Source organism: Pseudomonas sp. NPDC012596, from assembly GCF_042902325.1.
GTDB lineage: Bacteria > Pseudomonadota > Gammaproteobacteria > Pseudomonadales > Pseudomonadaceae > Aquipseudomonas.
The window spans coordinates 57,672-115,342 of the sequence record NZ_JBIBEB010000021.1 but is presented as its reverse complement, the minus strand read 5'-3'; the positions used below and the strand labels follow the sequence as shown (position 1 = coordinate 115,342).

At 62.1% G+C, this 57,671-nt stretch carries 50 protein-coding genes and 2 tRNA genes (2 of these 52 cut by a window edge); 19 read left to right on the top strand and 33 right to left on the bottom strand.

Annotated features, from left to right (window positions below; genetic code table 11):
- The 4 genes from ACFY68_RS22555 to mrcB all read right to left on the bottom strand — a co-directional run.
- Positions 1-1,599: the 5' portion of an acetolactate synthase 3 large subunit gene (locus tag ACFY68_RS22555; protein ID WP_346616220.1), read on the bottom strand. 126 nt of this gene lie to the left of the window's left edge; only the first 1,599 of its 1,725 coding nucleotides appear in the window; the start codon lies at positions 1,597-1,599; its stop codon lies off the left edge, out of view.
- A gap of 410 nt (positions 1,600-2,009) precedes the next feature.
- Positions 2,010-2,342 (bottom strand): YqcC family protein, encoded by a 333-nt coding sequence (locus ACFY68_RS22550; RefSeq protein WP_346616219.1) that lies wholly within the window; start codon positions 2,340-2,342, stop codon positions 2,010-2,012.
- The gene (locus tag ACFY68_RS22545; RefSeq protein ID WP_346616218.1) at positions 2,342-3,130 is read right to left on the bottom strand and encodes a tetratricopeptide repeat protein; all 789 of its coding nucleotides are present in this window, start codon (positions 3,128-3,130) and stop codon (positions 2,342-2,344) included. Before ACFY68_RS22545 ends, ACFY68_RS22550 begins: the two co-directional genes overlap by 1 nt.
- A 15-nt stretch (positions 3,131-3,145) precedes the next feature.
- Positions 3,146-5,467 (bottom strand): penicillin-binding protein 1B, encoded by a 2,322-nt coding sequence (mrcB, locus tag ACFY68_RS22540; protein WP_387531908.1) that lies wholly within the window; start codon positions 5,465-5,467, stop codon positions 3,146-3,148.
- A 117-nt stretch (positions 5,468-5,584) separates the two neighbouring features.
- Between mrcB and ACFY68_RS22535 the strand changes: the two genes are divergently transcribed.
- Positions 5,585-7,147: an AAA family ATPase gene (locus ACFY68_RS22535; RefSeq protein WP_387531905.1), complete on the top strand. Its 1,563-nt coding sequence runs from the start codon at positions 5,585-5,587 to the stop codon at positions 7,145-7,147.
- 178 nt (positions 7,148-7,325) lie between these two features.
- On the top strand, positions 7,326-7,601 hold the full coding sequence (locus ACFY68_RS22530; protein WP_346616215.1) for a TfoX/Sxy family protein: 276 nt from the start codon (positions 7,326-7,328) through the stop codon (positions 7,599-7,601).
- A 221-nt stretch (positions 7,602-7,822) separates the two neighbouring features.
- Here the strand turns inward: ACFY68_RS22530 and ACFY68_RS22525 are convergent, their stop codons facing one another.
- From ACFY68_RS22525 to ACFY68_RS22510, 4 genes are read right to left on the bottom strand one after another with little or no spacing between them, the layout of a single operon-like run.
- Positions 7,823-8,710: a ChaN family lipoprotein gene (locus ACFY68_RS22525; RefSeq protein ID WP_387531901.1), complete on the bottom strand. Its 888-nt coding sequence runs from the start codon at positions 8,708-8,710 to the stop codon at positions 7,823-7,825.
- 12 nt (positions 8,711-8,722) lie between these two features.
- The gene (locus tag ACFY68_RS22520; RefSeq protein WP_387531898.1) at positions 8,723-9,490 is read right to left on the bottom strand and encodes a heme ABC transporter ATP-binding protein; all 768 of its coding nucleotides are present in this window, start codon (positions 9,488-9,490) and stop codon (positions 8,723-8,725) included.
- Entirely contained in the window at positions 9,490-10,473 is a 984-nt protein-coding gene (locus ACFY68_RS22515; protein WP_387531929.1) for a FecCD family ABC transporter permease, read from the bottom strand. Before ACFY68_RS22515 ends, ACFY68_RS22520 begins: the two co-directional genes overlap by 1 nt.
- 50 nt (positions 10,474-10,523) lie before the next feature.
- Positions 10,524-11,408, bottom strand: a complete 885-nt coding sequence (locus tag ACFY68_RS22510; protein WP_387531895.1) for a hemin ABC transporter substrate-binding protein — start codon at positions 11,406-11,408, stop codon at positions 10,524-10,526.
- 149 nt (positions 11,409-11,557) lie between these two features.
- Here ACFY68_RS22510 and ACFY68_RS22505 point away from each other — a divergent pair, with 149 nt between their 5' ends.
- Positions 11,558-11,875, top strand: coding sequence for a Rieske (2Fe-2S) protein (locus tag ACFY68_RS22505; protein ID WP_387531893.1), 318 nt, complete (start codon positions 11,558-11,560; stop codon positions 11,873-11,875).
- Here the strand turns inward: ACFY68_RS22505 and sfsA are convergent.
- Together sfsA and ACFY68_RS22495 are read right to left on the bottom strand one after the other, a co-directional pair.
- Positions 11,865-12,578: a DNA/RNA nuclease SfsA gene (gene sfsA / locus ACFY68_RS22500; protein WP_387531890.1), complete on the bottom strand. Its 714-nt coding sequence runs from the start codon at positions 12,576-12,578 to the stop codon at positions 11,865-11,867. The genes ACFY68_RS22505 and sfsA overlap by 11 nt on opposite strands.
- The gene (locus tag ACFY68_RS22495) at positions 12,579-13,751 is read right to left on the bottom strand and encodes a pyridoxal phosphate-dependent aminotransferase (RefSeq protein ID WP_387531887.1); all 1,173 of its coding nucleotides are present in this window, start codon (positions 13,749-13,751) and stop codon (positions 12,579-12,581) included.
- A gap of 210 nt (positions 13,752-13,961) precedes the next feature.
- On the opposite strand from ACFY68_RS22495, the gene dksA reads away from it, so the two are divergent.
- From dksA to ACFY68_RS22425, 14 genes are all read left to right on the top strand, one after another.
- Entirely contained in the window at positions 13,962-14,408 is a 447-nt protein-coding gene (dksA, locus tag ACFY68_RS22490) for an RNA polymerase-binding protein DksA (RefSeq protein ID WP_346615351.1), read from the top strand.
- Between the two features lie 64 nt (positions 14,409-14,472).
- A complete protein-coding gene (gluQRS, locus tag ACFY68_RS22485; RefSeq protein WP_387531884.1) occupies positions 14,473-15,360 on the top strand; it encodes a tRNA glutamyl-Q(34) synthetase GluQRS in 888 nt (295 codons plus the stop codon).
- 227 nt (positions 15,361-15,587) lie between these two features.
- Positions 15,588-15,764 (top strand): hypothetical protein, encoded by a 177-nt coding sequence (locus tag ACFY68_RS22480; RefSeq protein ID WP_003250005.1) that lies wholly within the window; start codon positions 15,588-15,590, stop codon positions 15,762-15,764.
- A complete protein-coding gene (locus tag ACFY68_RS22475) occupies positions 15,748-18,723 on the top strand; it encodes an ATP-binding protein (protein WP_346615350.1) in 2,976 nt (991 codons plus the stop codon). The genes ACFY68_RS22480 and ACFY68_RS22475 overlap by 17 nt, the downstream gene beginning before the upstream one ends.
- 4 nt (positions 18,724-18,727) lie before the next feature.
- Complete coding sequence (locus tag ACFY68_RS22470; RefSeq protein ID WP_387531881.1) at positions 18,728-20,173, top strand: sigma-54-dependent transcriptional regulator; 1,446 nt, start codon at positions 18,728-18,730, stop codon at positions 20,171-20,173.
- Between the two features lie 735 nt (positions 20,174-20,908).
- Positions 20,909-22,297 carry a polynucleotide adenylyltransferase PcnB gene (locus ACFY68_RS22465; RefSeq protein WP_346615348.1) on the top strand — a complete coding sequence of 463 codons (1,389 nt, stop codon included), beginning with the start codon at positions 20,909-20,911 and terminating at the stop codon, positions 22,295-22,297.
- Complete coding sequence (gene folK, locus ACFY68_RS22460; protein ID WP_387531877.1) at positions 22,294-22,773, top strand: 2-amino-4-hydroxy-6-hydroxymethyldihydropteridine diphosphokinase; 480 nt, start codon at positions 22,294-22,296, stop codon at positions 22,771-22,773. The genes ACFY68_RS22465 and folK overlap by 4 nt, the downstream gene beginning before the upstream one ends.
- Positions 22,774-23,023: 250 nt before the next feature.
- Entirely contained in the window at positions 23,024-23,824 is an 801-nt protein-coding gene (gene panB, locus ACFY68_RS22455; protein ID WP_387531874.1) for a 3-methyl-2-oxobutanoate hydroxymethyltransferase, read from the top strand.
- Positions 23,821-24,684 (top strand): pantoate--beta-alanine ligase, encoded by an 864-nt coding sequence (panC, locus tag ACFY68_RS22450; protein WP_387531871.1) that lies wholly within the window; start codon positions 23,821-23,823, stop codon positions 24,682-24,684. The genes panB and panC overlap by 4 nt, the downstream gene beginning before the upstream one ends.
- Positions 24,685-24,834: 150 nt before the next feature.
- A complete protein-coding gene (gene pgi, locus ACFY68_RS22445; protein ID WP_387531868.1) occupies positions 24,835-26,499 on the top strand; it encodes a glucose-6-phosphate isomerase in 1,665 nt (554 codons plus the stop codon).
- A gap of 132 nt (positions 26,500-26,631) precedes the next feature.
- On the top strand, positions 26,632-26,994 hold the full coding sequence (locus tag ACFY68_RS22440) for a hypothetical protein (protein ID WP_387531865.1): 363 nt from the start codon (positions 26,632-26,634) through the stop codon (positions 26,992-26,994).
- Between the two features lie 129 nt (positions 26,995-27,123).
- Positions 27,124-29,058 (top strand): acetate--CoA ligase, encoded by a 1,935-nt coding sequence (acs, locus tag ACFY68_RS22435; RefSeq protein ID WP_387531862.1) that lies wholly within the window; start codon positions 27,124-27,126, stop codon positions 29,056-29,058.
- 42 nt (positions 29,059-29,100) lie between these two features.
- Positions 29,101-29,970: an oxygenase MpaB family protein gene (locus ACFY68_RS22430; protein ID WP_387531859.1), complete on the top strand. Its 870-nt coding sequence runs from the start codon at positions 29,101-29,103 to the stop codon at positions 29,968-29,970.
- Positions 29,971-30,048: 78 nt separating this feature from the next.
- Positions 30,049-32,985 carry a DUF748 domain-containing protein gene (locus ACFY68_RS22425; protein WP_387531856.1) on the top strand — a complete coding sequence of 979 codons (2,937 nt, stop codon included), beginning with the start codon at positions 30,049-30,051 and terminating at the stop codon, positions 32,983-32,985.
- Positions 32,986-33,041: 56 nt separating this feature from the next.
- Here the strand turns inward: ACFY68_RS22425 and ACFY68_RS22420 are convergent, their stop codons facing one another.
- Positions 33,042-33,455 carry a VOC family protein gene (locus tag ACFY68_RS22420; RefSeq protein ID WP_346615340.1) on the bottom strand — a complete coding sequence of 138 codons (414 nt, stop codon included), beginning with the start codon at positions 33,453-33,455 and terminating at the stop codon, positions 33,042-33,044.
- A gap of 60 nt (positions 33,456-33,515) precedes the next feature.
- Between ACFY68_RS22420 and ACFY68_RS22415 the strand changes: the two genes are divergently transcribed.
- Complete coding sequence (locus ACFY68_RS22415) at positions 33,516-33,818, top strand: putative quinol monooxygenase (RefSeq protein ID WP_387531852.1); 303 nt, start codon at positions 33,516-33,518, stop codon at positions 33,816-33,818.
- Between the two features lie 77 nt (positions 33,819-33,895).
- Here the strand turns inward: ACFY68_RS22415 and ACFY68_RS22410 are convergent, their stop codons facing one another.
- From ACFY68_RS22410 to rlmE, 16 genes are all read right to left on the bottom strand, one after another.
- On the bottom strand, positions 33,896-34,246 hold the full coding sequence (locus ACFY68_RS22410) for a BON domain-containing protein (RefSeq protein WP_346615338.1): 351 nt from the start codon (positions 34,244-34,246) through the stop codon (positions 33,896-33,898).
- 264 nt (positions 34,247-34,510) lie between these two features.
- Positions 34,511-36,616: a polyribonucleotide nucleotidyltransferase gene (gene pnp, locus ACFY68_RS22405; RefSeq protein ID WP_346615337.1), complete on the bottom strand. Its 2,106-nt coding sequence runs from the start codon at positions 36,614-36,616 to the stop codon at positions 34,511-34,513.
- Positions 36,617-36,865: 249 nt separating this feature from the next.
- Complete coding sequence (gene rpsO / locus ACFY68_RS22400; protein ID WP_016489163.1) at positions 36,866-37,135, bottom strand: 30S ribosomal protein S15; 270 nt, start codon at positions 37,133-37,135, stop codon at positions 36,866-36,868.
- Between the two features lie 147 nt (positions 37,136-37,282).
- Positions 37,283-38,200: a tRNA pseudouridine(55) synthase TruB gene (truB, locus tag ACFY68_RS22395; RefSeq protein ID WP_387531847.1), complete on the bottom strand. Its 918-nt coding sequence runs from the start codon at positions 38,198-38,200 to the stop codon at positions 37,283-37,285.
- 3 nt (positions 38,201-38,203) lie between these two features.
- Positions 38,204-38,602, bottom strand: coding sequence for a 30S ribosome-binding factor RbfA (gene rbfA, locus ACFY68_RS22390; protein ID WP_346615335.1), 399 nt, complete (start codon positions 38,600-38,602; stop codon positions 38,204-38,206).
- A gap of 116 nt (positions 38,603-38,718) precedes the next feature.
- Positions 38,719-41,244: a translation initiation factor IF-2 gene (infB, locus tag ACFY68_RS22385; protein ID WP_346615334.1), complete on the bottom strand. Its 2,526-nt coding sequence runs from the start codon at positions 41,242-41,244 to the stop codon at positions 38,719-38,721.
- 27 nt (positions 41,245-41,271) lie between these two features.
- The gene (gene nusA / locus ACFY68_RS22380) at positions 41,272-42,753 is read right to left on the bottom strand and encodes a transcription termination factor NusA (protein ID WP_346615333.1); all 1,482 of its coding nucleotides are present in this window, start codon (positions 42,751-42,753) and stop codon (positions 41,272-41,274) included.
- A gap of 59 nt (positions 42,754-42,812) precedes the next feature.
- Complete coding sequence (gene rimP / locus ACFY68_RS22375; RefSeq protein WP_033702568.1) at positions 42,813-43,271, bottom strand: ribosome maturation factor RimP; 459 nt, start codon at positions 43,269-43,271, stop codon at positions 42,813-42,815.
- Positions 43,272-43,401: 130 nt separating this feature from the next.
- A tRNA-Met gene (locus ACFY68_RS22370) sits at positions 43,402-43,478 on the bottom strand.
- Positions 43,479-43,577: 99 nt separating this feature from the next.
- Positions 43,578-43,663, bottom strand: a tRNA-Leu gene (locus ACFY68_RS22365).
- 21 nt (positions 43,664-43,684) lie between these two features.
- Positions 43,685-44,077 carry a preprotein translocase subunit SecG gene (gene secG / locus ACFY68_RS22360; protein ID WP_387531843.1) on the bottom strand — a complete coding sequence of 131 codons (393 nt, stop codon included), beginning with the start codon at positions 44,075-44,077 and terminating at the stop codon, positions 43,685-43,687.
- 4 nt (positions 44,078-44,081) lie between these two features.
- Entirely contained in the window at positions 44,082-44,837 is a 756-nt protein-coding gene (gene tpiA / locus ACFY68_RS22355; RefSeq protein WP_387531840.1) for a triose-phosphate isomerase, read from the bottom strand.
- A gap of 66 nt (positions 44,838-44,903) precedes the next feature.
- Positions 44,904-46,244 (bottom strand): phosphoglucosamine mutase, encoded by a 1,341-nt coding sequence (gene glmM, locus ACFY68_RS22350; protein WP_387531837.1) that lies wholly within the window; start codon positions 46,242-46,244, stop codon positions 44,904-44,906.
- Positions 46,245-46,260: 16 nt separating this feature from the next.
- The gene (gene folP, locus ACFY68_RS22345) at positions 46,261-47,112 is read right to left on the bottom strand and encodes a dihydropteroate synthase (RefSeq protein ID WP_346615329.1); all 852 of its coding nucleotides are present in this window, start codon (positions 47,110-47,112) and stop codon (positions 46,261-46,263) included.
- Positions 47,113-47,120: 8 nt separating this feature from the next.
- A complete protein-coding gene (ftsH, locus tag ACFY68_RS22340; RefSeq protein WP_346615328.1) occupies positions 47,121-49,025 on the bottom strand; it encodes an ATP-dependent zinc metalloprotease FtsH in 1,905 nt (634 codons plus the stop codon).
- Between the two features lie 203 nt (positions 49,026-49,228).
- Positions 49,229-49,855, bottom strand: a complete 627-nt coding sequence (gene rlmE, locus ACFY68_RS22335; RefSeq protein WP_258703328.1) for a 23S rRNA (uridine(2552)-2'-O)-methyltransferase RlmE — start codon at positions 49,853-49,855, stop codon at positions 49,229-49,231.
- Between the two features lie 102 nt (positions 49,856-49,957).
- Here rlmE and ACFY68_RS22330 point away from each other — a divergent pair, with 102 nt between their 5' ends.
- A complete protein-coding gene (locus ACFY68_RS22330; RefSeq protein WP_387531832.1) occupies positions 49,958-50,266 on the top strand; it encodes a YhbY family RNA-binding protein in 309 nt (102 codons plus the stop codon).
- 12 nt (positions 50,267-50,278) lie between these two features.
- Here ACFY68_RS22330 and ACFY68_RS22325 read toward each other — a convergent pair whose 3' ends face one another.
- From ACFY68_RS22325 to dnaJ, 6 genes are all read right to left on the bottom strand, one after another.
- Entirely contained in the window at positions 50,279-50,728 is a 450-nt protein-coding gene (locus ACFY68_RS22325) for an MFS transporter (RefSeq protein WP_346615327.1), read from the bottom strand.
- Positions 50,706-51,188, bottom strand: a complete 483-nt coding sequence (gene greA / locus ACFY68_RS22320) for a transcription elongation factor GreA (protein ID WP_346615326.1) — start codon at positions 51,186-51,188, stop codon at positions 50,706-50,708. The genes ACFY68_RS22325 and greA overlap by 23 nt, the downstream gene beginning before the upstream one ends.
- A complete protein-coding gene (gene carB / locus ACFY68_RS22315; RefSeq protein ID WP_387531828.1) occupies positions 51,185-54,406 on the bottom strand; it encodes a carbamoyl-phosphate synthase large subunit in 3,222 nt (1,073 codons plus the stop codon). The genes greA and carB overlap by 4 nt, the downstream gene beginning before the upstream one ends.
- Before the next feature lie 106 nt (positions 54,407-54,512).
- The gene (gene carA / locus ACFY68_RS22310; RefSeq protein WP_241803855.1) at positions 54,513-55,649 is read right to left on the bottom strand and encodes a glutamine-hydrolyzing carbamoyl-phosphate synthase small subunit; all 1,137 of its coding nucleotides are present in this window, start codon (positions 55,647-55,649) and stop codon (positions 54,513-54,515) included.
- A gap of 324 nt (positions 55,650-55,973) precedes the next feature.
- Positions 55,974-56,777, bottom strand: coding sequence for a 4-hydroxy-tetrahydrodipicolinate reductase (gene dapB, locus ACFY68_RS22305; protein WP_346615323.1), 804 nt, complete (start codon positions 56,775-56,777; stop codon positions 55,974-55,976).
- 13 nt (positions 56,778-56,790) lie between these two features.
- A protein-coding gene (gene dnaJ / locus ACFY68_RS22300; RefSeq protein ID WP_387531823.1) for a molecular chaperone DnaJ crosses the window boundary here: on the bottom strand, positions 56,791-57,671 show its 3' portion. The gene runs 244 nt beyond the window's last position; only the last 881 of its 1,125 coding nucleotides appear in the window; its start codon lies beyond the right edge, outside the window; it ends in the stop codon at positions 56,791-56,793.

Below are 57,671 nucleotides of genomic sequence, written 5' to 3'. Positions count from 1 at the left end.
GGCTTCTTCCAGCTTCGGCTTGAGGTCTTTCAGGCTGGTGATGCGGATACCCACATGACCATAGGCCTCGGCCAGCTTGATGAAGTCCGGCAGCGACTCGACGTAGGAGTGCGAGTGACGACCGTTGTAGGCCATGTCCTGCCACTGACGGACCATCCCCAGCACGCCGTTGTTCAGGTTGACGATCTTCACCGGCAGGCCGTACTGCATGCAGGTGGACAGCTCCTGAATGTTCATCTGGATGCTGCCTTCGCCAGTGACGCAGGCCACGTCCTGATCCGGGAAGTTGAGCTTGACGCCCATGGCCGCCGGGAAGCCAAAGCCCATGGTGCCCAGGCCACCGGAGTTGATCCAGCGGTTCGGCTTGTTGAAGCGGTAGTACTGCGCAGCGAACATCTGGTGCTGACCCACGTCAGAGGTGACGAAGGCATCGCCATGGGTCACTTCGCAGAGGGTCTCGATTACGGTTTGCGGCTTGATGACGCTGCCGTCGCCCTTGTTGTAAGGGAACAGGTCGCCGTCACCACGCCACTCGTCGATCTGCTTCCACCAGGCTTCGGTCGCAGCCTTGTCTGGCTGCTCGCCGATTTCCTTGAGGATGCCGAGCATCTCGGTCAACACGCTGTCGACCGGGCCAACGATCGGCACGTCGGCCTTGATCATCTTGGAGATCGACGCCGGGTCGATGTCGATGTGGATGATCTTGGCGTTCGGGCAGAACTTGGCCGGGCCGTTGACCACGCGGTCATCGAAGCGCGCACCCACCGCGAAAATCACATCGGCATTGTGCATTGCCATGTTGGCGGTGTAGCTGCCGTGCATGCCGAGCATGCCGAGGAACTGGCGGTCGGTACCCGGGAAGCCGCCAAGGCCCATCAGGGTATTGGTGACTGGCAGGTTCAGCGACTTGGCGATTTCGGTCAGGGCTTGCGAGCCACCGCCGAGGATGACGCCGCCACCGGCATAAACGATCGGGCGCTTGGCAGCCAGCAGCATCTCGGCGGCCTTGCGGATCTGGCCGGAATGGCCACGAACCGCCGGGCTGTAGGAGCGCAGCTTGACCTTCTTCGGGTAGACGTATTCGAACTTCTCGGCCGGGTTGGTCATATCTTTTGGAATGTCGACCACGACCGGGCCTGGACGGCCGGATTGCGCCAGGTAGAAGGCTTTTTTCAGAACTTCAGGGATCTCGGTGGCATTCTTGATCATGAAGCTGTGCTTCACGATCGGCCGCGAGATACCGATCATGTCGGTTTCCTGGAAGGCATCGGTACCTACCATGGTGCTAGGCACCTGGCCGGACAGGATGACCATCGGAATCGAGTCCATGTAGGCGGTGGCAATACCGGTGATGGCATTGGTTGCGCCCGGGCCGGAGGTTACCAGCACCACACCGGCCTTGCCGGTGGCGCGGGCGTAGCCGTCCGCCATATGGGTTGCGGCCTGTTCGTGACGAACCAGGATGTGCTCGACTTCCGGTTCCTTGAACAGGGCGTCGTAAACATGCAGGAGAGCACCACCAGGGTACCCGTAGATGTGCTTAACGCCTTCGTCACGCAAGAAGCGGACGACCATCTCAGCGCCAGATAAAAGCTCCACGTTGTTCACCTCTAAAACGCCAGAATACCGTCCCTAGTGGACGGGTCTTAATAGGTTTACTGCCAAGCAGAGCATGAGCGAAAACGTCAGCACTGACTGAGCAAGTATTGGGAGCGCCCCAGAGTGTTGCGGGGTTTTCCCACCCAGCGCGAGGTAACGCGTTGCGGGGTGTAACAGGTCGGCGCGGGTGTGCACCTCATGATCTGCTTAGCGGGTCTGCTTCTGGCAGTCCCTCTACAGCGGAATCTGGATTCTTGTGATTTGGCGGCTACAAGTCAAGAAAAATTATTGCCAATTTTTCCTCAAGATGAATTGCTGCCACCACTAAAAAGCGAGTCAGCAGCAGAATAAATAAGATTTCCACAAAAAAGGGCCACAATCTGCGGCCCTTCATGGAAAAAGAGAAGAAATCAGGCGCAAGCTTCGATCAATTTATCGAACTCTGCTAGCAGGCGGCGCAACTCCCGGCTCTGCTCCGGCCGGTCGACGAACACCGACTCGGCCATCACCAGAATGCCCGAGGCATTGGGCAGTGGATGGCCGAGCTCGATGATGATTTTCATGCGCGGCAGGAAGATCCACTGCAGCCACTGCTCGAAGTTCATGGTATCGACGGCAAATGGCACTGTGCTCTCCAGCGCCTCATCGCTGGGTGGCTCGTCCTGCCACCAGCCTTGCACGATCAACTCACGCTCGATCAGCAGCAGGTGGTCGGCGATGTCCAGGATACGTTGCTCGACCATTACGAATTGACCCGTGCTTTTTGCCGAGCGAGTGCCGCGCCAGCGCTGTCACCCTGCTTTTCGCGGGCCTGGGCGATGGTGTTCCACAGTTCGGCCTGCAGGTTCGGGCGACCGTTGGCGTAAGTGAGCGCGCGGCGCGCCAGCTGTTCGGCTTGCGGAGCATCGCCCTGCGACAGGCGCACCTGGGCCAGGCGGAACAGCACCTGCGGCTCGCGCGGGGCGATGCGCTGGGCGCGCTCCAGGCTGGAGGCGGCGCCGTTGAAATCACCGCTGCCCTGCTGCGACTGGGCAGTGGTCAGCAGCGCCAGCACCGGGCCATCCAGCTGCTCGTCTGCCGACAGGCCACCGGAGGCCGCACCGCTGCGTGGGATGCCTGTTGGCGCGCTGGTTGCGGCCGGGGTGCTGGTCATCGAGGCGATGTCGAAAGGTTCGTCGGCGATCGGGTTCGGGTTGGTCGTCATCGGCGCCGATGTAGCCGGCCCGGTGCTGATCGGCGCAGTACTGATCGGCGCCACGCCGTTACCGGCCGGGAACGTCTGAATGCCCGTGGCGCCGGCGCCTTGTGGAATCATCACGGTCACGCCGGAGTCTTCGGGCAGCGACTGTGCCTGCGTAGTGCCGTTGTTCATGCCGGCCGCGGAGCGGTTGGCCGTCATGCGCTCGCTGTTGGACACGCGCGTGCTCGAATCTACCACCGGGATGTTGCCACGCTGAACGCTGGAGCAACCCTGGAGCACAACCAGTGCCGTCACGGCAGGAAACAACCACTTATTCACTTCACACCTCATCAATGCTGCCAGGGCTTAATTCATCCAGCCTTTTACCCAGTCCATGACCGATTCTGCCGGATTTTGCTCGCCGCCACAGGTTGCGCCGGCGGGCGGTTCGCTCCCGCGAATATACGGCATCTGCACAGCGCCCGGACAACTTCCGTCGGAACCTTGCCCGCTGTAGGGGTCGATCCAGGCCTGCACCACGTTGTCCGGCTGAGGCATGTCCAGCGGCAACGGGTCGGCCTTCTTCATGAAGCTGGTCCACACCTGCAAGGCGCCGGTGGCACCGGTAAATGGCGTTTTGCCGTTATCGTCGCGGCCCATCCACACGACGGCGAGCAGGTCCTGGCTGAAGCCCGAGAACCAGCTGTCACGCGAGTCGTTGCTGGTACCGGTCTTGCCTGCCAGGGTCAACGAGTTGGGCAGCACGTTGTACACGGAACGGCCAGTACCTTCGCGCATCACCCGCTGCATGGCGTTCTGCACCAGGTAGATGGACCCCGGGTCGAAGGTTTGCTGGATCTGGAACGGGTAGCGCTTGAGCGGCTCGCCTTCGGCGGTAAGCACACTGCGGATACCGCGCATCGGCGTGTTGAAGCCACCATTGGCAATGGTCTGGTACATGGTCGCGACCTGCATCGGCGACATGCCACCTGCCCCCAACAGCATCGCCGGGAAGGCCGGCCAGTCGACGCTCACACCCAGCCGACCGATGGTCTTGATCACGTTGGGCACGCCGACTTCAAGGCCGATCTTGGCGGTCGACAGGTTGTAGGAGTTGGCCAGGCCCTGGTAGAGATAAATGGTGCCATGAGGCCGACGGTCGTAGTTTTGCGGGCGCCAGACTTGACCATTGGCACCTTTGACCGAGAACGCCTCATCCTGCACCCGACTGGTCAGGGTGTACTTGCTCGGCTGCTCCAGCGCAGTCAGGTACACCGCCGGCTTCACCAGCGAGCCAATGGGCCGCACGGCGTCGATGGCACGGTTGAAGCCAGCGAAACCGGACTGACGGCTACCGATCAGCGCCTGCACCTCACCGGTTTCCGGGTTGGTCACGACCATTGCCGATTCGACTTCATCAGCCCCTTTGCGCCCAGCCAAACGCTTGAAGGTCTCATTCATCGACGTTTCGGCCTTCATCTGCAGGATCGGGTCGAAACTGGTGAAGATGCGCAGGCCTTCTTCGGTCAAGTCTTCATCACGGTAGTCCTGGCGCAGCTGACGCTTGACCAGGTCGAGGAAGGCCGGGAACGAACTGTCGGCCAGGCTGCCGCGCTTGGTCACGCCCAGCGGCATCTTCTTCGCCGCATCGACAGCTTCCTGGCTGGCAACGCCCTGCTCTGCCACCAGGTCGAGGACCAGGTTACGCCGCGCTAGCGCGCGCTCGGGGTAGCGCCGCGGGTTGTAATAGGACGGCCCCTTGACCATGCCCACCAGCAAGGCGATCTGGTGCAGCTTGAGCTCCGATAGCGGCTGGCTGAAGAAGAACTGGCTGGCCAGACCGAAGCCGTGCACGGCGCGCTGGCCATCCTGGCCGACGAAGACCTCGTTGAGGTACGCCTCAAGAATTTCGCGCTTGTCGTAGTGCATTTCCAGCAGCACGGCCATCATCGCTTCGGTCAGCTTGCGGCTGAGGCTGCGCTCGCTGGTCAGGTAGAAATTCTTCACCAGCTGCTGAGTCAGGGTACTGCCGCCCTGGCGCATGGAACCGGCCGAGGTGTTCACCCACACCGCGCGGGCGATGGACTTGGGCGACACACCGAAGTGGCTGTAGAAGTCACGGTCTTCCGTCGCCACAAGGGTTTCGAGCAGGTACGGCGGTACCTGGTCGATCTTGATCAGAATGCGGTCCTCGAGGTTTTTCGGGTAGATACCGCCGATCATCAACGGTTCGAGGCGCACCACGTCGAGCTTGCCGTTGCTGGCACCCGAAAGCCCTGCAACATAATCGCCGGAGAAGCGCACACGCACGAACTGCGCAGGCTCCATGCCCTCGTAGAACTGGAAGCCGCGGGTATTCAGGTCGACGGTATTGCCGTTGACGGCTGCAGCGCCAGGGCCATTGGCCGCGCTTTCACGCCGGTAGCCGAGCGCGTCGAGCTCGGTGAGGAAGTCGTTCTTGCTCAGTTTCTGGCCGACGAACAGCTCCAGCGGCCGGGCGTACACCTTGGCCGGGATGGTCCAGCGCTTGCCGGAAAACTTCTCCTGCACGACGGCATCGAGGTAAACCGCGAAGCCGGCGACGATCACCAGGCCGACCAGGCTGAGCTTCAAGGCCCAGCCCAGCCAGGCGCGCGAGCGGCCGGTCGGGCGTTTCTGAGGGGTACGGGAATTTCGGGTTCGAGTCATGGCGGCGGATTATACGCACTTTGTAAAGGCTGGGCAGGCGCCCTCTGGCGGTATGCAGGGGCGGCACCATTGACCATAATGGCGCCTTCGAATTCCCTGCCCCCGGAAGGATTTCCCGTGAGCCAAGCCTTGATCAACGCATTGCAGAACCCTGCCCTCTACCCTCACCCCGTGAAAGGCTTCGAGCTGATCGAGACGCACATCTCCTGGGTTCTGCTGACCGGCGAGTATGCCTACAAGATCAAGAAGCCGATGAATTTCGGTTTTCTCGACTTCACCGAGCTGGGCCAGCGGGAGCATTTCTGTAACGAAGAACTGCGCCTGAACCAGCGCCTGACCGAAGGCCTGTACCTTGAAGTGCTGCCGATAACCGGCAGCGCCGAAGCACCGCAGATAGCCGGTGAAGGTGCGGCGATCGAATACGCACTGAAGATGCGCCAGTTCCCTCAGGGGCAGATGCTCACCACCCTGCAGGCCAATGGCGAGCTGGATGCTGGCCACATCGACCAGATGGCGCGGCAGATCGCCGAGTTTCACCTGCAAACCCCCAAGGTGCCCGCCGAGCAACCGTTTGGTTCGCCGGAAAGCGTCATGGCGCCGGTTGAGCAGAATTTCGAGCAGATCCGCCCGTTCTTGAGCGACAAGGCCGACCTGCAGCAACTGGACAACCTGCAGGCCTGGGCACGCAGCAGTTTCGAGCGCCTCGAGGGCCTGTTCGCCGCGCGCAAGGCCAATGGTTTCACCCGCGAATGCCATGGCGACATTCATTTGGGCAACGCCACCGTGATCGACGGCAAGGTCGTGATCTTCGATTGCATCGAGTTCAACGAGCCGTTCCGCAAGACCGATGTATGGGCTGACACCGCCTTCCTCGCCATGGACTTGGAAGACCGCGGCCTGAAGTGCCTGGCGCGCCGCTTCGTCAGCCAGTACCTGGAACTGACCGGCGACTACGAAGGGCTGGAAGTACTCAACTTCTATAAAGCCTATCGCGCCCTGGTCCGCGCCAAGATCGCCCTGTTCAGCATGCCGGCCAATGCCGATGGCGTGCAACGCGCCACCAGCCTACGCACCTACCGCAATTACGCCAATCTGGCCGAAAGCTACAGCGCCATCCCCTCGCGCCTGCTGGCCATTACCCATGGTGTGTCGGCGGTGGGTAAGAGCCACGTGGCCATGCGCCTGGTCGAAGCCTTGGGCGCCGTGCGGGTACGGTCGGACGTGGAGCGCAAGCGCCTGTTCGGTGAGCAGCAGCAAGCAGAAGCCGGCCAGTTGCAAACCGGCATCTACGACCAAAACGCCAGCGCCGCCACCTATCAACGCCTGCACCAGCTGGCGGCAACCATCCTGCGCGCCGGCTTCCCGGTGGTGCTGGATGCCACTTACCTCAAGCAGGCACAACGCCAAGCCGCCGCAGAGGTTGCAAGCAGCACCGGCGTGCCGCTGCTGATCCTCGATTGCCTGGCGCCGGAGGCGGTAATCGCCAGCTGGCTGGCACAGCGCCAGGCACAGAATTCCGACCCATCGGACGCCACCTTGGAAGTGGTCAAGGCCCAGCAGGCCAGCCGTGAGCCGCTTGATGAAGTGGAACTGCACCAGAGCACGCGTGTGGACACCCAGGATGCCAGCAGCATGAACCAGGTGATCGACCAGATCCGTCAGCGCTTGCCGGGCCTGTAAGCGCCTGCATGTTCGGGCCGGCGACTGGCCGGCCTGAACAGCTGATCCCTCCGCAAACAGGGCATCTCGTCGCCCCCAATGGCAAAAGGCCGCGCATTTTCCAACCCCCGCTACACTCCTTTCTGACCTGCTCGCGATTTATCCCCCAAGACACGTTCAGCCATCGCAAGGAGGCTCGATGAACGATGAATTGCAGCATCTGAAGAATCTTGGCAAGACCTCCGCGCAGTGGTTGCATGCGGCCGGTATCCACAGTGCATCGGATTTGCGTCGGCTCGGCGCGGTCGGTGCCTACCAGGCCGTCAAAACGCGAGGATTCCGGGCGTCGAAGGTGTTGCTGTACGCCATTGAAGGCGCGCTTCTGGACATGCACTGGAACGATTTGCCGGCCGAACGCAAGGAGGCGCTCAACCAACAACTCGACGCGAAATGCGCTACGGCAAAAAAAATATGAAATAAACACGGGAAGGGGATTGACGGTGAAATGAGAATCGTTATGATTATCACAACTGGTCGCGAGACTGGTTGGATAAACTGAAAGCCCCTGGTTCGGACTCTCAGATTATCTCCTCATCAGGCTAATCACGGTTATTGACCCGGCTTTTTGCCGGGTCTTTTTTTTGCGCGAGAAATGCGTAGCCTCACCCGACACTACACAGACCCAGGCTTTCCCATTTACCGACGCAACTGAGCGCAATAATCCTGCGCCGGCGTCGCGGCCGTGTACCACACATAGTCCGCCATCCCCGCTTCGACCTCCTCACCCACCTCGGCCAACAGCAGCACTTTGCTTTGCCCTTCCGCGCCCAGGTCGGCCAGATGCAACGGCACACCCAAATCCTTGCGGGCGTGATACGCCCCGGTAAACAACAACGCCGGCTCCGGCGCGGCCAGCAGCCGCTCGGCGATACGCCGGTCACGCTGTTGCTGCACGGCCAACATCGCCGGCAACTGGCTTTCGGGCAGCAAATTGCAGTGCCCTGCCCTGACCTGCTCGAGCAACGCCGCCTTCACCGTGGGGGCGTTGGACTGCGCGCCCTGCAAGGCGGTCGGCTGGCGATAGGCTTGGCGCATCTCGCCAAGTGACAAGTTGGCGGCCAGAAGCGGTACATGACTGCTTAACGCTTCACGCACCATTGGCCCGTATAGCTGCCAGTCCCAACCCTCCTGCCAGCCCAGCGCCTTGGGCAGGTCATTCGGTAGTTGTGCCAGGACTTCGACGGCATCCACCCGTGCCTGCTGCTCCGGTTGCAGCATTTCCAGCAGCAGGCTGCCCTGGGTACGCTGGGCCTGCAGTGCCCGCATCAGCCACAGTTGCAAAGCGTGATGATCGGGGTTGTCGTGTTTTTCCCCCACCAGCACGCGCGGCACCGCCGCCAGTTGCCGCACCAGCTGTGCGGGGGTAATCACTTGGCCGCTGGCCAGATCGTGGATTTGCCCCAGTGCCGCGTCGTCACGCCCTTCGCTGCTCTGCCAGGCGGGCAACGCCGGCAGGCTGGCCTGACAGCCCCCCAGCACCAATACCACGCACAGCGAGAAACCCGACAGTAATGGACGCCGCATCGGCAATGCCTCCTAACGCGTGATGATCAGCGGGTGGCCGCGCTCCGGGTGGGCCTGTACCAGCACGTCAATGCCAAATACTGCCTTCAACGCTTCGGGCGTCAGCACCTGCTCGGGTGCTGCGACGGCGTGACAACGGCCCTGTTCGAGCAGCAGGATACGATCACAGTAGCGCGCCGCCAGGTTCAGGTCATGCAGGATCACCAAAACGGCGGCGCCGCGATCGGCAAAACTGCGTACGGCTTGCAAGATGGTGTGCTGGTGCAATGGGTCGAGCATTGAGGTCGGCTCGTCAAGCAGCAAGGTGGTGCCCTCATCGCCCGGCCATAGCTGGGCCAGTACGCGCGCCAGGTGCACACGCTGCCGCTCACCACCCGATAACGCCAGGTAACTGCGGCCCAACAAGTGCCAGGCATCGGCGGCACGCAGCGCTGCCTCGACGATCTCGGCATCACGCAGCTGGCCACTGTCATGCGGCATGCGCCCCATGCCCACCACTTCTTCGACCTTGAACGAAAACCCCAGGCTGGACACCTGCGGCAACACCGCCAGCCGCCTGGCCCGCTCCTGCCCGGCCCAGTTGGCCAAAGGCCGGCCTTGCAAGGTGACGCGCCCGTGGCCAGGCACCAGTTCGCCACACAGCACGCCCAGCAGGCTGCTTTTGCCGGCGCCATTGGGGCCGAGCACGCCCAGCACCTGCCCCGGCTGCAGCTGCAGGTGGATGTCATGCAGTACTTCATTGCTCCCGCGCCGCAGGTGCAGGCCTTCGACTTGCAACATCAGTTGCGCCCCCGAATCAACAGAACCAGGAAAAACGGTGCACCGATAAACGCCGTGACGATACCGATCGGCAGTTCGGCAGGGGCCAGCGCCAAGCGCGCCACCAGGTCGGCCAGCAGCATCAGTACGCCGCCGGCCAGCAACGATGCAGGCAGTACTACGCGATGGTCCGGCCCGGCCAGCAAACGCACCAGGTGCGGCACCACCAGGCCGATGAAGCCGATCAGCCCCGCCGCCGCTACTGCCGCCCCCACCCCCAGCGCGGTGCAGAACACCAGTTCGCGCTTGAGCCGCTCCACTTCGATGCCCAAGTGCCGCGCCTCGGACTCGCCCAGCAGCAAGGCATTCAGCGCCCGTGCCCGGCGCGGCAGCCACAGCGCCACGCCCGCCGCCACCAGCAACAGCGGCCATAACCGGTCGTAGCTGGCACCATTGAGGCTGCCCAGGTTCCAGAAAGTCAGTGTGCGCAATGTGGCGTCATCCGCCAGATAGGAAAACAGGCCCACCGCCGCGCCGCCCAGCGCGGTCATCGCCACCCCGGCCAGCAACATGGTGGCAACATTGGTCTGCCCGTCGCGACGCCCCAGGCGATAGACCAACGCGGTCACGCCAAGCCCACCGACAAAGGCACACAGCGACAACAGGTAAGGCGCAAAAGCTTCCGGCATGCCGCCGAACCAACTGCCACCAACAATCGCCACCGCCGCCCCCATCGCCGCCCCGGCGGAAACCCCAACCAGCCCGGGGTCGGCCAGCGGGTTGCGAAACAGCCCCTGCATGGCCACCCCGGACAGCGCAAGCACCGCGCCAACCGCCAGCCCCAGCAATGTACGGGGCAGGCGAATCTGGCCGAGGATCATCTCCGCCTGCTGCAGGCCGTCGCCCGCGATGGGCAGCCCCAGCAACCGCAGGCCAACGCGCAAGGTATCGAACAGCGGCAGGCTGACCGGGCCCAGGGCAAGTGATAGCCAGACCGCCACCAGGCACAGCAGGCTCAGGCAGATGATCAGCGTACGCGGTTGAACTCGCTGCTTCATTGCGTGAGGCTGACCTTTGCCGCTGGGTAAAAGGCCGCCGCCAAATCCTGCAACGCCATCGGCAAGCGAGGGCCCAGGCCACCGACCAGCAGCGTCGGGTCAAGTGCCACCAGGCGTTTATCATGGGCCGCACGGGAGGCAGCCAAGGCCGGGTTTTCCTTGAGCAAAGCCTGCAACGCCTGGTCGCCGACCAGAGCGCGGTCAGAGAACACCACCACATCCGGGTCCAGCGCGGCCAACGCCTCATTGGAGAAATTCTTGTAGCCCTGGTGCTCGGCCAAATTGCGCGCCCCGGCCTGGCGCAGCAGCCAGTCACCCGCAGTGCCCTGCCCGGCAATCAGCGGTTTGGCCCCAGCATGGCCCACCAGCAAAAGCACGCCCGGCGCTTTGTGGCTGGCTTGGGCCTGCTTGACCTGCACCTGCAATGCCTCAAGCTGCTGGTGATAACCCGCAGCGAGTTGCGCAGCCTTCTGCTCGGCACCCAGCAGCGTACCCAGCTGTTTGAGGTTGGCATCGACGGCCGCGAGATCAGCCTTGCTGGACAGCAGTTCGACTCGAACACCGGCCTTGCGGATCTGTGCCAGCACCGGGGGCGGGCCCATTTCTTCGGTGCCTACCAGCAAATCCGGGCGCAGGCTGAGAATGCCCTCGGACGACAATTGCCGCTGATAACCGATGCTTGGCAGCGCCTTCAACGACTCAGGGTGTTGGCTGGTGGTATCCACCCCCACCAGGCGCGGCTCGCCGCCCAGCGCACTGATCCACTCGCTCAAGGCGCCGCCAGCGCTGACCCAACGCTGCGGCAGGTCAGCGGCCAGGGCCTGGGTGGAAGCAACAAGCGCTGCGCACAAGGCGAGCAAGGCAGCAGGACGACGCATCATCGGATTCCTTCTGGAGGCGGGCCACACGCCTTGTGGCGAACGGCGGAACTGCGCACCATAGACAGCCGGGCGCAGCGAATGCAGGCAATTTGATAATTATTCGCATTGACGCGTCAAGCCATCACTTTGTTTCGCGAGCCGTCCCTGCAATGCACTTCCTTTGTATTTCTTCTGCACTGGCCGAAGGCCACAGCCGCGCCTTCAGCGTAGCTGGCATCGAACTGTTCGGCGTGCGTCGCCAGGGCCAGGTACATCTATACCGTAACCGCTGCCCGCACCGGGGTATCCCGTTGAACTGGCAGGCGGACGCGTTTCTCGATGACAGCGCCAGCCTGATCCACTGCGCCCATCACGGTGCATTGTTCCTGATCGAAAGCGGCGAATGCGTGGCCGGCCCCTGCGAAGGTGAAGCGTTGCAGGCCCTGGCCTGCCTGGAAGACAGCCAGGGCATCTGGCTCAAGGGTTGAGCAGCACCGGTAGCGGGCGGTCGATGACGATGTGCTCGGCGTCCAGCCGCGCGCCGTAGGCCATCACCTCTACCCCATCCGCCACTGCGGCGCGCAGTGCTTTGGCATAGGCCGCATCGATTTCTTCCGCAGGCCGTACCGCCTCGATACCGGTGAGGTTGACGCAGTACAGCTGCACAGCGCGAATACCTTGCCGGGCCAGCGCTGCCAGCTCGCGCAGGTGTTTGGCACCGCGCTGGGTGACAGCATCCGGGAAGGCGGCCACGGCCGTGTCCGGGTAGCCCAGGGTCACGCTTTTCACCTCGACGTAGGCCGGCCCGCCTGCAAATTCCAGGCGAAAGTCGATGCGGCTGCCTTCTTCGCCGTAGGCCACTTCACGCTTGAGCGCAGTGAAGCCTGCCAGCTCGCGGATCACCCCGGCGCGCAGCGCCTCTTCGACCAACGCGTTGGCGCGGCCGGTATTGATGCACGCCAGCCGGCCCTGGGGCGTCTCACTGATTTCCCAGGTGCCGGGCAGCTTGCGCTTGGGGTCGTTGGAGCGGCTGAACCATACCTGCCCACCTTCACGCATGCAGTTGAGCATGGAGCCGGTGTTGGGGCAGTGGATGGTCAGCTGCTCGCCGCTCGCCAGTTCGATATCGGCCAGAAACCGCTTGTAGCGGCGCAGCAGGCGCCCCTGTTCGAGTAAAGGAAAGAACATCATCTAGGCCTTCCAGCTCCGCAGACCACGGGCGATGCGCTGCACCGCCTCCTCCAGGCGCGGCAGGCTCTGGGTGTAGGCAAAGCGCACATGATGGCCGGCCAGGTGGCGGCCGAAGTCCAGGCCCGGCGTGAAGGCCAGGTGTTCGGTTTCCAGAAAGTGCCGGCAGAACGCGAAGGCATCGCCGCCGAAGGCGCTGATGTCGGCATATAGATAGAACGCGCCCTGCGGCTCGACGGCGATACGGAAGCCCAGTTCGCGCAGGGCGGGAAGCAGGTAATCACGGCGGCGGGCAAACTCGGCCCGGCGCGCTTCGAAAATCGCCAGGGTTTCTGGCTGGAAACACGCCAGGGCCGCGTACTGGGCCATGCTCGGGGCACTGATATAGAGGTTTTGCGCCAGCTTCTCCAGGTCGGCTACGGCATCAGGCGGGGCGACCAGCCAGCCCAGGCGCCAGCCGGTCATGCCGAAATACTTGGAAAAACTATTAAGAACGAAGGCCGAATCGTCCACCTCGAGGACGCTCGGTGCATCCATGCCGTAGGTCAGCCCATGGTAGATCTCGTCAACCACCAAGTGGCCGTTGTGCGCACGGGTAGCCTTGGACAGGCTGGCCAGTTCGTCACGGTCGAGCACTGTGCCGGTCGGGTTGGCAGGCGACGCGACCAAGGCACCTACGGTGTCCTGGTCCCAGTGACGGTCAAGCAGGTCGGCGGTCAGCTGGTAGTTCACTTCAGGGCCCACCGGTACCAGCTGCGCACCGCCCTCGACCAGGCGCAGGAAGTGGCGGTTGCACGGGTAACCCGGGTCTGCCAACAGCCAGTGCTTGCCTGGGTCGACCAGCAGGCTGCTGGCCAACAGCAGTGCACCAGAGCCGCCCGGGGTGATCAGGATACGTTCAGGGTCGACCGTCACGCCATACCGCTGGCCATAGAAGCCGGCGATTGCCTCGCGCAAGGCCGGCAGGCCTCGTGCGGCGGTGTAACGAGTATGTCCGGCAGCCAACGCGGCTTGGCCGGCCTCGACGATCGGTGCGGCGGTGGTGAAGTCCGGCTCGCCGATTTCCAGGTGGATCACGTCGTGGCCGGCCGCCTGCAGCTCGTTGGCCCGTGCCAGCAACGCCATGACGTGAAAGGGTTCGATGGCGCGGCTGCGCGCACTGTAGGGGTGGGCCATGACCTTCTCTCAATTGGGTCTAAACTGGTGATTCTACCTTCGCACGGCACCGAACGTACGCTGCATGGCGCTGTCAACACGTAGGATCGGGCGGGCTAGCGCACCCCCGATCTATCTGGTAAGTTCGGCGGCTCGCAGTCGCAGGGCCGGCGGGTGCCGGAGATGGAGCATCCTGCGCATTGGATCAGATGAGTAAGAGGCGGTCTATTCATGTCCACCGTAGAAAAGCAGAAAACCAATCAGACCATGTACGGTGTAGAGCCCTATAAAGAGACCAAGGGCGAAGAGTACATGGGCGAGCCCATGCGCAAGCATTTCATCAAGCTTCTGGGGGCCTGGAAGCTCGAGCTGATGACGAGCGTGGACCAGACCGTAACGCACATGAAGGACGAAGCGGCCAACTTCCCCGACCCGGCTGACCGCGCCAGCCAGGAAGAGGAATTCGCCCTCGAGCTGCGCAACCGCGATCGCGAGCGCAAGCTGATCAAGAAAATCGACAAGACCCTGCAGAAGATCCAGGACGAAGAGTACGGCTGGTGCGATTCCTGTGGCATCGAGATCGGCCTGCGTCGCCTGGAAGCACGCCCCACTGCGGACCTGTGCTTCGACTGCAAGGAAATCGCCGAGAAAAAGGAAAAGACAGTCGGCAAAGGCTGATCCTTCTCTCCTCCGAACGGGGCGCATCATGCGCCCCGTTTCATTTTCAGAAACACCACTGCCCATGAACGACTCGCGCTACATCGGACGCTTCGCCCCCACCCCCAGCGGTTTCCTGCACTTCGGCTCGCTGGTCGCCGCCCTGGCCTCCTGGCTCGACGCCCGCGCTGTGAACGGCCGCTGGTTGCTGCGCATGGAAGACACCGACCCGCCCCGGGAAATGCCCGGTGCCCGCGATGCCATCCTGCAAACCCTGGAACGCTATGGGCTGGAATGGGATGGAGAGGTGGTGTTCCAGAGCCAGCGCCACGACGCTTACGGCGCGGTGGTAGACCGCCTGTTCAACATGGGCCTGGCCTACGCCTGCACCTGTTCGCGCAAGCAGCTGGAAGGCTACAACGGCATCTACCCAGGTTTTTGCCGCAACGCCGGGCATGCGCGCGAAGGCGCCGCAATCCGCCTGCGGGTGCCTGAGCTGATCTACCGCTTCAACGACCGCGTGCAAGGTGCTTACGAACAGCATCTGGGGCGGGAAGTGGGCGACTTCGTGATCCAGCGCCGTGACGGGCTTTATGCGTACCAGCTGGCAGTGGTGCTGGACGACGCCTGGCAAGGTGTTACCGATATCGTGCGCGGGGCCGACCTGCTCGACAACACGCCGCGCCAGCTGTACCTGCAGGAGCTGCTGGGCTTCTCCCAACCGCGGTACCTGCACATACCGCTGATCGTCCAGCCAGATGGGCACAAACTGGGCAAGTCGTACCGTTCGCCGCCGCTTGAGGTTGATCAGGCAACGCCGTTGCTGTTGCGGGCGTTGCGCGCTTTAGGCCAGGAAACTGACCCTCGCATGTTGACGGCGACGCCGGCTGAAGTACTGGCAACAGCACGTCAGCAGTGGCGGCCGGAGGCGATTGCGAATCGCGCGACGCTGCCTGAGGCTGACCTGTACTGAGGTATCACCGGCCTCATCGCGGGTGAACCCGCTCCTACAGGTACGGTGGCGTGCCTTGAGGCTGCGGCGCACTTGGGAAATGGCCGGAACTGCCAACCCACCTCTCAAAAACAAAAGCCCAATAATTTCAAACCCTTGGCTAACCCTGTCGATTCCCGCTAGCATCGGCCCCGCCATTTGCACCAATAATAAGTCCAAGCCCGCAGCGCCCAACCATCGAGGCCAGCATGTACATCTATCGTTTGGTCCTGCTTCTGGTCGTGGGGATCTACCTGTTCTCCCCGGCCATCATGGACTGGTGGATCGAGCCGACCGGAGCTTGGTACCGCCCCTACCTGCTCTGGCTGATCCTGATCGTCGTCACCTTCATCCTGCAGAGCCAACGAGATGCCGATGAGCTTTAGCCTGACCCAGATGATCTTGATCAGCGCCGCGTACCTGATGGTGCTATTCGGCGTGGCCTGGATCAGCGAGCGCGGGCTGATCCCCCGCTCGATCATTCGCCACCCGCTGACCTACACCCTGTCGCTCGGCGTCTACGCCAGCGCCTGGGCCTTCTACGGCTCGGTGGGCCTGGCCTATCAATATGGCTACGGCTTCCTTGCCTGTTACCTGGGGGTGTCGGGGGCCTTCCTGCTGGCGCCGGTGTTGCTCTACCCGATCCTCAAGATCACCCGCACCTACCAGCTGTCGTCACTGGCCGACCTGCTGGCCTTCCGCTTTCGCAGTACCTGGGCCGGCGCACTGACCACCATCTTCATGCTGATTGGCGTGCTGCCCTTGCTGGCCCTGCAGATTCAAGCGGTGGCCGACTCGATCAGCATCCTCACCGGCGAACCGGTCAAGGCCCGGGTGGCCTTCGCCTTCTGTACGCTGATCATCCTGTTCACCATCTTCTTCGGCTCACGCCACATCGCCACGCGCGAGAAGCACGAAGGCCTGGTGTTCGCCATCGCCTTCGAGTCGGTGATCAAGCTGGTGTCCCTCGGCGGCGTTGGCCTGTACGCCCTGTACGGGGTGTTCGGCGGCCCTCACGGGCTGGAAGTGTGGCTGCTGCAGAACCAGACAGCCCTGGCGGCGCTGCACACCCCGTTGCAGGAGGGCCCGTGGCGCACCCTGTTGCTGGTGTTCTTCGCCTCGGCCATCGTCATGCCGCACATGTACCACATGGCCTTTACCGAAAACCTCAACCCACGCTCGCTGGTCAGCGCCAGCTGGGGCCTGCCGCTATTCCTGCTGCTGATGAGCCTGGCCGTGCCACTGGTGCTCTGGGCCGGCCTGCGGCTGGGCGCCAGCACCAACCCCGAGTACTTCACCCTGGGGCTGGGCATCGCCGCCAACAACGAGGCCTTGGCACTGCTGGCCTACGTCGGTGGGCTGTCGGCTGCCAGCGGGCTGATCATCGTCACCACCCTGGCGCTGTCCGGCATGGCGCTCAACCATCTGGTACTGCCGCTGTACCAGCCACCGGCCGAAGGCAACATCTACCGCTGGTTGAAATGGACCCGCCGCGCGCTGATCGTCGCCATCATCACCGCCGGTTTCATGTTCTACCTGACCCAGAACAACCACCAGAGCCTGGCCAACCTGGGTATCGTCGCCTTCGTCGCCACCTTGCAATTCCTGCCTGGCGTGCTGTCGGTACTGTACTGGCCCACCGCAAACCGCCGCGGCTTCATCGCCGGCCTGCTGGCCGGGATGCTGGTGTGGATGGTGACCATGCTGCTGCCGCTGCTGGGCAACCTGCAGGGCTTCTATATTCCGCTGCTGGACATGATCTATGTGCTGGACGACACCAGTTGGCACATGGCGGCGATCGCCTCGCTGGCCGCCAACGTGCTGTTGTTCACACTGATTTCGTTGTTCACCAATGCCAGCAGCGAAGAAGTCAGCGCCGCTGAGGCGTGCGCCGTGGACAACGTGCGCCGCCCGCAGCGCCGCGAACTGCATGCCGCCTCGCCGCAGGAGTTCGCCACCCAGCTGGCCAAGCCATTGGGTGCCAAGGCCGCACAGAAGGAGGTCGAGCAGGCGCTGCGTGACCTGTACCTGCCGTTCGACGAGCGTCGCCCTTACGCGCTACGCCGCCTGCGCGACCGTATCGAGGCCAACCTCTCGGGCCTGATGGGCCCAAGTGTGGCCCAGGACATGGTCGAGACCTTCCTGCCGTACAAGTCCGGTAACGAAAATTACGTGACCGAAGACATCCACTTCATCGAAAGCCGCCTGGAAGACTACCATTCGCGCCTCACCGGCCTGGCTGCCGAGCTCGATGCCCTGCGCCGCTACCATCGCCAGACCCTGCAGGAGCTGCCCATGGGCGTCTGCTCGCTGGCCAAGGACCAGGAAATCCTGATGTGGAACAAGGCCATGGAAGAGTTGACCGGCATCGCCGCCAAGCACGTGGTGGGCTCACGCCTGGTGACCATCGGTGAGCCTTGGCGCGGCTTGCTGCAGGGCTTCATCGATGTGCCCGACGAGCACTTGCACAAGCAACGCCTGGCGCTGGATGGCCAACCGCGCTGGCTGAACCTGCACAAGGCGGCCATCGACGAACCGCTGGCACCGGGCAATAGCGGCCTGGTGCTACTGGTCGAAGACCTTACCGAAACCCAGGCCCTCGAAGACAAACTGGTGCACTCCGAACGCCTGGCCAGCATTGGCCGCCTGGCCGCAGGGGTGGCCCACGAGATCGGCAACCCGATCACCGGCATCGCCTGCCTGGCGCAGAACCTGCGCGAAGAGCGCGAAGGCGATGGCGAGATCACCGAGCTGTCGAGCCAGATCCTCGAACAAACCAAACGGGTTTCGCGCATCGTCCAGTCGTTGATGAGCTTCGCCCACGCTGGCGGCAGCCACCAGAACAGCGAAGAGCCGGTATGCCTGGCCGAAGTGGCGCAGGATGCCATCGGTCTGCTGGCGTTGAACCGGCGCAATTTCGAAGTACAGTTCTTCAACCTCTGCGACCCCGACCATTGGGCCGAGGGGGACCCGCAACGCCTGGCCCAGGTATTGATCAACCTGCTCTCCAACGCCCGCGACGCCTCGCCGCCCGGCAGCGCCGTGCGCGTACGCAGCGATGTCAGCGAGCACACCGTCGACCTGATCGTCGAAGACGAGGGCAGCGGTATTCCGAAAAGCATCATGGACCGCCTGTTCGAACCCTTCTTCACCACCAAGGACCCAGGCGAAGGAACCGGACTGGGGCTCGCTCTGGTCTATTCCATCGTGGAAGAGCATTATGGGCAAATCACCATCGACAGCCCTGCCGACATCGAACGGCAACGTGGCACACGGATCCGCGTGACCCTGCCCCGGCATGTCGTAGCGACGTCCCCTGAAATTCGAGACCGTCGAGAGAATTGAATCAATGCCGCACATTCTGATCGTCGAAGACGAAACCATCATCCGCTCGGCCTTGCGTCGTTTGCTCGAGCGGAACCAGTACCAGGTCAGCGAAGCCGGCTCGGTGCAGGAAGCCCAGGAACGCTTCAGCATTGCGACCTTCGACCTGATCGTCAGTGACCTGCGCCTGCCCGGCGCGCCGGGCACCGAGCTGATCAAGCTCGGCCAGGGCACTCCAGTGCTGATCATGACCAGTTACGCCAGCCTGCGCTCGGCGGTGGATTCGATGAAAATGGGCGCGGTGGACTACATCGCCAAGCCTTTCGACCACGACGAGATGCTCCAGGCGGTCGCGCGCATCCTGCGCGACCGGCAGAACGCTCCGGCGCCAGCCCCGGTTGCCGAGGCCCGGGGCAACGGCAAGGCTGCGCCTGGTGAAAAAGCCAGCCCGGCGTCGGCCAATGGCGAGATCGGCATCATCGGTTCGTGCCCACCCATGCAGGACATGTACAGCAAGATCCGCAAGGTGGCGCCTACCGACTCCAACGTGCTGATCCAGGGTGAGTCCGGCACCGGTAAAGAGCTGGTGGCCCGCGCCCTGCACAACCTGTCGCGGCGCGCCAAGGCACCGATGATCTCGGTGAACTGCGCGGCCATTCCCGAAACCCTGATCGAGTCGGAGCTGTTCGGCCACGAAAAAGGCGCGTTCACCGGCGCCAGCGCCGGGCGGGCAGGCCTGGTGGAGGCCGCGGACGGCGGCACCCTGTTCCTCGACGAAATCGGCGAACTGCCACTGGAAGCCCAGGCCCGTCTGCTACGGGTGCTGCAGGAAGGCGAGATTCGCCGGGTCGGTTCGGTACAGTCGCAAAAGGTCGATGTGCGCCTGATTGCCGCGACCCACCGTGACCTGAAGAATCTGGCCAAAGCTGGCCAGTTCCGCGAAGACCTTTATTACCGCCTGCATGTGATCGCCCTGAAGTTGCCAGCCCTGCGCGAGCGTGGCAGCGACGTCAACGAGATCGCCAGTGCCTTCCTCGCCCGCCAGAGCGCACGCATCGGCCGTGACGATCTGCACTTCTCGGCCGAGGCGGAGCAAGCCATTCGCCATTACAGCTGGCCTGGTAACGTGCGCGAACTGGAGAACGCAGTGGAGCGTGCGGTGATTCTGAGCGAAAGCGCAGAAATTTCCGCCGAGCTGCTGGGCATCGATATCGAACTGGGCGACCTCGACGATGACGACCTGCTCGACACCGCCCTGATCGCGGCTGGCGCCAGTGCCAATAACGCCAGCCATGAGCCGACCGAGGACCTGTCGCTTGAAGATTACTTCCAGCACTTCGTGCTCGAGCATCAGGACCACATGACCGAGACCGAGCTGGCGCGCAAACTGGGTGTCAGCCGCAAATGCCTGTGGGAGCGCCGCCAGCGCCTGGGCATCCCGCGGCGCAAGAGCAACGCCACGAGCGAATGATTGATCTGTGGCCCCGCAGGCGTCGTCGTAACCCGGCGATGCCTGCGGGGCCACCACGCTTTCCGGTAACACATCAGTTCCCGCAAAAATCTGTTACCCACCCTTCCCCGACGTAACAGTCCCGAGGCATACGGTAACGAAATCCCTCGGATTTCCACCGTCGCATTTTCGCCAAATCCGCCCAACCCCCTGATTTCATTGGGTTTCGCAAAGTTGGCACGCCATCTGCTATATCCTTAGTACAAGAACAATAACAAGCACTGCAACTCAGAATAAGAACAAGACGAAACGGCTCACGCACAATAAAAACAAGACGGCGGAGGCGCAGCTAACTGATTCTTTTGGAGAGGATGCGTGTTTGGGGCTTGCCCCACGACCAGGCAGAGAACAACAAAAACTGCACTAAAAAGCAGCGCCTGAACTGGTTGGATCGAAAGGTCAACGTGACATCAGCGGCCAAAGCAATCCGTTTGCTCTTAACCCCTGGATTGGGGGTCGTCCACAAGCTTTGAGATTTGTGGGCAGGGCACTCAACAAAAACAAGAAGCCCGGCAAAAAAACAATAAGAGCACGCAACGACTTCTTGGGGAGCTTAGGCTCCCCTTGTCGTTTCTCCCTTCTGGCAGACCACCCTGCTACCGCCTACACCATTCCCCGAGTAAATGCTAGAATCCCCGCCCATCATGCGGCCATTCTCCTATTCTTGGCCGAACATTCCTTCACACAGTGCATCCCATGCTGAAGAAGCTGTTCCAGTCTTTCCGCCCTCCCGTAGCGGGCCAGCACCACAAGCGCACCACGCCTGAGGTGATCAACAAGAGCCAACATTCGCTGCAGCGCCACCAGTTCAGCCGCCATGCGGTGAACATCGTCGAGCGCCTGCAGAGCGCGGGCTATCAGGCCTACCTGGTCGGTGGCTGTGTCCGCGACCTGCTCCTGGGCATCACGCCCAAGGACTTCGACGTCGCCACCAGCGCCACCCCCGAACAGGTCCGTGCCGAGTTCCGCAATGCGCGCATCATTGGCCGCCGCTTCAAGCTGGTCCACGTGCATTTCGGCCGCGAGATCATCGAAGTCGCCACCTTCCGCGCTCACCACTCGGACGACGACCAGGGCGACAGCCACCGTTCGTCGCACAATGCCAGTGGTCGAATCCTGCGTGACAACGTGTACGGCAGCCTGGAAGAGGACGCGCAACGCCGCGACTTCACCATCAATGCCCTGTACTACGACCCGGTCAGCGAGCGCATTCTCGATTACGCCAACGGCGTGCACGACATCCGCAACCGCCTGCTGCGCCTGATCGGCGACCCGACCCACCGCTACCAGGAAGACCCGGTGCGCATGCTGCGCGCCGTGCGTTTCGCGGCCAAACTCGACTTTGGCATCGAGAAGCACACCTTCCAGCCGATCCGCGGCCTGGCCCCGCTGCTGCGCGAAATCCCGCCAGCGCGGCTGTTCGAGGAATGCCTCAAGCTGTTCCTCAGCGGCCAGGGTGCGATGGCCTTCGAGATGCTAGTCGACCTGGAGCTGTTCGAGCCGTTGTTCCCTGCCAGTGCGCAGGCCTTGGACGAACGCCCGACCTACACCCACACCCTGATCAGCCAGGCGCTGAACAATACCGACCTGCGCGTCAAGCAAGGCAAGCCGGTGACCCCGGCGTTCCTGTTCGCCGCCCTGCTCTGGCCAGCCCTGCCAAGCCGTGTTCTGCACCTGCAGAACCAAGGCGTGCCGCCGATCCCGGCAATGAACGGTGCAGCTCACGACCTGATCGCCGAGCAGTGCGCGCGCATCGCCATTCCGAAGCGCTTCACACTGCCAATCCGCGAAATCTGGGACATGCAGGAGCGCCTGCCGCGCCGCAGCGGCAAACGCGCCGACATGCTGCTCGACAACCCGCGCTTCCGCGCCGGCTACGACTTCCTGCTGCTGCGCGAAAGTGCTGGCGAAGAAACCGATGACCTCGGCCAGTGGTGGACCGACTACCAGGACGCCAACGAAAGCCAGCGCCGCGAGATGATCCGCGAGCTGGGCAGCCGTGATGAAGGCACCGGTGCTGGCCCGCGCAAGCGCAAACGTAGCAGTAGCAAGCGCAAACGAGGCGGCGAAGAGGCGTTCGAGTGATCACTCGCGCCTACATCGGCCTGGGCAGCAACCTGGATGCACCGGCCGAGCAACTGAACAGCGCCCTGCAGGCGCTGGATCAGGTCGATGGCACCCGCCTGGCGGCTGCTTCGGCCTTGTACACCAGCGACTCGCTGCTGCCTGGCCAACCGCGTTACACCAACGCCGTCGCGGCCCTGGACACCCAGCTCGAACCCCTGGCCCTGCTCGACGCCCTGCAAGCCATCGAGAATGGCCAGGGCCGCGTGCGCAAGGAACGCTGGGGCCCGCGCACGCTCGACCTGGATATTCTGCTGTTCGGTGATCAGGTCATCGATGTGCCGCGCCTGCAGGTGCCGCACTACCACATGCACGCACGCCCCTTCGTGCTGTACCCGCTGGCCGAGCTGGTGGCAGACGACTTCCACCTGGCAGATGGCCGCCCCTTGGCGCAGCTGCTCGAAGCCTGCCCATTCGTCGGCCTGGAACGCCTGTAATACGGGGCTTCCAGCCGAAGGTAACGCCAGTAACACCCTGTTAGTAACAATGCGGTAACAGGGTGATTGACTTCCCCCACCTCGCTCACGACTATAGGCGTCCCGTGTGGCACCAAAGTGCCGCGTACCCGTATTTAGGCCCGGACGGACCTGTGCCCGAACATCACACGCGATGATGTGCCGCTCCGGAAGATGACTACACGCGTTGTTCGCAGTCGTTTTTCACAGCGCCTGAACGAGGATTTCCTACATGCCTGAAGTAACCCTGACCACCCTTCACGGCCTCAAGGCCAAGGGTGAAAAGATCACCATGCTGACCTGCTACGACGCGACCTTCGCCAAGGCCGCCAGCCAGGCCGGTGTCGAAGTGTTGCTGGTGGGCGACTCGCTGGGCATGGTCCTGCAGGGCCATGACAGCACGCTGCCCGTCACAACTGCGGAAATGGCCTACCACACTGCCTGCGTCAAACGCGGCAACGATGGCGCGCTGATTCTTGCGGACCTGCCGTTCATGGCCCACGCCACGCCCGAGCAGGCGTTTGCCAACTGCGCCACACTGATGCAGGCCGGCGCCCATATGATCAAGCTGGAAGGCGCCGCCTGGCTGGGCGAAACCATCCGCCTGCTGGCCGAGCGAGGCGTGCCGGTGTGTGCGCACATGGGCCTGACCCCACAAACCGTCAACGTGCTGGGCGGTTACAAGGTACAAGGGCGCCAGGAAGCACAGGCCCGTCAGATGCGTGCCGATGCAATCGCACTGGAACAGGCCGGTGCAGCCATGCTGCTGCTGGAGTGTGTGCCCAGCGAGCTGGCGGCCGAAATCACCCAGGCGGTGGGCATCCCGGTAATCGGCATTGGCGCCGGCAGCGCCACCGATGGCCAGGTATTGGTACTGCACGACATGCTTGGCCTGTCGCTGAGCGGCCGGGTACCGAAGTTCGTGAAGAACTTCATGGCCGGCCAGCCAGACATCGCCAGCGCCCTCGCGGCCTACGTGAAGGCCGTCAAAGACGTCAGTTTCCCAGCGAGTGAGCACGGATTCAGCGCATGAACACAGTCAAGACCGTCCGTGAACTGCGCGCCGCCGTCGCGCGCGCCCGCGGTGAAGGCAAGCGTATCGCTTTCGTGCCGACCATGGGCAACCTGCACAGCGGCCATGCCGCGCTGGTGACTAAAGCAGCCCAGCGCGCCGACTTCGTCGTCGCCAGCATCTTCGTCAACCCGCTGCAGTTCGGCGCCAACGAAGACCTCGACAAGTACCCGCGCACCCTCGCCGCCGACCAGGAGCGCCTGCTTCAGGCCGGCTGCAACCTGTTGTTCGCACCCACTGTCGAGGAAATGTACCCCGACGGCATGGCCGTGCAGACCCGCGTCAGCGTGCCAGCCCTTTCCGAAGGCCTGTGCGGCGCCAGCCGCCCAGGCCATTTCGAGGGCGTGGCGACCGTGGTCAGCAAGCTGTTCAACATGGTGCAGCCTGACCTCGCCGTCTTTGGAGAAAAGGACTACCAGCAATTGGCAGTGATTCGCGCCATGGTGCGCGACCTGAACATGCCGATCCAGATCATCGGCGAACCAACCGTGCGCGCCGATGATGGCCTGGCACTGTCGTCGCGCAACGGTTACCTGACTGCTGAACAGCGCGCCACCGCACCGGTCGTGTACCGTACGCTGCAGCAGATTGGCGAGGCCATCAAGCGTGGCCAGCGCGATTTTGCCGCGCTGGTTGCCGACGGGCAGGCTCAACTGACAGCAGCCGGGCTGCGCCCGGACTACCTGGAAGTGCGCCATGCGCTGCACCTGCGCCCGGCCATGCTCGATGACCGTGACCTGGTCATTCTGGTTGCCGCCTACCTCGGTAACACCCGGTTGATCGACAACCTGTACCTGCATCTGGACGAAAAGACCGCGTGACGGTGAGGGGGGCTGCTTTCGCGGCCCCCCCCCAAAATCCCCTCCCCGCCCCATTCCCTGCTTCAAACCATTGCCTATAATGATGGCCAGCCTGAACCCGGCAACCACTGCCCTGTCCAAGCACCACCACGCATTAAGGAACTCTGCGCAATGGCGTATTACCGTACACCCCACGATGTTACGGCCCTGCCCGCCTGGCAGGCCCTTCAGCAGCACCGCGACGCCATGCAAGGTTTCAGCATGCGCGAAGCCTTTGCCGCCGACGCCAAGCGCTTCGACCAGTTCTCGCTGAGCAGCTGCGGCCTGTTCCTGGACTATTCGAAAAACCTGATCAACGAAGAAACCCGCGACCTGCTGGTGAACCTGGCCGAACAAGTCGGCCTGCAGGATGCGATCAAGTCGATGTTCAGCGGTGAGATCATCAACGCCTCGGAAGGCCGGCCCGTGCTGCACACCGCCCTGCGCCGCCCGGTGGGTGACAAGCTGAGCGTGAACGGTGTCAACGTGATGCCCGAAGTGCACAAGGTGCTCAACCAGATTACCGAGCTGGTGGGGCGTATTCACGACGGCCTGTGGCGCGGTTACAGCGAAAAGCCGATCACCGACGTGGTCAATATCGGCATCGGCGGCTCGTTCCTCGGCCCGGAACTGGTGTCTGAAGCCCTGCTGCCCTACGCCCAGCGTGGCGTACGCTGCCATTACCTGGCGAACATCGACGGCAGCGAATTCCATGAGCTGTCGGCCAGCCTGCGCGCCGAAACCACCCTGTTCATCGTTTCGTCCAAGTCGTTCAACACCCTAGAAACGCTCAAGAACGCCATGGCCGCGCGTACCTGGTACCTGGCCCAGGGCGGTTCGGAAGCCGAGCTTTATCGCCACTTCATCGCGGTTTCCAGCAACAAGGCCGCCGCAGTGGCCTTCGGCATCCGCGAAGAAAACATCTTCCCGATGTGGGACTGGGTTGGCGGGCGTTATTCGCTGTGGTCGGCCATCGGCCTGCCGATTGCCCTGGCCATCGGTACCGCCAACTTCAAGGAACTGCTGTCTGGCGCCTACACCATGGACCAGCACTTCCAGACCGCGCCTTTCGACAAGAACATGCCGGTGCTGCTGGCCCTGCTTGGCGTCTGGTATGGCAACTTCTGGGGTGCTCGCAGCCACGCGATCCTGCCGTACGACCATTACCTGCGCAACATCACCAAGCACCTGCAGCAATTGGACATGGAGTCCAACGGCAAGAGCGTGATGACCGACGGCACGCCGGTGAAGACCGACACTGGCCCGGTGATCTGGGGTGGCGTTGGCTGCAACGGCCAGCATGCCTACCACCAGTTGCTGCATCAGGGCACCCAGCTGATTCCGGCGGACTTCATCGTCCCGGTGGTGAGCTTCAATCCGGTGGCCGACCACCACCAGTGGCTGTACGCCAACTGCCTGTCGCAGAGCCAGGCGCTAATGCTGGGCAAGACCCGCGAAGAGGCCGAGGCCGAACTGCGCCAGAAGGGCCTGAACGAAGCCGATATCGAAAAGCTCGCGCCGCACAAGGTGATCCCGGGCAACCGCCCGAGCAACACCCTGGTGGTCGAGCGCATCAGCCCACGGCGCCTCGGCGCGCTGGTGGCGATGTACGAGCACAAGGTCTTCGTGCAGAGCGTCATCTGGGGTATCAATGCCTTCGACCAATGGGGTGTGGAGCTGGGCAAGGAGCTGGGCAAAGGTGTCTACCAGCGCATCGTCGGTAGCCTGGAAGACAGCGCCGAAGACGGCTCGACCCAAGGCCTGATCAACTACTTCCGCGGCCGTCACCGCGGTTGATGGCACCCGGGGCCGTCAGCGGCCCCACCTCGACAAACAGCCCCCTCGCGCCAGCCTATCCCAGGCTGGCATGCGCCGTTACATCTTGTTAAGGTGCGCCACATCAACCACCACACCATCGAGAGGGATCTTATGGACAGGCTGAAGGCCACGATCTTTGGCAGCATGAAATCGGACTATTACTTCCGCCAGCTGGTATTTGGCGTAATCATTGGCGCGATTTTCATCAGCGGCAAGGTCAACGCTTCGCCCGAACTGCCAGTGGGCGAAATTACCCTGGCACTCATCAGCACCGTGCTGTACCCCTATGCACGCTTCGTGTACGAAGGCATCGTCGGCTTCATCATGGGCAACAACCTGTTCGCGGTGCCTGCACTGCTGATGTTGCTGGTCAAGGTCATGACTATGTTGACGTGCTGGTTCCTGGCCATCTTCATAGCGCCAATCGGGCTAGGTTACCTCTATTGGAAAGTCGGCCGCCCGTCAGCCAACTGACTACACACAGGGCTTACCATCAAGGTGGGCCCTTTGTCTATCAAGGCCAGGCGAACCCTGCCTGACTACACTTGTCCATCGAATAGCCGTTGCAGTCCATCGCCCCCACAAGCGCAAAGGACCCCTGCCATGTTCGATATCCGCGACTACCCCGAGGCCCTGGCCGTCAGCCAGTCCGCCGCCCTCTCCAGCGAAGAATACCGCCGCCTCTATCGCGAGTCGGTCGACGACCCTGACACCTTCTGGGCCGAACAGGCCCAGCGCCTGGACTGGATAAAACCGTGGTCCAGCGTGCAGCAATGCGACCTCACAACCGGCAAGGCCCGCTGGTTCGACGGTGCCCAGCTCAACGTCAGCTACAACTGCATCGACCGCCACCTGGCCCAGCGCGGTGAGCAGACTGCCCTGCTGTGGGAAGGCGATGACCCGAATGATTCCAAGCCAATCACCTACCGCGAGCTGCACCGGCAGGTCTGTCGCTTGGCCAATGCACTCAAGGCACGGGGTGTGAAGAAAGGCGACCGGGTATGCATCTACATGCCGATGATCCCTGAAGCCGCCTACGCCATGCTCGCTTGCACACGCATCGGCGCCATCCATTCGGTGGTGTTTGGCGGGTTCTCCCCGGACGCCTTGCGCGATCGTATCCTCGACGCCGACTGCCGCACCGTCATCACCGCCGATGAAGGTATCCGCGGCGGCAAGCGCATCCCGCTCAAGCAGAACGTCGACAAGGCCCTGGCCAGTTGCCCGGACGTCAGCAGCGTGTTCGTGGTGCGCCGCACCGGTGGCGATGTGGCCTGGAGCGAAGGCCGTGACCTGTGGTACGTCCAGGCCACCGAAAAAGCCGGTGACGACTGCCCGCCTGAACCGATGGAGGCCGAAGACCCGCTGTTCATCCTCTATACCTCCGGCAGCACCGGCAAGCCCAAAGGCGTGCTACACACCACCGCCGGCTACCTGCTGCAGGCCACCCTGACCTTCAAGGTGGTGTTCGACTACCGCGAGGGCGAAGTGTTTTGGTGCACCGCCGACGTGGGCTGGGTGACCGGCCACAGCTATATCGTCTATGGCCCGCTGGCCAATGGCGCGATCTCACTGATGTTCGAGGGCGTGCCCAACTACCCTGATACTTCGCGGTTCTGGCAGGTGGTGGACAAGCATCAGGTCAATATCTTCTACACCGCCCCCACCGCACTGCGCGCGCTGATGCGCGAAGGCTCCGGGCCGCTGCAGGGCACCTCACGCAAGAGCCTGCGCCTGCTCGGCAGCGTCGGCGAGCCGATCAACCCGGAGGCCTGGGAATGGTACTTCGAAGAGGTCGGGCAAAAACGCTGCCCCATCGTCGACACCTGGTGGCAGACCGAAACCGGCGGCATCATGCTCACCCCGCTGCCCGGCACGCAGACCCTCAAGCCTGGCTGCGCGACCCAGCCCATGTTCGGTGTGCAGCCCGTGCTGCTGGATGAAAAAGGCCAGCTAATTGAAGGCCCCGGTGCGGGCCTGCTGGCGATCAAGGCCAGTTGGCCGGGGCAGATCCGCAGCGTTTACGGTGACCACCAGCGCATGGTCGACACCTACTTCAAACCCATGCCCGGCTACTACTTCACCGGGGACGGCGCCCGCCGTGACGCCGACGGCGATTACTGGATCACCGGCCGCATCGATGATGTGATCAACGTCTCCGGCCACCGCATCGGCACTGCTGAAGTGGAAAGCGCACTGGTGCTGCACAACAGCGTCGCTGAAGCGGCCGTGGTTGGTTACCCGCATGACCTCAAGGGCCAGGGCGTGTACGCGTTCGTCACCACCATGAACGGCGTGACGCCGGACGATGCGCTCAAGGCCGAACTCCTGGCGCTGGTCAGCAAAGAGATCGGCAGCTTCGCCAAACCCGAGCTGATCCAGTGGGCCCCGGCCTTGCCCAAGACCCGCTCCGGCAAGATCATGCGGCGTATACTGCGCAAGATCGCCTGCAACGAGCTCGACAGCCTGGGCGATACCTCGACCCTGGCCGACCCGAGCGTGGTACAGGGGTTGATCGACACACGCCTCAATCAATAGCCGGCGGCACCTGTTCATGGCCGCCCTGAACGACAGGTCGCCATGGAAGCCCTACGCCGCCGCATCGAAACCCAGGTCATGAGCCTCACCGGGCTGGCCCTCGGCCAGCTCGACCTGGAATCCCCCAAAGGGGACCCTGGCCTGTTTGGCCCGCACAGTATCAGCTGGCGTGTACATGGCGACTTTCCCAGCATGTTGGTGGGCGGCATCAGCGCCCTGATGCTGCAGGTACTGCACCCGCTGGCGCTCGCAGGGGTATGGGACCACTCCAACTTTCGCCAGGACCTGCTCGGCCGGCTGCGCCGTACCAGCCAGTTCATCTCCGGCACCACATTCGGCTCGACCCGCGACGCCGAGTGGCTGATCGAAAAAGTGCGCACCATCCATCTACAGGTGACCGGAACAGCCCTCGATGGCCGCCCGTATGCTGCCAGCGACCCCGACTTGCTGACCTGGGTACACGTGGCCGAAGTCAGCAGCTTCCTGGCAGCCCACCTGCGTTATCGTGACCCAGGCCTGTCGCGCGCCGACCAGGATGCCTACTACCATGAGATCGCCCTGATTGCCGAGCGCCTGGGTGCCCGCGATGTACCGCGCTCCTGCCAGCAGGTCGAGGACTACCTGCAGCACATGCGCCCAGCGCTGCAATGCGACGCACGCAGCCTGGAGGTGGTGAGTATCCTGCTCGCAGCGCCGGCCCCAAGCCGGCTGGCAGAACCGGTAGGCAAGCTGATGCTGCACGCCGGCATCGACCTGTTGCCCGGCTGGGCGCAGACCATGCTCGGCCTTCATCAGGGGCCGCTGCAACAGCGCATGATCCGCCTGGGGCTCAAACGCACCGCTCCTGTATTGCGCTGGGCCATGCGTGACGGTTCGGCGCACCGGGCCAAGCGCCGCATGGGCATCGAGTGAGGGCGAATGAGCGCATCAGCGGAACCGATTTAACCTGCCATACTCCAAGCACTCCGGCTTAGACAGACGAAGCGACACATGTACAAAGGATTGACTCGCGCCCTTGGCGCACTGCTGGCTCTCGTGGCCCTCTACAGCCTGCTTGGCTTCCTAATCGTTCCGGGTGTCGCCTTGCGCATCGCCAACCAGCAGCTGGCGCAATACGCCACCGTGCCGGCGCACCTGCAACGCATCGAACTCAACCCGTTCAGCCTGGAACTCACGCTGTGGGGCTTGCAGATCGGCGAGCCGGGCAAGGAGCAGGTCGGCTTCGAACGGTTGTACGCCAACCTTGCGCTGGACAGCCTGTGGAGTGGTGCCCTGCGCCTGCAGGCCGTGGAGCTCGACAAACCCCGCAACGAAGTGCTGTTCGCCAAGGACGGTACCCTCAACCTGACCCAGTTGTTCAAGCTGCCGGCCAGCGAAGCCAAGCCCGACCAGCCGCCCAGCGATCCATTCCCGTTGCGCATCGGCAGCATCAAGCTCAGCGGTGGTTACCTGCACTTCGAGGACCAGCGCCCGAGCGAGCCGATCGAGTTCCTCTACGACGACATGAACCTGGAGCTGAAAAACCTCAGCACGTTGCCCGATGACAATGCCGACATGACCCTGGTGGCGCGAGGCCCGAACGGTGGCCGCATCGACTGGAGCGGCACCCTGGGCCTGGCACCGATCGCCTCGGAAGGTACGCTGAAAATCACCGATGGCCAGATGAAGCTGTTCTGGCCGTATGTGCGCGATGCCGTGCCGCTGGTGCTGGATGACGGGGTACTCAACCTCGATACCCATTACAAACTCAACCTGTCCAAGACCACCGAACTGCTGCTCGACAACACGTCCCTGCGCGTCGCCCCATTCGCCATCAAGGCCCCTGATGGGCGCCCACTGGCTCGCCTGGCCAGTTTGCAGGTCAGTGAGACCTCAATCGACCTGGCCAAGCAACTAGTGACCGTCGGCAAAGTCCGTAGCGAAAAACTGGAGACGTGGGCAGCGCTGGAGCAGGATGGCCAGCTCGATTGGCAGAAGCTCTTTGCCAGCCAGCCGGCCAAGGCCACGACGAAAGAAAAAGAGGCACCGGCAGCGGCCGAGCCCACCCCCGAAGAAAAAGCTGCGAAGGAGCCGAGCAAACCCTGGCAGGTACTGCTCAAAGACGTGCAACTGCGCAATTACCAGGTGCATCTGGCCGACCGTAGCCAGAAAGAACCGGTAGCGCTGGACGTCGGCCCGTTGAACCTGGACATGCAAGGCTTCGACAGCCTCAACAAGTCCCCCTTCACCCTCAAGCTCGACACGGGTATCGGCAAGCAGGGCAAGCTACAGGCCACCGGCGAGGTCAACCTGGCGCCGGTCACCGCCAAGCTCGATGTCAGCACGCGCGACATCGACCTGCGTGTCGCCCAGGCCTATATCAGCCCGTTCATCCGCCTTGAGCTGCGCAGCGGCATGCTCGCCAGCGACCTCAAGGTCGACCTGAAAAGCACCGAACCACTGGCCTTCACCGTGGCCGGCAAGGCGCAGGTCAATCAGCTGCATACCCTCGACACCATCAAGGACCGCGACTTCGTCAAATGGCAGCAGGTGAATGTGGACGGCCTGGCCTACGTGCACGGCGATGCCCTGTCGATCGACAAGGTGACCCTGTTGCAGCCCTATGCCCGCTTCATCATCAACGAAGATCGCACCACCAATGTCGATGACCTGCTGATTCCGCAGCCTGCCGGTGCACCTGCATCGAGCCAGGCCAAGCCGGCCAGCGCCCCCGACAGCAAGCCGCTGGGTATCCGTATCGGCCAGATCAGCATCAACGACGGTTCGGCCAACTTCGCCGACCTTACCCTGACGCCCAACTTCGCCACAGCCGTACAGCAGCTCAATGGCCAGGTCGGCACCATCGACAACCGCAAGCCGGCGCCGGCCAAAGTGGATATCAAGGGCAAGGTCGACCGGTATGCACCGGTGACCATCAAAGGTGCGCTAAACCCATTCAACCCAATGGCCAGCCTGGACATTGCCACCAGCTTCAAACGCGTCGAGCTGACCACGCTGACGCCCTACTCCGGCAAGTTCGCCGGGTTCCGCATCCGCAAGGGGCGCCTCAATCTCGACCTGCACTACTTGATCACCAATGGCCAGCTGAAGGCCGAAAACAAGGTTGTGGTCGAGCAGCTCCAGCTGGGTGAAAAGGTCGACAGCCCGGACGCGGTCGACCTGCCGATTCGTCTGGCAGTCGCACTGCTGAAAGACACCGAAGGCAAGATCTCGATCGAGCTGCCGGTGACCGGCGACCTCAACAACCCTCAGTTCAGCGTGATGCCGATCGTCTGGCAGACCCTGCGCAACCTGGTGCTGCGTGCGGCCCAGGCACCGTTCAAGTTCATCGGCGGGCTGATTGCCGGTGGCGGCTCGCAAGACCTCGGCAACGTCTCGTTCGCCCCAGGCTCCAGCGAGCTCTCGGGCGATGCGCAGTCGGCCCTGAACAAACTCGCCTCGGCACTCAAGGAACGCCCAGAGCTGCGCCTGGAGATCGAAGGCACCAGCGCGCAGAGCAGCGATGGCCCGCTGATCGCCCAACAGCGCCTGGAGCGCGAATACCAGGCTACCTGGTACAAGATCCTGCAACGGCGTGGCGACAAGGTGCCGGCCAATGCCTCGATGCTGGTGGTCGACGACAGCGACAAACCGGCCATGCTCGAAGGTATCTACCGTACCCGCCTGAAGCAGCAGCCCCCGGCAGAATGGGAACAACTGGGCCGCGAAGAGCGCGCCACCAAGCTGCGCGATGCCGTGATCAAGTCATGGGCCGAGAGCGCCCCACTGCTGCGTACCTTGGGCCAGGAGCGAGCCAGCAGCATCAAGGACTACCTGGTCGACAAGGGCAAGCTGGAAGACGATCGGGTGTATTTCATCGATACCACGCTGGGGCAGGCCGAGACAGATGGCCGGGTGATTACCCCGATGCATCTGGATGCCGAGTAATCTCCGTATGCAAGTCCTACCCCTCGCGGCTGAAGCCGCTAAGGGCCGGTGCAGGCTCAACCCAATCGCTGCCCCGACACCGCCGGGTGGTACAGGGGCTGCACCTTGTTCCCCGCCGGGTCGAGCAGGTGGAAGCTGCGCGCACCATCCCCATGGTTGAACGGCCTGTCCAGCAAGGTCACGCCATGAGCCTTGAAGTACTGATACCAGGCTTCCAGCTCCTCGACGCTGTCGACGATAAACCCATAGTGATCCAGCGTCTGCAGGCCATTCGCAGCCCCTGCTCCACGCCCCAGCGACAGGTTGTCGTTGCCGCAGGTCAGGTAGACCAAGTCCTCGTTGGCCCTATTCAGCACTTCCATACCCAACACGTCGACATAGAAGCGCTCACACTCCTCCAGGTTGGGCACCAGCAAGGCAATGTGGCGAAGGCCGTTCAGGCGACCAGGGCGAGCAGGTAATTCGGACATTGGCGCGACTCCATTTTTGTATACAATTCGTTAACGAATGTAAAACAAAAGGAAAGCCTTGTGTACAGTCTGTTCATCAAAACGCGCGTCAAACCGGGTTGCGCCGAACAATTCCTCAGCGCCATCCAGGTCAATGCCGCCGCTTCCGTCGCTACCGAGCCGGGCTGCCTGGTGTTCGATGTCTCCCAGGACCGCGCAGATCCTGAGGTGATCTACCTCTATGAGATCTACCAGGATGACGAGGCCTACGAGGCGCATACCCGCACAGCGCATTTTCGCGACAGCCGCCCGCTGGTGGAACCGCTGATCGCCGATCAGGAATACTTCGAAAGCGACGTTATTGCCCGCAATCCGGTGTTCTGAGCCCCAATGAAAAGCCCCGGCCTGGGCCGGGGCTTTGTGTAGAAGTGGCCAACTCCGTTTGGCCTACGGGACAATCCTTATTCTGCTTTCAGGCCATCAGCCGAAACGGCTTTCACGCCTTTGATTTTCTTGGTGATGGCTACAGCCATCTCTTTCTGCGATTCGGTCACAGCGGTGGTCGACGACAGCGATACCACACCTTTGTTGGTCTCTACCTTGATGTCAGAGCCCGGAATGCCCTTCTCGGTCAGCAGGTCGGATTTGACCTTGGTGGTGATCCAGGTATCGGAAGTAGCTTCCTTGGCTTGGGTCATCTCACCTGCCGCGAGCGTCATTGGGGCCTGGGTGGACTGCTGTGCGAAGGCCGCATTAGCCATGGTCAGGGTCAGAGCGGTAGCAGTAGCGGCAGCAATGGCGAACTTCTTCATGTGGGTCACTCCTGTTTATTCGAAAGGTCTGCGCCGTTAGTCCTGGCGGCAGGTATGAAGGTAGTTGCACGGCCTGTGCCAGGTTTTCCGCTTCGCTTGTTCCCTTATAAATCAATGAGTTAGGCGCAACCTGGTAAATCGCCTGTCGTGCAATTTGCAACCTGCGGCATAAATCTGCGTGCAAGATGCAAGTCCACAAATGGTTCCGCCTGGGCAACAAAAAAGGGCCCCGAAGGGCCCTTTTTATTGCTGCGTGTGCGTCGCTTAAACGCCCGAGGCCTTGGCCGCGGCTACGTCCTTGATCGACAGCTTGATACGGCCGCGGTTGTCCACGTCCAGTACCAGCACTTCGACTTCCTGGCCTTCTTTCAGAATGTCGGTGACCTTCTCTACACGCGCATCGCTGAGCATGGAGATGTGCACCAGGCCATCCTTGCCAGGCAGGATATTGACGAAGGCGCCGAAGTCGACGATACGCTCGACCTTGCCCACGTAGATCTTGCCGATCTCGGCCTCGGCGGTGATACCCAGAACGCGCTGGCGAGCTGCCTCTGCCGCTTCTTTGGTTTCGCCGAAGATCTTGATCGAACCGTCGTCTTCGATGTCGATCGAAGCCTTGGTCTCTTCGCAGATCGCGCGGATGGTGGCGCCGCCTTTACCAATGACGTCACGGATCTTGTCGGTGTCGATCTTCATCGCGATCATGGTCGGAGCGTTGGCCGACAGCTCGGTACGCGATTGACCGATGATCTGGTTCATCTGGCCGAGGATGTTCAGGCGCGCTTCCAGGGCTTGGCCCAGGGCGATTTCCATGATCTCTTCGGTGATGCCGTTGATCTTGATGTCCATCTGCAGCGCGGTTACGCCTTTGGCGGTACCGGCAACCTTGAAGTCCATGTCGCCCAGGTGGTCTTCGTCACCCAGGATGTCAGTCAGAACGGCGAACTTCTCGCCTTCCTTGACCAGGCCCATGGCGATACCGGCTACCGGTGCCTTCATCGGCACACCAGCGTCCATCAGGGCCAGGGAAGCGCCGCAGACCGAAGCCATGGAGCTGGAACCGTTGGACTCGGTGATTTCCGACACTACACGGATGGTGTACGGGAACACGTCCGCAGCAGGCAGCATGGCCTGAACCGAACGGCGGGCCAGACGGCCGTGGCCGATTTCACGACGGCCAGCACCGCCCATGCGGCCACACTCGCCCACCGAGAACGGTGGGAAGTTGTAGTGCAGCATGAAGGGGTCTTTCTTCTCGCCTTCCAGGGTGTCCAGCAGCTGGGCGTCACGGGCAGTACCCAGAGTCGCGACAACCAGGGCCTGGGTTTCGCCACGGGTGAACAGTGCCGAACCGTGAGTCTTCGGCAGGACGCCGACTTCGATGTTCAGCGGGCGAACGGTCTTGGTGTCACGGCCGTCGATACGTGGCTTGCCGTTGACGATGTTTTCGCGAACGGTGCGGTATTCGATTTCGCCAAAGATTTCTTTGACCTCGGCAGCCGATGGCTGGCCTTCTTCACCGGAGAACTTGGCGATCGCCTGATCGCGCAGCTCGCCCAGGCGCGCATAGCGGTCGGCCTTGACGGTGATGGTGTAGCCCTGCGAAACGCCCTCGCCGAATTCGGCGCGGATGGCGTTGAACAGTTCGGTGTTGGCAACGGCTGGTTTCCAGTCCCAGGTAGGCTTGGCAGCTTCGGCGGCCAGCTCTTTCACAGCCTGGATAACGGCCTGGAATTCGTCGTGGGCGAACAGTACGGCGCCCAGCATCTGGTCTTCGGTCAGCTCTTGGGCTTCCGATTCAACCATCAGCACGGCGTCGGAGGTACCAGCAACCACCATGTCCAGGCTCGAGGCAGCCAGTTGCTCGTAAGTTGGGTTCAGCAGGTAGCCGGTGCTTTCGTGGAAGGCAACGCGCGCAGCGCCAATTGGGCCTTCGAACGGAATGCCGGAGATGGCCAGGGCTGCCGAGGTACCGATCATCGCAGCGATGTCCGGATCGGTCTTCTTGCTGGTGGACACCACGGTGCAGACGACCTGGACTTCGTTCATGAAGCCTTCAGGGAACAGCGGACGGATCGGACGGTCGATCAGGCGCGAGGTCAGGGTCTCTTTCTCGGAAGGACGGCCTTCACGCTTGAAGAAGCCACCCGGGATCTTACCGGCGGCGTAGGTCTTTTCCTGATAGTGGACCGACAGCGGGAAGAAGCCCTTGCCTGGATCGGCCTGCTTGGCACCGACCACGGTCACCAGCACAGTGACGTCGTTGTCGACGGTAACCAGCACGGCGCCGGTTGCCTGGCGGGCAATGCGGCCCGTCTCGAGAGTAACGGTCGATTGACCGAACTGGAATTTCTTGATTACCGGGTTCACGGTTTCCTACCTTTTTCAGTGGCTCTGGGGGAACTGGTTTCTTGCGAATTCTTGGGCAGAACAGGGAATCGGCCCCGTTGACCGTCCAGATACAACACGAGGCTGGGAGCCTGGCGCCGAGCGGGTAATCCGCTCAACATTGCCAGGCTGCCAACCTCGGAGATACGCGTGGCGTGTCCGACAGGAACGCTGCAAGGCAGCGCCCCCGAAGCATGCAACACGCCATGCACACCACTGACCAGGCCGCTATTAGCGACGCAGGCCCAGGCGACCGATCAGGGCGCTGTAACGAGTGGTGTCTTTGCCCTTCAGGTAGTCCAGCAGCTTACGACGCTGGTTAACCATACGGATCAGGCCACGACGCGAGTGGTGGTCTTTACCGTTGGCCTTGAAGTGGCCTTGCAGCTTGTTGATGTTCGCGGTCAGCAGAGCAACCTGAACTTCCGGGCTACCAGTGTCGCCAGCAGCTTGCTGGTAGTCGGTAACGATTTGAGCTTTTTCTTCAACGCTGAGGGCCATTTGGCTTCTCCTGATAACGGACCCCGCGAACGGGTTCCAATAGGCCAGGGACTGCTCCCTGTATTAATAAAAAAGGTGTGACCGTGCCTACTGACAGCCACCCTTGTATCCGCAGGTCTCAGCCAAAGCCTTGACCCGTGGTTCCGGTCATTCCGACCGAATCAGTCGACGCGGCGCAATGCGCCCGTCTTCGCTCACTTCACCGATACCGATGAAGCGACCATTGTGATCCTGTACCCGGACCATGCCGAACTGCGGCGCGTCCGGCGCGCGTACTGCCTGGCCATGCAGCCAGTAGAAGGCGCTGTGTTCGGAAAGGCTCAACAACGGCCAGTCCTGCAAGCCACTGTCGGAAGGCATCAGGAAGCGATCGAGCGCTTCGTTGCCACCTTCGGCGTGGGCCTGTTCGAGTTCCTCGAGGGTCACGGTCTGGGCCAGCTCGAAGGGCCCGGCGTGGGTCCTGCGCAGCTCGGCAACATAGGCGCCACAGCCAAGAGCCTCGCCAATATCCTCTACCAGGGTACGGATATAGGTGCCTTTGCTGCATCCTACGCTCAGCCGTGCACGGGTGCCTTCGCACTCGAGCAACTCCAAGCGGTTAATAGTAACAGAACGCGCATCGCGCTCCACTACCTCTCCTGCACGTGCCAGTTTGTACAGCGGCTGGCCATCGCGCTTGAGCGCCGAGTACATAGGCGGTATCTGGCTGATCGGGCCGCGAAAACGAGGCAGCAAGGCCTCGATATCGGCACGACCAACGGTCACCTCGCGGGTCTGCAGAACCTCGCCTTCAGCGTCGGCAGTGTTGGTAGTCTGCCCCAGCTGCATGACGGTTTCGTAGCCCTTGTCGGAATCGAGCAGGTACTGCGAAAACTTGGTCGCCTCACCGAAGCACAGCGGCAGGACGCCCGTTGCCAGCGGGTCGAGGCTGCCGGTGTGGCCGGCCTTTTCCGCATTGAGCAACCAGCGGACCTTCTGCAGCGCCGCGTTGGAGGTGAACCCCAGTGGCTTGTCGAGCAGGATGATGCCGCTGACGTTGCGGCGGATACGTTTGACCTGGGCCACCGCTTACTCCTTGGTGTCCTGCTCGTCGGTATCCTTGTGCTGGCGGTCTTCGGCCACAGCACGTTCGATCAGCGCCGACAGGTGAACACCACGGCTGACGCTTTCATCGAAGTGGAAGTGCAGCTGCGGCACGCTGCGCAGTTGCATCGAGCGGCCCAGGTGCAGGCGCAGGAAGCTGGCTGCGCTGTTCAGCGCCTTCAGCGACTGCTTCACGGCGTCCGGGGTTTCTTCGCCCATGACGGTGATGAACACCTTGGCATGGCCCAGGTCGCGGCTGACGTCCACGGCGGTGATGGTCACCAGACCGACGCGTGGATCCTTGACTTCACGGCGGATCAGTTCTGCCAGCTCGCGCTGCATCTGATCACCGATACGTTGGGTACGGCTATATTCTTTGGCCATTCTTGCTACCTGTATCTTAAAGCGGCAAACGCCCGGTCAGGCTGAAGCCTGACCGGGCGCTACCTACTGAGGCGCTGCCCACCGCCCTGGGGCGGGGGCTGGCACCCTGCTCGCCCTTAGAGGGTACGAGCAACCTGGACTTTCTCGAAGACTTCGATCTTGTCGCCGACCTTGACGTCGTTGTAGCTCTTGACGCCAATACCGCACTCCATGCCCGAACGTACTTCTGCAGCGTCGTCCTTGAAGCGACGCAGCGATTCCAGCTCGCCTTCGAAGATCACAACGTCGTCGCGCAGTACGCGGATCGGACGGTTGCGGTGCACAGTACCCTCGATGACCATACAGCCAGCGATGGCGCCGAACTTCGGCGAACGGAACACGTCACGCACTTCGGCGACACCCAGGATGTTCTCGCGAACATCGCTGCCGAGCATGCCGGTCAGGGCCTTCTTGACGTCTTCGATGATGTCGTAGATCACGTTGTAGTAACGCATATCCAGACCTTCCTGCTCGACGATCTTGCGCGCGCCGGCATCGGCACGCACGTTGAAGCCGAACAGCACCGCGTTGGACGCCAGCGCAAGGTTGGCATCGCTCTCGGTGATACCACCGACGCCGCCACCGATGACACGAACCTGAACTTCGTCGTTGCCCAGGCCGCCGAGCGAGCCGTTCAACGCTTCCAGGGAACCGCGTACGTCGGTCTTGAGGACGATGTTGAGCGTCTTCTTCTCTTCCTGACCCATGGTCTCGAAGATGTTTTCCAGCTTGCCGGCGTGAGCACGGGCCAGCTTGACCTCACGGTATTTGCCCTGACGGAACAGCGCAACTTCGCGGGCTTTCTTCTCGTCGGCAACTACGGACAGCTCGTCACCGGCTTCCGGGGTGCCATCCAGGCCGAGGATCTCGACCGGGATCGACGGGCCGGCTTCCTTCACAGGCTTGCCGTTCTCGTCGAGCATGGCACGTACACGGCCATAGTTGGAGCCGCACAGGACCATGTCGCCCTGACGCAGCGTACCGTCCTGAACCAGGATGGTCGCCACAGGGCCGCGACCCTTGTCCAGGCGCGATTCGACGACGACACCACGACCAGGAGCGGTCGGGGTAGCCGTCAGCTCGAGCACTTCAGCCTGCAGCAGGACGGCTTCGAGCAGTTCGTCGACGCCGGTACCCATCTTCGCCGAAACCTTGACGAACGGCGTGTCACCACCCCATTCCTCGGAGGTCACGCCTTCGACGGACAGCTCGTTACGAATGCGATCGAGGTCGGCACCCGGCTTGTCGATCTTGTTCACCGCAACCACCAGTGGAACGCCAGCTGCCTTGGCATGCTGAACAGCTTCACGGGTCTGCGGCATCACGCCGTCGTCCGCCGCCACCACCAGGATGACGATGTCGGTCGCCTTGGCACCACGAGCACGCATCTGGGTGAACGCAGCGTGGCCCGGGGTATCGAGGAAGGTGACCATGCCGCGGTCGGTTTCCACGTGGTAGGCACCGATGTGCTGGGTAATACCACCGGCTTCGCCAGCGGCAACCTTGGCACGACGGATGTAGTCGAGCAGCGAGGTCTTGCCATGGTCAACGTGACCCATGACGGTAACGACCGGGGCGCGCGATTCGACTTGGCCTTCGAACTTCAGCGATTCGGCCAGGGAATCTTCCAGGGCGCTATCGCTGACCAGAGTGACCTTGTGGCCCAGCTCTTCTGCGATCAGCTGAGCGGTTTCCTGGTCGAGCACCTGGTTGATGGTGACCGGAGTACCCATCTTGAACATGAACTTGACCACTTCAGCGCCCTTGACGGACATCTGGTTGGCCAGCTCGGACACGGTGATGGTCTCGCCGATGGTCACGTCACGGATGACGGGGCCGGTCGGGTTCTGGAAGCCGTGCGCATTGCGCTTCTTCAGCTTGCCCTTGCCACCACGACCACGACGAGCGCCATCGCTCTCTTCGTCGGTAGTGCGCGGCGCGGCACGCGGCGTCGGAGCTTTTTCTTTCTCCTTGACCTTGACCTTGATCGACACGCGCGGCGCCTCGCCACGACGACGGTCGTCATCGCGAGTGCGGCTTTCGTTGCGACGGGTCTCGTCCTTCTTGCGCTCGGCGGCACGCGCAGCGGCGTCTTCGGACGCTGGTGCGTCGGCAACTACCGGAGCCGGAGCAGCAGGTGCCGGCTCAGCCTTGGCAGCTGGCGCAGGCGCAGCGGCGGCAGTTTCGGTCGACTGGCGACGAGCCTGCTCTTCGTTGCGCTGGCGAACATCGGCCTCGACCTTGTCGCGAGCGGCATTTTCAGCCGCACGGCGCTCGTCCTGCTCACGCTTCTGCTCAGCCTGGATCTCTTCCGGGCTGCGCTGAACGAATACTTTCTTCTTGCGTACTTCTACGCTGATGCTTTTGCTACCGGCGACACGCAGCGTGCTGGTGGTCTTGCGCTGCAAGGTAATCTTGCGCGGCTCTTCCGCCTTGCTTTTGTGGCTGCTTTTCAAATGAGTCAGCAGAGTCTGCTTCTCATTGTCGGTCACTACCTGACCGGCGTCGGTGTGCGGCAGACCTGCCTCACGCATCTGCTGCAGCAGGCGCTCTACCGGTGCCTCGACCTCTTGGGCCAGTTCTTTCACCGTGACTTGCGTCATGCACTTCTCTCCTCAGGCCGCGCCTAATTACTCGAACCAGTGGGCTCGGGCGGCCATGATCAACTTGCCGGCACGCTCTTCGTCGATGCCGTCGATGTCGAGCAGGTCGTCAATCGACTGCTCGGCCAGGTCTTCGCGGTTAACCACGCCGCGCACCGCCAGTTCCGCCGCCAGGTCCTTGTCCATGCCCTCAAGGGAGAGCAGGTCTTCGGCCGGATGGGCGTCTGCCAGTTTTTCTTCGGTAGCGATGGCCTTGGTCAACAAACGGTCCTTGGCTCGAGCGCGGAGCTCATTGACGATATCTTCGTCAAAGCCATCGATGTTGAGCATTTCTTCCAACGGTACGTAGGCAATTTCTTCGAGGCTGGTAAAGCCTTCGTCGACCAGCACTTGGGCCAGCTCCTCGTCGACTTCCAGTTCATCGATGAAATTGCGCAGGATGTCACCGGTTTCTGCCTGCTGCTTGGCCTGGATGTCCTTCTCGGTCATCACGTTCAGGGTCCAGCCAGTCAGCTGACTGGCAAGGCGAACGTTCTGACCACCACGGCCAATGGCCTGGGCCAGGTTGTCCTCGGCAACGGCGATGTCCATTGCATGGGCATCTTCATCAACGATGATCGCCGCGACTTCGGCCGGCGACATGGCGTTGATGACAAATTGCGCCGGGTTATCGTCCCACAGGACGATATCCACACGCTCACCACCCAACTCTCCGGATACGGCCTGGACGCGCGAACCACGCATGCCGATACAGGCACCTTGCGGATCGATACGCTTGTCCTTGGAGCGGACGGCGATCTTGGCACGCGACCCCGGATCACGGGAGGCGGCCATGACTTCGATGAGGCCTTCAGCGATTTCCGGCACTTCGATGCGGAACAGCTCGATCAGCATCTGTGGCGCGGTACGCGACAGGATCAGCTGCGGGCCGCGGTTCTCGGTGCGGATTTCCTTGAGCAGCGCACGCAAGCGCACGCCAACACGGAAGGTCTCACGTGGAATGATGTCTTCGCGGGCCAGCAGCGCCTCGGCGTTGTTGCCCAGGTCGACGATGACGTTGTCGCGAGTGACCTTTTTGACGGTACCCGAGATGATCTCGCCAACGCGTTCGCGGTAAGCGTCAACCACCTGGGCTCGCTCGGCCTCGCGGACCTTCTGCACGATGACCTGCTTGGCGGTCTGGGCGGCGATACGACCGAATTCGATGGACTCGATCTTCTCTTCGATCACGTCACCTACCTTGGCTTCAGGGTGGGTCTCGTGAATCTTGGCCAGCCAGGTCTCGATCGCCGGATCGTCCAGATCGGCTTCGTCGACAACTGTCCAGCGACGGAAGGTCTCGTAGCTACCGGTGTGGCGGTTGATTTCCACACGCAGATCGACTTCGTCTTCAAAACGTTTTTTGGTTGCAGTAGCCAGGGCCACTTCCAGCGCTTCGAAAATGACGCCGGGCGGTACACCTTTTTCGTTGGATACCGATTCAACAACCAGCAGTACTTCTTTGCTCATCGTACGCCTCGCCTTGCGCAAGCCATTGGGCCCGGATAGTCCGCCGGGCCCGGCACGTCTCAGTCAAAACTGGGAATAATATTGGCCTTGTCGATCGAGTCGATCGGCAACAGAAACTCTTGATCGTCCACCTGGACCACCACATCCTGCTCCTCCACACCGCGGAGAAGGCCCTGGAAGTTACGACGACCCTCGAAGGGTGAGCGCAGCTTGATCTTCACTTGTTCGCCGGCATGCGAGGCAAACTGTTCGAGCGTGAACAGCGGGCGTTCCATGCCAGGAGAAGAAACCTCTAGGGTATATTCAGAGCTGATCGGATCTTCCACATCGAGAACGCTGCTGACCTGACGGCTGACTTCAGCGCAGTCGTCCACCAGAATCCCGCCTTCCTTGTCGATGTAGACACGTAGTACCGAATGCTTGCCTTGGGAGACGAATTCAATCCCCCAGCATTCGAAGCCCAGCCCCGTGACCACCGGGGCCAACAAGGCCTGCAACTGTTCTAGCTTGCTCGACACCTGAACCCCCTCGTGCATGCTGTGCAAATGAAAAATGGGCGAAGCGCCCATCCCTGAAAGCGCCGTTGGACAACGACGCCGATAACTGTTCGGCTAGCAAAAAGCCCCTGAAAAGGGGCTCCGCTGAAGCTGGTTGCGGGGGCTGGATTTGAACCAACGACCTTCGGGTTATGAGCCCGACGAGCTACCAAGCTGCTCCACCCCGCGACAAAGCTGGGGCGAAAGTATAAGACCGAACCCGTTGCTGGGTCAATCCGACCTCCACCTACAAGAAAGCCCGCATAAAGCGGGCTCTCTTGCTTCAATTGGTACCGAGAAGGGGACTCGAACCCCTACACCCTATGGGCACAACCACCTCAAGGTTGCGTGTCTACCAATTCCACCACCTCGGCAATACTACTTCTTGAAACCCGTTACTTCTGCTCTTCGGTTGGAGGAGGTACATCACCAGTGTTGGTGGTTTCGCTCTTCTGCTCCTGGAGCACCGGTACATCATCATTTACTGCCGGCTTTGGCTTTTGCACTTCCAACACCGCTGGATCTGGAAGTCCCGCCTCGCTCAACTGGTGAGCTTGTTGCTTGGCGAAGTATCCTAACCCAAGTGCTGTCAGAAAGAAAGTGGCAGCAAGTATAGCAGTAAATTTACTCAGGAAGGTAGCAGAACCTTGGCTTCCGAACACAGTATTTGAAGCACCTGCGCCGAAAGATGCACCTGCTTCCGCACCTTTACCCTGTTGCAACAGAACCAGCACTACAAGCGACAGCGCTGCCAACAGATGAAAAACAACGATGACTGTTTCCAGCATTTGTTCAGTTTCCTGCGGCGCGACAAATTGCACCGAATTCGTCTGCGTTCAGGGATGCTCCACCAATGAGCCCCCCATCAATATCCGGCATGCCGAACAGTTCGGCCGCATTGGCCGCCTTCACGCTACCGCCGTAGAGAAGCTGCACATTTTCTGCAACTTCGGCGTCCTTCGCTGCCAACTGCTTGCGGATGGCGGCGTGCACATCCTGAGCCTGCTGCGGCGAGGCCGTCAAACCTGTACCGATGGCCCATACAGGCTCATAGGCAATGACTGCATTGGCAAAAGCGGCAATACCGAACGCGTCGATAACACTGCTTAGTTGACGCTCTACAACTTCTAGCGTCTTGCCTGCTTCGCGCTCTGCGAGAGTTTCCCCTATACAGAGCACTGGCGTCAAACCACTTTTCTGAGCGGCTGCAAACTTGTCATTCAGCACTTCTTCACTTTCGCCGATAATCTGGCGACGCTCGGAGTGGCCAATCAACACCAACTTGCAGCCCACTTCAGCCAACTGACTCGGTGCAATTTCACCGGTCAGCGCACCCTGTTCGGGCATTACTGCAGAATTCTGGGCTCCAACGGCGACCCCTGTGCCTTTCAGCCCATCAATGACTTCATTGATGAACAGGGCCGGTGGGAACACCGCAACTTCGACACCTTCGGGAATGAGCATTTTGCCCAAGCCTTGAGTCAGCTCAGCGACGCTGGCGCGGTTACCGTGCATCTTCCAGTTACCAGCTACCATAGGGCGACGCATGCTTTACCTCGTCGGTCAAAGTGGGCGCAGATCTTACCCAACCCGATCTGCGCTGGCAAGCCCAATTCAGATACAAACTTCAGCAACCAGCTTGGCCAGGGCTTCGGCGTGCGTACGCACCTGGCTTTCGTCGTCACCTTCGACCATCACCCGGACCAGCGGCTCGGTGCCGGACTTGCGCAACAGCACACGCCCCCGCCCCGCCATGTCCTCGGTAGCCTTGGCACTGGCCTCCTGCACCGCAGGGTGCTCCAGCGGGTCGACCTTGCTTGCGCCGAAGCGCACGTTGATCAGCACCTGCGGGCACTTGCGCAGGGCCTGACGGGCCTGTGCCAGGGTCTCACCGCGGCGCCTCAGGGCCAGCAGCACCTGCAGGGCGGCAATGATCGCATCACCGGTGGTGGTGTGGTTGCAGCACACGACGTGCCCGGAGTTTTCGCCACCCACCAGCCAGTTGCGCTCGAGCAGCTCGGCCATGACGTAGCGATCGCCTACCTTGGCCCGCACGAACGGAATATGCAGGTCCTTGAGCGCAAGCTCCAGGCCCAGGTTGCTCATCAGCGTACCCACCACACCGCCCTGCAACTTGCCCCGCTCGTGAAGGTCACGGGCGATGATGAACAACAACTCGTCGCCGTCGACGATGGCACCGGTATGGTCGACCATCAGCACGCGGTCGCCATCGCCATCGAAGGCGATGCCCAGGTCGGCGTGACCGACCAGTACCGCCGCCTGCAGCGATTCGATATGGGTTGAACCGCAACCCTCGTTGATGTTCAGGCCATCAGGCTGCGCATGCAGTACGGTTACATCGGCACCCAGCTCGCGGAACACGCTCGGCGCGACCTTGTAGGTGGCGCCATGGGCGCAGTCGACCACCAGCTTGAGGCCATCGAAGCTGGTGCTGGTAGGGACGCTGCTCTTGCAGAATTCGATGTAGCGGCCGGCAGCGTCATTGATGCGCGACACTTTGCCCAGCTTGCTCGACTCGACCACCGTCATGGGCTGGTCAAGCAGCTCTTCGATCATCAGCTCGACTTCGTCCGGCAGCTTGGTGCCCTGGCCCGAGAAGAACTTGATGCCGTTGTCATCGTGCGGGTTGTGCGAGGCACTGATGACGATACCTGCCTCGGCATGGAAGGTGCGCGTGAGGTAGGCAATGGCCGGGGTTGGCATCGGCCCGAGCAGCATCACGTCGGCACCCGCCGCGGACAGGCCGGCCTCGAGCGCCGACTCGAACATGTACCCGGAGATACGCGTGTCCTTGCCCACCAGCACGCGGCAATTGCCCTGCTTGCGGAAGGCCATGCCCGCCGCCCAACCCAGCTTCAGCATGAAGTCAGGGGTGATCGGATATTCGCCGACGCGGCCACGGATGCCGTCGGTACCAAAGTATTTTCTGCTCATAGGGACTCCAATGTTCTTATTCGGCGTTCTGTACCGCAGCGATCATGCGCACTACATCGGCAGTTTCGGCCACATCATGGACGCGCAGAATACTGGCCCCCTTGGTCATGGCCAACGCCGCCAGCGCCAGGCTGCCATACAGCCGCTCACCGACCGGACGATCCAGCGTCAGGCCGATCATGCTCTTGCGTGAAACGCCCACCAGCAGCGGGCGCCCCAGGCGATAGAGCGCTTCCATGTGTTTGAACAGGCTAAGGTTGTGCGCCAGGGTCTTGGCGAACCCGAAGCCCGGGTCGAGAATGATGCGATCCGCACCGATGCCCGCTGCTGCGCAAGCGGCCATCCGTTGCTCAAGATACCGCGTTACGTCGGCGGTCACATCCTCGTAATGCGGGTCATCCTGCATGTTCCCCGGCTCGCCGCGCATGTGCATCAGGCACACCGGCAAACCGGTAGCCGCTGCCGCGTCCAGCGCGCCATCGCGCTCCAGCGCACGCACATCGTTGATAAGGCCGGCACCCAGCCGGGCCGACTCGCGAATGACCGCAGGCGTAGAGGTATCGACCGAGATGACCACGTCGAGGCGGGCGTTGATGGCCTCGACCATCGGCGCTACCCGCTCGAGCTCCTCGGTTACCGACACTGCACGCGCACCGGGGCGAGTCGACTCGCCACCAATGTCGATCAGTGTCGCACCGGCCGCGACCATGGCCTCGGCATGGCGCAACGCCTCATCGCGCTGGCTGAAGCGACCACCATCGGAAAAGGAGTCGGGGGTGATATTGAGAATACCCATGACATGGGTACGGGACAAATCAAGAACCCGGTTGCCGCAAGGCAACCGGGTCGGGTACAGCTTCGAGCTCATAGGTGCCCTTAGAGTTGAGCCGCTGGGCCGCCAATCGGCGATTCTGGACGATCATTCTGGGCAGTCGGGGTGCCCGAATTCTTGTCGTCATCCCAGTCACGCGGTTCGCGTGGCGTACGACCAGCCATGATGTCGTCGATCTGATCGGCATCGATGGTCTCGTACTTCATCAGCGCTTCGGTCATCGCTTCGAGCTTGTCGCGGTTGTCGATCAGCAGCTGCTTGGCGGTGGCGTAGCACTGGTCGATGATGCTGCGCACCTCGGAGTCGATCAGCTTGGCGGTCTCGCCGGACACGCTGGCGTGCTGGCTGCCAGCACTGCGGCCGAGGAACACCTCACCCTCTTCTTCGGCATACATCAGCGGGCCGAGTTTTTCCGACAGGCCCCACTTGGTGACCATATTCCGGGCGAGCTGGCTGGCGCGCATGATGTCGTTGGACGCACCCGTGGTGACACCGTCGAAGCCCAAGGTCATTTCTTCGGCGATACGGCCACCGTACAGCGAGCAGATCTGGCTGATCAGGGCGCGCTTGGACAGGCTGTAGCGGTCTTCCTCGGGCAGGAACATGGTCACGCCCAGCGCGCGACCGCGCGGGATGATCGACACCTTGTACACCGGGTCGTGCTCAGGCACCAGGCGACCGACGATGGCGTGGCCAGCTTCGTGGTAAGCGGTGTTTTTCTTTTCTTTCTCGGACATGACCATGGTCTTGCGCTCGGCGCCCATCATGATCTTGTCCTTGGCCAGCTCGAACTCTTTCATTTCGACCAGGCGCTTGTTGGAACGCGCAGCGAACAGCGAAGCCTCGTTGACCAGGTTGGCCAGGTCGGCACCGGAGAAGCCAGGGGTACCACGGGCAATGACCGCCGGGTTGACGTTGTCGCCAATCGGCACTTTGCGCATGTGCACCTTGAGGATCTGCTCACGGCCGCGGATGTCCGGCAGGCCAACCACCACCTGGCGGTCGAAGCGGCCTGGGCGCAGCAGCGCAGGGTCCAGTACGTCCGGACGGTTGGTGGCGGCGATGACGATGATGCCATCGTTCATTTCGAAGCCGTCCATCTCTACCAGCAACTGGTTGAGGGTCTGCTCACGCTCGTCGTGACCGCCGCCCATGCCGGCGCCACGGTGGCGACCCACGGCGTCGATCTCGTCGATGAAGATGATGCACGGCGCGTGCTTCTTGGCCTGCTCGAACATGTCGCGCACACGGCTGGCGCCGACGCCGACGAACATCTCGACGAAGTCCGAACCGGAAATGGTGAAGAACGGTACCTTGGCTTCACCAGCGATGGCCTTGGCCAGCAAGGTCTTACCGGTACCAGGCGGGCCGACCATCAGCACGCCACGCGGGATGCGGCCACCCAGGCGCTGGAACTTGCCCGGGTCACGCAGGAATTCGACCAGCTCGCCAACCTCTTCCTTGGCTTCGTCACAACCTGCAACGTCGGCCAGGGTGGTTTTCACCTGGTCTTCGGACAGCAGGCGCGCCTTGCTCTTGCCGAAGCTCATCGGCCCGCCCTTGCCGCCTGCGCCACCTTGCATCTGGCGCATGAAGAACATGAACACGGCGATGATCACCAGGATCGGGAAGCTCGCCACCAGCAGTTGAGTCCAGATGCTCTGCTGCTCGGGCTGCTTGCCTTCGACGACCACATGGTTGTCGACCAGGTCGCCGATCAGGCCGTTGTCGGTAATGGCCGGGCGAACTGTTTTGAAGCTGTCGCCGTCGGCGCGCTTGCCGGTAATGATGTAGCCGTCGACGGTCACACGCTCGACCTTGCCATCCTTGACCTGCTGGATGAAGTCGGAGTAGTTGAGGGTCTGCGGCTCGTTAGGGCTGGAGAAGTTGTTCATCACTGTCACCAGGACAGCTGCGATGATCAACCACAGGATCAGATTCTTTGCCATGTCGTTCAATTCGCTACCCTCTGAGGCCGGCGCACGACGCAGCCGTGCCTCGCATGATATTCATCGCCCTAACTTACTACATTACCTACGCATCCGCAGGCACCGTCTGTAACCCTTTGTGAAACCTAGACTACACGAAGTTCGGACGATCCTGACGGGGTAGCCGATTGGAAATAACTATCGGCCACCCCGTGGCACGCCTTTCACACGCCTTTGAAACCTTTGCCCAGCAGGTACTGCTCACGCGAGCGATCTCGCGATGAGGACGGCTTGCGCATCTGCACCTTGTCGAACTTGGTGCGCACATCCTTCAGGTACATGTCGAAGCCTTCGCCCTGGAAAATCTTGATGAGGAAGTCACCACCCGGCTTGAGTACGCGGGTTGCCAGGTCCAATGCCAGTTCGCACAGGAACATGGCACGCGGCATGTCCACCTCGGGCGTACCACTCATATTGGGGGCCATGTCGGAAATCACAAGGTCTACGTGCGAATCACCGACGGCGTCGAGGATCTGTTGCAGCACTTCGTCCTGGGTGAAGTCGCCCTGAATGAAGGTAACGTCAGGGATCGAGTCCATTTCCAGAATGTCGGAAGCGATCAGGCGGCCTTGGCCACCAATCAGACGACTGGTCACCTGCGACCAGCCGCCCGGGGCTGCGCCCAGGTCGATGACGCTCATGCCAGGACGGATCAGGCGGTCTTTCTCCTGAATCTCCAGCAGTTTGTAGCTCGCGCGCGAGCGGTAGCCATCCTTCTGCGCTTGCTTGACGAAAGGGTCGTTAAAATGCTCTCGCAGCCAGTTGGCGCTGCTTTTGGAACGTTGTACCACGGGGCACCTCGATGATATGCGTCGTGATTGACTGGGCGGAGCCAGGGGCCCTCGGGTAAAATGCCTGTCAATTTTACAGAATCAGACGGAAAGGGTCAGATTATGCCGCTCAATAACGAGCAGAAGAAGCAATACAAGTCCATTGGTCATGACCTGAAGCCGGTCCTGATCGTTGCTGGCAACGGTGTGAACGAAGGCGTAGCCGCCGAATTGGAGCGTGCGCTCGCCGATCATGAGCTGATCAAGGTCGAGATTCGCTCCGAAGATCGTGAAGAACGTGCCGCCGCCATTGCCGAGCTGTGCAAGGTGGGCCGCGCCGAGCTGGTGCAGACCATCGGCAAGAAAGCGCTGATCTACCGCAAGAACCCGCAGGCCAACAAGCAGCTGTCCAACATCCACCGTTTCAAGTAACGGTGGCGCCGATCAGTGGCGCGCCTTGCGCGCCCTGACCGGTACCGGCTGGGCCACCAGCACGATGCCGGAAAAACCCAGCACCAGGAAACAGAACATCTGCCAGCGCTCGCCGACCGAAATGCCGTAGCGCAAGGTGTAATACCCCACACAGGCTGCAAACCCCAGCAGCAGCATCTGGCCACGAAATTGCCGCCACCAGGCTGCCAGGCCATCCACCCTCGCCAGCACGGCCAATTGGGTCAGCAACCCTAACAACGCCACGCCAATCAACCAGCGGTCGATCTGCCCGGCAATGTCCTGCACCAGCAACGGTGCCAGGCCACTGACCTTGAGCGCCGGCACCAACCCCACGTGGAACACCCACAGGCCTCCGACCCAGAACACCTGGGCCAGCTGCCAGAGGATGCCCTCGAGGGATGGCGCCCGAAGGCGCCTGTCAGATGTGCTGGACTTCGACAATCTCGTACTCGACCGTGCCGCTTGGCGTCTTGATGACGACGACGTCGCCCTCTTCCTTGCCGATGATGGCACGGGCAATCGGCGCGCTGGCCGACAGTTTGCCGAGCTTGATATTGGCCTCGTCCTCACCAACGATCTGGTACTTCACACGCTCGTCGGTTTCGGTGTTGGCCAGCTCCACGGTGGTGCCGAAGATGACCTTGCCGGTATGGGGGATGGTGGTCACATCGATCACCACCGAGTTCTGCAGGCGGCCTTCGATATCACGGATACGTGCCTCGACCATGCCCTGCTCTTCACGGGCGGCATGGTATTCGGCGTTTTCCTTGAGGTCACCCAGTTCGCGCGCTTCACCAATCGCCTGGCTCAGGCGTGGGCGCTCGGTCTTGCTCAGGAACAGGTGCTCCTCTTCCAGGGCGCGAGCGCCCTGGACGGTCATCGGGTATTTGGTAATGCTCATGCTTCAAGTCCTGCATGCAGATCCTGCAAGCGACGAACGGTCTTTTCAGGGCCGAATTTCAGCGCTTCGCAGATGGCTTCACCTGCCGCAATGGTCGTGGTGCAGTAGATCTTGTGCTGCAGCGCATTGCGACGAATCGAGTAGGAATCGGCAATCGACTGGCGGCCTTCGGTGGTGTTGATGATCAGCGACACTTCGTCGTTCTTGATCATGTCTACCACGTGCGGACGCCCTTCGGTCACTTTGTTCACGCGGCGCACTTTCAGGCCGGCCGCTTCGATAACCTTGGCGGTACCTGCAGTAGCAACCACTTCGAAGCCCAGGGCGATCAGGTCACGGGCAACGCCAGCCACTTGTGGCTTGTCGTCGTCACGCACGCTGATGAACGCGGTACCGCCGGTCGGCAGCACTTCGCTGGCACCCATCTGGGCCTTGGCGAACGCTTCACCGAAGCTGTCACCGACACCCATGACTTCACCGGTCGATTTCATCTCAGGGCCGAGGATCGGGTCAACCCCTGGGAACTTGGCGAACGGGAAGACGGCTTCCTTGACGCTGTAGAAGTTCGGGATGATTTCCTTGGTGAAGCCCAGTTCTTTCAGGGTTTTGCCAGCCATGACGCGGGCAGCGATCATCGCCAGGGAAGTGCCGATGCACTTGGAAACGAACGGTACGGTACGCGAGGCGCGCGGGTTGACTTCGATCACGTAGATCTTGTCGCCCTGCAAGGCCAGCTGCACGTTCATCAGGCCGACAACGCCCAGCTCCAGGGCCATTTTCGACACCTGTACACGGACTTCGTCCTGCACTTCCTTACTCAGCGAGTAAGGCGGCAGCGAGCAAGCCGAGTCACCGGAGTGAACGCCGGCCTGTTCGATGTGCTGCATGATTGCGCCGATGACCACGTCGGTACCGTCGCAGACCGCATCAACGTCCATCTCGATGGCGCAGTTGAGGAAGTGGTCGAGCAATACCGGGCTGTCATTGGACACCTGTACGGCTTCACGCAGGTAGCGCTTGAGCTCGTCCAGTTCGTAGACGATTTCCATCGCGCGGCCGCCCAGTACGTAGGACGGGCGCACCACCAGCGGGTAACCGATGCTGCCAGCGGCACGGATGGCCTCGTCTTCGCTGCGCACGGTCGCGTTTGGTGGCTGCAGCAGGTTCAGGCGCTGAACCATCTGCTGGAAGCGCTCACGGTCTTCGGCACGGTCGATGGCGTCCGGGCTGGTACCGATGATCGGTACGCCGGCTTCTTCCAGCGCGCGAGCCAGTTTCAGCGGGGTCTGGCCGCCGTAGTGGACGATGACGCCCTTCGGCTTCTCGACGCGGCAGACTTCCAGCACGTCTTCCAGGGTCAGCGGCTCGAAGTAGAGACGGTCGGACGTGTCGTAGTCGGTGGAGACGGTCTCCGGGTTGCAGTTGACCATGATGGTCTCGTAACCGTCTTCACGCAGCGCCAGGGCCGCGTGTACGCAGCAGTAGTCGAACTCGATGCCTTGGCCGATACGGTTAGGGCCACCACCCAGGATCATGATCTTGTCGCGGGTCGACGGGTTGGCCTCGCACTCTTCCTCGTAGGTCGAATACAGGTAGGCGGTGTCGGTGGCGAACTCGGCGGCGCAGGTGTCGACGCGCTTGTAGACCGGGAACACTTCCAGCTTGTGACGGTGACGGCGCAGGTTCTTGTCGGTGATGCCGAGCAGTTTGGCCAGGCGCTGGTCCGAGAAGCCCTTGCGCTTGAGGCGCAGCATGTAGTCCTTGTCGATGGCCGACAGGGCCAGGGTCTTGACCTTCTCTTCTTCCTTGATCAGATCTTCCATCTGCACCAGGAACCACATGTCGATGCCGGTCAGGGCGAAGATTTCTTCGCAGGTCATGCCCGAACGCATGGCGTCGGCCACGTACCAGATACGCTCGGCACCCGGCACGGTCAGTTCGCGCTTGAGGATGCCGGCGGCATCAGGGCTGGCCAGGTCGACTTTCGGGTCCAGACCGCAGGCGCCGACTTCCAGGCCGCGCAGGGCTTTCTGCAGGGACTCCTGGAAGGTACGGCCGATGGCCATGACTTCACCCACAGACTTCATCTGGGTGGTCAGGCGGGCGTCGGCTTTCGGGAATTTCTCGAAGGCAAAGCGCGGCAGCTTGGTGACGACGTAGTCGATCGACGGCTCGAAGGACGCCGGGGTGCGGCCGCCGGTGATGTCGTTCTGCAGCTCGTCCAGGGTGTAACCAATGGCCAGCTTGGCGGCGATCTTGGCGATCGGGAAGCCGGTAGCCTTGGAAGCCAGGGCGGACGAACGCGATACACGCGGGTTCATCTCGATGACGACCATGCGGCCGGTGTCCGGGCAGATACCGAACTGCACATTGGAACCGCCGGTTTCAACACCGATTTCACGCAGCACCGCCAGCGAGGCGTTGCGCATGATCTGGTATTCCTTGTCGGTCAGGGTCTGCGCCGGGGCAACGGTGATCGAGTCGCCGGTGTGCACGCCCATCGGGTCGAAGTTTTCGATCGAGCAGACGATGATGCAGTTGTCCTTTTTGTCGCGGACCACTTCCATCTCGTACTCTTTCCAGCCGATCAGCGATTCGTCGATCAGCAGCTCTTTGGTCGGCGACAGGTCCAGACCGCGGGTGCAGATTTCTTCGAATTCTTCACGGTTGTAAGCAATACCGCCACCGGTGCCGCCCATGGTGAACGACGGGCGAATGATGCACGGGAAGCCAAGCTTCTCGAGGACCGCGTTGGCCTCTTCCATGCTGTGGGCGATACCGGAGCGCGGGCACTCCAGGCCGATGTCCTTCATCGCCTTGTCGAAGCGCGAACGGTCTTCAGCCTTGTCGATGGTGTCGGCGTTGGCACCGATCATCTCTACGCCGAACTTCTCCAGAACGCCATGGCGCTCCAGGTCCAGGGCGCAGTTCAGTGCGGTCTGGCCACCCATGGTAGGCAGCACGGCGTCTGGGCGCTCTTTCTCGATGATCTTGGCCACCGACTGCCACTTGATCGGCTCGATGTAGGTGGCGTCGGCCATGGCCGGGTCGGTCATGATGGTGGCCGGGTTGGAGTTCACCAGGATGACGCGGAAACCTTCCTCGCGCAGGGCTTTGCAAGCCTGGGCGCCGGAGTAGTCGAATTCGCAGGCCTGGCCGATCACGATCGGGCCAGCGCCGAGAATCAGGATGCTTTTGATGTCTGTACGTTTTGGCATGGTTGTCACTCAAATCCGCGGGTCAGTCGGCAAGCCGTCTTGAACAATCTGGGTCAGGCGCTTCCGGGCGCGGCGCAAGCCGGCCCGGGGCCTTGATGCAGGATGCTCAGCGGCGCTTGGCCATGGCATCGGTGAAACGATCGAACAGTGGCGCGACGTCGGTCGGGCCTGGGCTCGCTTCAGGGTGGCCCTGGAAGCTGAACGCGCTCTTGTCGGTGCGCTCGATGCCCTGCAGGGTACCGTCGAACAGCGACTTGTGGATGGCGCGGACATTGCCCGGCAGGGTGGCTTCGTCGACGGCGAAGCCGTGGTTCTGGCTGGTGATCATGACCACGCCGGTGTCCAGGTCCTGGACAGGGTGGTTGGCGCCGTGGTGGCCGTGGCCCATCTTGACGGTCTTGGCGCCGGAGGCCAGGGCCAGCAGCTGGTGGCCGAGGCAGATACCGAACACCGGGATCTCGGTTTCGAGGATCTCTTTGATTGCCTGGATGGCGTAGTCGCATGGCTCGGGGTCACCCGGGCCGTTGGACAGGAACACGCCATCGGGGTTGAGCGCGAGCACTTCGCTGGCCGGGGTTTGGGCAGGCACCACGGTCACGCGGCAGCCACGGGCGACCAGCATGCGCAGGATGTTCAGCTTGACGCCGTAGTCGAAGGCGACCACGTGGTAGGGCAGCTCGGAAGCCTCGAGGGTCGGGTGGCTATCGGTTTTCAGCTCCCACACGCTGGAGCGCCACTCGTAGCGCTCTTTGGTGGAAACGACCTTGGCCAGGTCCATGCCCTTCAGGCCTGGGAAGGCACGGGCAGCGGCGATGGCGGCTTCTTCGCTGATGTTGTCACCGGCGAGGATGCAGCCGTTCTGGGCGCCCTTTTCACGCAGGATACGGGTCAGGCGGCGGGTGTCGATGCCAGCGATGGCGACGACATTGTTGGCCTTCAGGTAGTCAGGCAGCGACTGGGTGTTACGCCAGTTGCTGGCCAGCAGCGGCAGGTCACGGATGACCAGGCCAGCGGACCAGACACGGTTCGATTCGGCGTCTTCCGGCGTGGTGCCGGTGTTGCCGATATGCGGATAGGTCAGGGTAACGATTTGCTGCGCGTAGGAAGGGTCTGTAAGGATTTCCTGGTAGCCGGTCATAGCGGTGTTGAATACCACCTCACCAACGGTTTGACCGTCGGCACCAATGGCTTCACCGCGAAAAATACTGCCGTCGGCAAGGGCGAGTATGGCTGGCTTTGTCAAGAAGACCTCCCGTAAATCAAGCATGAAAGGGCGATCGCAGGTTGCAAAAAAGCGGAGTGACGTATGGACACGTCACCCCGCTTTCATGTGCTGAATTCAATTCGCTGCGCGCTTTTAGTGGACACACTAAAGCTGTAGCTTACAGAAAAGTGCGTTTTGGGTCTACCGTATATGTGCCTCTAAAACACATGATTGCGACAGGGGGTGCCTTGCACCCCATCGCCGGCAAGCCGGCTCCCACATGTCCTGCACCCACCCGAAGGTTTGCACGCCCCTGTGGGAGCCGGCTTGCCGGCGATAGGGCCATAACAATCGCTGCAAGTGTTAGCGCAGCTCCAGCACATCCTGCATGTCATACAAGCCAGCCTCACGCCCATCCAGCCACAGCGCTGCACGCACCGCGCCCTTGGCGAAGGTCATGCGGCTGGACGCCTTGTGCGTGATTTCCAGCCGCTCGCCTTCAGCGGCGAACAGCACGGTGTGATCACCCACCACATCGCCGGCACGCACAGTGGCGAAGCCGATGGTCTTGCGATCACGCGCGCCGGTCTGGCCTTCACGGCCATACACCGCCACTTCCTGCAGGTCACGGCCCAACGCATTGGCAACCACTTCACCCATGCGCAGTGCAGTACCCGACGGGGCATCGACCTTGTGCCGGTGGTGCGCCTCGATGATCTCGATGTCGACTTCATCGCCCAGCACGCGCGCCGCCATGTCCAGCAACTTGAGGCTGAGGTTCACGCCGACGCTGAAGTTGGCAGCGAAGACGATCGGGATATCCTTGCCCGCCTCGGCCAGCAGCTGCTTCTCTTCGACGCTGAACCCGGTGGTGCCGATGATCATCGCCTTGCCGTGCTTGCGGCAGAACGCCAGGTTTTTCAGGGTCACCGAAGGGTGAGTGAAGTCGATCAGCACGTCGAAATCGTCGGCCACCTTGGCCAGGTCATCCGACAGCAGCACGCCGATGCGGCCCAGGGCCGCCAGCTCGCCGGCATCAGCCCCCACCAGCGAGCTGTCGGGGCGGTCGATCGCCGCGGTCAGCCCGGCACCCGGGGTTTGCTGCACAGCTTCGATCAGGGTCTTGCCCATCCGCCCCGCCGCGCCCATCACTGCAATACGTCGCATAGCTATTTCCTTGTCAGAGGTCGCCGAAGAAGCGCTTCACGCCATCGAACCAGCCATTGGCCTTGGGCGAATGGGAGCTGTCGCCTTCGAGCGAATCACGCAGCTCTTCGAGCAGCTCGCGCTGTCGACGGCTGAGGTTGACCGGGGTTTCCACTGCCACGCGGCACAGCAGGTCACCCGCACCACCGCCACGCACCGGCGCCACACCCTTGCCACGCAGGCGGAACTGCTTGCCGGTCTGGGTGCCTTCCGGAATTTTCAGCTTCACACGGCCATCCAGGGTCGGCACTTCCAGCTCGCCACCCAAGGCAGCATCGGTGTAGCTGATCGGCACTTCGCAATACAGGTGCTTGCCGTCACGCTGGAAGATCTCGTGCTCACGCACGTTGATGACCACATACAGGTCGCCGGTCGGGCCACCATGGGTGCCCGCCTCGCCTTCGCCAGACAGGCGAATGCGGTCGCCGGTATCGACGCCCGCCGGCACCTTGACCGACAGGGTCTTGTATTCCTCGACACGGCCTTCGCCATGGCACGAGTTGCAAGGGTCGGTGATGATCTTGCCCTGGCCATGGCAGCGCGGGCAGGTTTGCTGCACCGAGAAGAAGCCCTGCTGCATGCGCACCTGGCCGATACCGCCGCAGGTTGGGCAAGTGGACGGGGTCGAGCCCTTTTTCGCACCGCTGCCGTCGCATGGCTGGCAGTTGACCAGTGTCGGCACACGGATACTGACCGTGGTGCCGCGCACCGCTTCTTCCAGGTTCAGCTCCAGGGTGTAGCGCAGGTCGCTGCCGCGTGCGGCACCACCACGACCACCGCCACGGCCACCGCCGAAGAAGTCACTGAACACATCGCCAAAGATGTCGGAGAAGTTGGCGCCGCCGAAGCCAGCAC

What these genes read in the sequence shown, in the direction of transcription:
- ACFY68_RS22530 (WP_346616215.1), top strand. Translation starts at nt 7,326, where the DNA reads ATGAACGATGAATTGCAGCATCTGAAGAATCTTGGCAAGACCTCCGCG.
- panC (WP_387531871.1), top strand. Translation starts at nt 23,821, where the DNA reads ATGAACACAGTCAAGACCGTCCGTGAACTGCGCGCCGCCGTCGCGCGC.
- secG (WP_387531843.1), bottom strand. Translation starts at nt 44,077, where the DNA reads ATGCTGGAAACAGTCATCGTTGTTTTTCATCTGTTGGCAGCGCTGTCG.
- mrcB (WP_387531908.1), bottom strand. Translation starts at nt 5,467, where the DNA reads ATGACTCGAACCCGAAATTCCCGTACCCCTCAGAAACGCCCGACCGGC.
- ACFY68_RS22520 (WP_387531898.1), bottom strand. Translation starts at nt 9,490, where the DNA reads ATGTTGCAAGTCGAAGGCCTGCACCTGCGGCGCGGGAGCAATGAAGTA.
- ACFY68_RS22440 (WP_387531865.1), top strand. Translation starts at nt 26,632, where the DNA reads ATGGACAGGCTGAAGGCCACGATCTTTGGCAGCATGAAATCGGACTAT.
- carB (WP_387531828.1), bottom strand. Translation starts at nt 54,406, where the DNA reads ATGCCAAAACGTACAGACATCAAAAGCATCCTGATTCTCGGCGCTGGC.
- sfsA (WP_387531890.1), bottom strand. Translation starts at nt 12,578, where the DNA reads ATGATGTTCTTTCCTTTACTCGAACAGGGGCGCCTGCTGCGCCGCTAC.
- greA (WP_346615326.1), bottom strand. Translation starts at nt 51,188, where the DNA reads ATGAGCATTACCAAATACCCGATGACCGTCCAGGGCGCTCGCGCCCTG.
- gluQRS (WP_387531884.1), top strand. Translation starts at nt 14,473, where the DNA reads ATGAACGACTCGCGCTACATCGGACGCTTCGCCCCCACCCCCAGCGGT.
- ACFY68_RS22475 (WP_346615350.1), top strand. Translation starts at nt 15,748, where the DNA reads ATGCCGATGAGCTTTAGCCTGACCCAGATGATCTTGATCAGCGCCGCG.
- ACFY68_RS22495 (WP_387531887.1), bottom strand. Translation starts at nt 13,751, where the DNA reads ATGGCCCACCCCTACAGTGCGCGCAGCCGCGCCATCGAACCCTTTCAC.
- dapB (WP_346615323.1), bottom strand. Translation starts at nt 56,777, where the DNA reads ATGCGACGTATTGCAGTGATGGGCGCGGCGGGGCGGATGGGCAAGACC.
- panB (WP_387531874.1), top strand. Translation starts at nt 23,024, where the DNA reads ATGCCTGAAGTAACCCTGACCACCCTTCACGGCCTCAAGGCCAAGGGT.
- ACFY68_RS22425 (WP_387531856.1), top strand. Translation starts at nt 30,049, where the DNA reads ATGTACAAAGGATTGACTCGCGCCCTTGGCGCACTGCTGGCTCTCGTG.
- glmM (WP_387531837.1), bottom strand. Translation starts at nt 46,244, where the DNA reads ATGAGCAGAAAATACTTTGGTACCGACGGCATCCGTGGCCGCGTCGGC.
- pgi (WP_387531868.1), top strand. Translation starts at nt 24,835, where the DNA reads ATGGCGTATTACCGTACACCCCACGATGTTACGGCCCTGCCCGCCTGG.
- folP (WP_346615329.1), bottom strand. Translation starts at nt 47,112, where the DNA reads ATGAGCTCGAAGCTGTACCCGACCCGGTTGCCTTGCGGCAACCGGGTT.
- nusA (WP_346615333.1), bottom strand. Translation starts at nt 42,753, where the DNA reads ATGAGCAAAGAAGTACTGCTGGTTGTTGAATCGGTATCCAACGAAAAA.
- rbfA (WP_346615335.1), bottom strand. Translation starts at nt 38,602, where the DNA reads ATGGCCAAAGAATATAGCCGTACCCAACGTATCGGTGATCAGATGCAG.
- ACFY68_RS22470 (WP_387531881.1), top strand. Translation starts at nt 18,728, where the DNA reads ATGCCGCACATTCTGATCGTCGAAGACGAAACCATCATCCGCTCGGCC.
- acs (WP_387531862.1), top strand. Translation starts at nt 27,124, where the DNA reads ATGTTCGATATCCGCGACTACCCCGAGGCCCTGGCCGTCAGCCAGTCC.
- ACFY68_RS22525 (WP_387531901.1), bottom strand. Translation starts at nt 8,710, where the DNA reads ATGCGGCGTCCATTACTGTCGGGTTTCTCGCTGTGCGTGGTATTGGTG.
- ACFY68_RS22545 (WP_346616218.1), bottom strand. Translation starts at nt 3,130, where the DNA reads ATGAGGTGTGAAGTGAATAAGTGGTTGTTTCCTGCCGTGACGGCACTG.
- rpsO (WP_016489163.1), bottom strand. Translation starts at nt 37,135, where the DNA reads ATGGCCCTCAGCGTTGAAGAAAAAGCTCAAATCGTTACCGACTACCAG.
- tpiA (WP_387531840.1), bottom strand. Translation starts at nt 44,837, where the DNA reads ATGCGTCGCCCTATGGTAGCTGGTAACTGGAAGATGCACGGTAACCGC.
- ACFY68_RS22430 (WP_387531859.1), top strand. Translation starts at nt 29,101, where the DNA reads ATGGAAGCCCTACGCCGCCGCATCGAAACCCAGGTCATGAGCCTCACC.
- infB (WP_346615334.1), bottom strand. Translation starts at nt 41,244, where the DNA reads ATGACGCAAGTCACGGTGAAAGAACTGGCCCAAGAGGTCGAGGCACCG.
- ACFY68_RS22550 (WP_346616219.1), bottom strand. Translation starts at nt 2,342, where the DNA reads ATGGTCGAGCAACGTATCCTGGACATCGCCGACCACCTGCTGCTGATC.
- ACFY68_RS22480 (WP_003250005.1), top strand. Translation starts at nt 15,588, where the DNA reads ATGTACATCTATCGTTTGGTCCTGCTTCTGGTCGTGGGGATCTACCTG.
- dksA (WP_346615351.1), top strand. Translation starts at nt 13,962, where the DNA reads ATGTCCACCGTAGAAAAGCAGAAAACCAATCAGACCATGTACGGTGTA.
- ACFY68_RS22410 (WP_346615338.1), bottom strand. Translation starts at nt 34,246, where the DNA reads ATGAAGAAGTTCGCCATTGCTGCCGCTACTGCTACCGCTCTGACCCTG.
- ftsH (WP_346615328.1), bottom strand. Translation starts at nt 49,025, where the DNA reads ATGGCAAAGAATCTGATCCTGTGGTTGATCATCGCAGCTGTCCTGGTG.
- ACFY68_RS22505 (WP_387531893.1), top strand. Translation starts at nt 11,558, where the DNA reads ATGCACTTCCTTTGTATTTCTTCTGCACTGGCCGAAGGCCACAGCCGC.
- ACFY68_RS22330 (WP_387531832.1), top strand. Translation starts at nt 49,958, where the DNA reads ATGCCGCTCAATAACGAGCAGAAGAAGCAATACAAGTCCATTGGTCAT.
- ACFY68_RS22465 (WP_346615348.1), top strand. Translation starts at nt 20,909, where the DNA reads ATGCTGAAGAAGCTGTTCCAGTCTTTCCGCCCTCCCGTAGCGGGCCAG.
- ACFY68_RS22420 (WP_346615340.1), bottom strand. Translation starts at nt 33,455, where the DNA reads ATGTCCGAATTACCTGCTCGCCCTGGTCGCCTGAACGGCCTTCGCCAC.
- ACFY68_RS22510 (WP_387531895.1), bottom strand. Translation starts at nt 11,408, where the DNA reads ATGATGCGTCGTCCTGCTGCCTTGCTCGCCTTGTGCGCAGCGCTTGTT.